Genomic DNA, 42,447 nt, shown 5'->3' on the forward strand with positions numbered 1-42,447 from the left:
GCTCGCCGAAGGCTCGCTGGAGACGGTGCAGCAGGACCACCGCGTGATCGAAGTCTATCTGGGGCGCTGAACGATGCTCACCGTCGAGAACGTGCATCTCTACTACGGCGCCAGCCACGCGCTGCGCGGCGTGTCGCTGGCCGCACCCAAGGGTGCCGTCACCTGCCTGCTGGGCCGCAACGGCGTGGGCAAGACCAGCACCTTGCGCGCCATCATGGGCCTCGAATCGGCGCGCCAGGGCCGCATTTTGTGGGAGGGGCAGGACATCGCCAAGCTGCCCACGCCGGAGCGCGCGCGGCGCGGCATCGGCTTCGTGCCGCAGGGCCGCGAGATCTTCCCGCGGCTGACCGTGCTGGAGAATTTGCAGACCGGCTTCGCGCCGCTGCCGCGCAAGGACCGTTCCATCCCCGAGGAGATCTTCGAGCTGTTCCCGGTCCTGAAGGACATGCTCAACCGGCGCGGCGGCGACCTGTCGGGCGGGCAGCAGCAGCAGCTGGCCATCGGCCGCGCGCTGGTGACGCGCCCGCGCCTGCTGATCCTGGACGAACCGACGGAGGGCATCCAGCCGTCCATCATCAAGCTGATCGAGCAGGTGATCCGCAAGCTGGCGGCGCGCGGCGACATGGCGATCCTGCTGGTGGAGCAGTACTTCGAGTTCGCCCGCGACCTCGCCGACCACTTCGCGGTGATGGATCGGGGCGAGATCGTGCTTGCCGGATCGGCCGGGGACATGGTCGAGTCCGAGGTGCGCCGACACCTGACGGTTTGACCGCACCGTGCCCGACACAAGTCACGTGCCCCCTCCCTATCCCTCCCCCGCTGCGCGGGAGAGGGAACTCCGCCGCTCTGCCCCCTCCACCGCGCAGCGGGGGAGGGATGGGGAGGGGGCATCCATACCCCACCGCCTGACCATCCACGGCCGCGCCGAGGTCGCGTTCGAACGCGCGCGGCTGGGCACGGTCTACCACACCGACCCGCTGCGCCTGCTGTTCCCCACCCCGGCGACCGGCGACCCGCCGACGGCCACGGTGGTGACCACGTCGGGCGGCCTCGTCGGCGGCGACCGGCTGGAGATCGCGGCGACGGTGGGGGAGGGAGCCAGCGCCCTGGTGACCGCGCAGGCGGCCGAGAAGGTCTACCGCTCCACCGGGGCCGACGTGCGCTTCGACGTGGCGCTGTCGGTGGCCGACGGTGGCTGGCTGGAGTGGCTGCCGCAGGAGACCATCCTGTTCGACGGCGCCCGCCTGCGCCGCACGACGTGCGCGAACGTCGCCGGCAGCGGGCGGCTGCTGGCGGGGGAACTGCTGGTCTTCGGCCGCGTCGCGCGCGGCGAGCGCTTCGCCACCGGCCTGGCGCGCGATGCCTGGGAGGTGCGCCGCGACGGGCGGCTGGTGTGGGCCGACGCGCTACATCTGGACGGCGACATTCCGGCGGTGCTCGACCACCCGGCCGGCTTCGACGGCGCCACCGCCTACGGCACCATCGTGTACGTGGGTCCCGACGCCGCCGCGCACCTGGACGCCGCCCGCGATATGCTGTCCGAGGTGGCGCTGCACGCCGGGGCGACGGTGTTGGGAGAAGTGCTGGTGATGCGCCTGTTGGGCAAGGACGCGCACCGCCTGCGCACCGACTTCGGCCGCGTCTGGGCGGCGTTCCGCGCCTTGGCCGGCGGCTTGCCGGAGCGGCTGCCGCGGCTGTGGCATGTGTAAGGCGGCTGCCGTTGGGTTTTCGGCTTTGGCCTCAACCCAACCTACGACGGCACCGTAGGTTGGGCCGTAGGTTGGGTTGAGCGCCAGCGAAAACCCAACGTCGAAGGGTACGAACAAGAAAGGGGAGAACGGGGATGAACCTGACACCGCGCGAGAAGGACAAGCTGCTGGTCGCCATGGCGGCCATGGTGGCGCGCCGCCGGCTGGAGCGCGGCGTGAAGCTGAACCACCCGGAGGCCGTGGCGCTGATCACCGACTTCGTGGTCGAGGGGGCGCGCGACGGCAAGACGGTGGCCGAGCTGATGCGCGACGGCGCCACCGTCCTGACCCGCGAGCAGGTGATGGAGGGCATCCCCGAGATGATCCACGAGATCCAGGTGGAGGCCACCTTCCCCGACGGCACCAAGCTCGTCACCGTCCACAACCCGATCCGGTGAGGTGAGCCCCATGATCCCCGGCGAAATCATCACCGCGCCCGGCCAGATCGAGCTGAACGCCGACCGGCCCACCGTCACGCTGGACGTCGCCAACACCGGCGACCGGCCGATCCAGGTCGGCTCCCACTACCATTTCTTCGAGGCCAACGAGGCGTTGAGCTTCGACCGCGCGCAGGCGCGCGGCATGCGCCTGGACATCCCGGCCGGCACCGCCGTGCGGTTCGAGCCGGGGCAGACGCGCACCGTCACGCTCGTCGCCTACACCGGCAAACGCGTGGTGCACGGCTTCAACGGCAAGATCGAAGGCGCTCTGTAAGGGGGGACCAGACCATGGCTCATCGCATCGAGCGCGCCGAGTATGCCGCGCACTACGGCCCCACCGTGGGCGACCGGGTCCGCCTCGCCGACACCGACCTGATCGTCGAGGTCGAGGCCGACCACACCGTGTACGGCGAGGAGGTGAAGTTCGGCGGCGGCAAGGTGATCCGCGACGGCATGGGCCAGTCCCAGGCCACGCGCGCCGAGGGCGCCGTCGACACCGTCATCACCAACGCGCTGATCCTCGACCACTGGGGCATCGTCAAGGCCGACATCGGCCTGAAGGACGGGCGGATTGCCGGCATCGGCAAGGCCGGCAACCCGGACGTGCAGCCCGGCGTCACCATCGTCATCGGGCCGGGCACGGAGGTGATCGCGGGCGAGGGCAAGATCGTCACCGCCGGCGGCATCGACAGCCACATCCACTTCATCTGCCCGCAGCAGGTGGACGAGGCGCTGTACAGCGGCGTCACCACCATGCTGGGCGGCGGCACGGGGCCGGCGGCCGGCACCAACGCCACCACCTGCACGCCCGGCCCCTGGCACATGGCGCGCATGCTCCAGGCGGCCGAAGGGCTGCCCATCAACCTGGGCTTCTTCGGCAAGGGCAACGCCAGCCGCCCCGACGCGCTGATCGAGCAGGTGCACGCCGGCGCCTGCGGCATGAAGCTGCACGAGGACTGGGGCACCACGCCCAAGGCCATCGACACCTGCCTGACCGTGGCCGACGCCATGGATGTGCAGGTCGCCATCCACACCGACACGCTGAACGAATCCGGCTTCGTCGAGAACACCATCGCGGCGTTCAAGGGCCGCACCATCCACGCCTTCCACACGGAAGGGGCGGGCGGCGGCCACGCGCCGGACATCATCAAGGTGGCGGGCCTGCCCAACGTGCTGCCCAGCTCCACCAACCCCACGCGCCCCTTCACCGTGAACACGGTGGACGAGCACCTGGACATGCTGATGGTCTGCCACCACCTCAGCCCGCGCATCCCGGAGGACGTCGCCTTCGCCGAAAGCCGCATCCGGCGCGAAACCATCGCGGCGGAGGACATCCTGCACGACCTGGGCGTCTTCTCCATGCTGTCCAGCGACAGCCAGGCCATGGGCCGGGTGGGGGAGGTGGTGATCCGCACCTGGCAGACGGCGCACAAGATGAAGGTGCAGCGCGGCCGCCTGCCAGGCGAGACCGGCGACAACGACAATCTGCGCGCCAAGCGGTACGTCGCCAAATACACCATCAACCCGGCGCTGGCGCACGGCATCGCGCGGCACGTCGGCTCGGTGGAGGTGGGCAAGCTGGCCGACCTCGTGGTGTGGTCGCCGGCCTTCTTCGGCGTGAAGCCGGACATGGTGCTGAAGTGCGGCACCATCGCCGCCGCCCCCATGGGCGACCCCAACGCCTCCATCCCCACGCCGCAGCCCGTGCACTACCGCCCGATGTTCGGCGCCTTCGGCCGCGCCATGCCGGCCAGCTCCGTCACCTTCGTCAGCGCCGCGGCGCTGGAGGCCGGGGTGGGCGATTCGCTGGGGCTGCAGCGGCAACTCCTGGCCGTGTCCGGCTGCCGCACCGTCAACAAGGCCAGCATGATCCACAACGACGCCACCCCGCATATCGAGGTCGATCCCGAGACCTACGAGGTGCGCGCCGACGGCGAGCTGCTGATCTGCGAACCCGCCAAGGTGCTGCCCATGGCGCAGCGCTACTTCCTGTTCTGAGGGTGGTGATGAGACGAGCGACCCACGCGCACCCCGCCGGCTCCTGGCCCGAGGCGCAGGCGGCCGGCACGGTGACGCTGGCCTTCGACGACCGCTTCCGCCGCCGGGTGCGGCTGGCCGACGACGCGGGCGAGCCCTTCCTGCTCGACCTCGCCCGCGCGCAGGTGCTGAACGACGGCGATGGGCTGGAGCTGGAGGGCGGCGGCTGGCTGCGGGTGAAGGCGGCGCCCGAGCGGCTGGCCGAGGTGCACTGCCACGGCGAGGGCGAACTGGCCCGCATCGCGTGGCACCTGGGCAACCGCCACCTGCCGGTGGAGTTCGGCCCCGGCGTGGTGCGCCTGCGCTGGGACCACGTGATCGTCGACATGCTGCACGGCCTGGGCGCCCACGTGCACGAGGTGATGGCGCCCTTCACGCCGGAGAGCGGGGCGTACAGCGGCGGGGGTGGGGGGCATCACCACCACGGGGGTGGGCATGAGCATTGAGCGGCCTCCCAACCCTCTCCCGCCCCGGGAGAGGGTGGCGCCGCAGGCGCCGGGTGAGGGCAAAGCCACGGATCCTTGCGCTGACCCTCACCCGGCCGCTTCGCGGCCACCCTCTCCCGGGGCGGGAGAGAGCAGTCTGCTCCGCCTCCTCGCGTGGCTCAGCCCGTCGTTCCCGATCGGCGGCTACACCTATTCGCACGGTGTGGAAATGGCCGTGGAGGCGGGCCTCGTCCGCGACCGCGCGACGTTGACCGGCTGGGTCGCGCACATCCTCGACCACGGCGCCGGGCGCGGCGACGCGCTGCTGTTCGCGATGGCCTACCGCGCGGTGGAGGCCGGCGACGAACCCGCCTTCCTGTGGGCGCTGGAGCGCGCCGACGCCATGCGCGCCAGCCGCGAGACGGCGCTGGAATCCTCCGCCCAGGGCACCGCCTTCCTGTCCACCGTTGCCGCTGCGTGGCCGTTGCCGGGGCTGGAGCGCTGGACCGCCCTCATCGACAGCGAACAGCGCCCCCCTGCGCACGCCGTCGCCGTGGCGCTGTGCGCGGCGCTGGCCGGCATCCCGCTCCCCCAGGCGCTGGCCGGGTTCCTGCACGCGGTGGCGGCCAATCTGGTGTCGGCCGGCGTGCGCCTCGTGCCGCTCGGCCAGACGGACGGGCAGCGCGCGCTGGCGGCGCTGGAGCCCGTCGCGGCGCGCTGCGCCGACCGCGCGCTCACGGCTTCCCTCGACGACCTCGGCTCGGCCGCGCCGATGGTCGACTGGACCTCCATGACCCACGAAACGCAGTACACGAGGTTGTTCCGCTCATGAGCATCACGCCCATCACCAAGAGCCACTCCGGCCCCCTGCGCGTCGGCATCGGCGGCCCCGTCGGCTCCGGCAAGACGGCGCTGACCGACGCGCTGTGCAAGCGCATGCGCGAAGGTTGGGAAGTCGCCGCCATCACCAACGACATCTACACCAAGGAGGACGCGCAGTTCCTCACCCGCTCCGGCGCGCTGGAGCCGGAGCGCATCATGGGCGTGGAGACCGGCGGCTGCCCGCACACGGCGATTCGCGAGGACGCGTCCATCAACCTCGCCGCCGTCGACGCGATGGTGAAGAAGTTCCCCTACCTGGATCTGATCTTCATCGAATCGGGCGGCGACAACCTGGCCGCCACCTTCTCGCCGGAGCTGGCGGACATCACGATCTACGTCATCGACGTGTCGGCCGGCGACAAGATCCCGCGCAAGGGCGGGCCGGGCATCACCCGCTCCGACCTCCTGGTGATCAACAAGATCGACCTTGCCCCGCTGGTCGGCGCCAGTCTGGAGGTGATGGACCGCGACGCCAAGAAGATGCGGGGCGAGCGGCCGTTCCTGTTCTCGAACCTGAAGAGCGGGCAAGGTTTGGACGAGATCATCCGCTTCATCGTCGAGGCCGGCGGCCTGCCCATGCCGGGGTAAGGTGCGGCGTTGGGTTTTCGCCTGCGGCTCAACCCAACCTACGGAGCCACCCCTACGGAGCCTTCGTAGGTTGGGTTGAGGCCAAAGCCGAAAACCCAACGCTGAAAGCCCATCACCAGGACGCAAAAAGCCGTCCCGATTACTCGGGACGGCTTTCCGACGTCTCTGACCGCAGCGAAGTGTCTTAGACGACTTCGACGCGCTCGGCCTCGGGACCCTTGGCGCCCTGGCGCACGGTGACGCGCACCTGCTCGCCGTCGGCCAGACCATCGAGACCCGACTTCTCCAGGGCGCGGATGTGGACGAAGATGTCCTTACCGCCGGAGACCGGGGCGATGAAGCCGAAGCCCTTGGTGACGTTGAACCACTTCACGGTGCCTTCGACCGTCTCGGTCGCACCGCCGCCGTGGTCGCCCCAGCCGCCGCTGTCGCGCGGGGCGCGCTGCGGGCGGCCCGGGGCGGCGGTGGAGGTGTCCACGGAGTGGATGTTGGCGACCTGCGGGCCCTTCGGGCCGCGCGACAGGTCGCACACGATGGTGGTGCCGTCCGCCAGCGCATCATGCCCGGAGAACTGAAGCACGGTCGAGTGGAGGAACGCGTCCGGCGAACCGTCTTCCGGCGTCACAAAGCCGAAACCCTTGGTCGGGTTGAACCACTTGACGGTGGCGCGGATGTTGCGATGGGTGATCTCGGGAGCGCGGAAGGCGTTGCGCTGCGGGCGGTCGAACATAAACGGTCTCGTCTGAAGTGAAGCGCCGCACTCCAACACCCTGGGCGCGGCTACACAAAGATGACCCGGATCGGCGGGCAATTCAATCCTGTTTGTCGCCTTGTCCGCGCGCCGGACCAAAATTTCCGGCCGCGCGGGCGGGCCACCCCGATCAGTCGGCGAAGCTGTGCCTTGGCTGGGCAAACAGGTGGCCGATCAGGCGGTAAGCCGCCATGCCCGCCAGCATCGCCGCGACGAACACCAGCACCGGTTTGGTACCCAGCGCCAAGCCCACGATGGCCGGTCCGGGGCACAGGCCGACCAGCCCCCAGCCCACGCCGAACAGCGCCGACCCGCCGATCAGCCGGCCGTCCAGGTCGCGCCGTTCCGGCAGCTTCAGGGGGCCGTCCAGCACGGCGGCGCCGCGTCCCACCGCCAAGCGGTAGCCCAACGCCGACACGGCGACCGCGCCGCCCATGACGAAGGCGAGGCTGGGGTCCCAGTTGCCGGACAGGTCGAGGAAGGCCAGCACCTTGGCCGGGTCCGCCATGCCCGACACCAGCAGGCCCAGGCCGAACAGCAGGCCGGCGGCGAAGGCGGAGATCACGATGCCCATGGCTCGTCCCCCTTGCCGTCAGCCGGCCAGATGGCGCGCGGCGAACACGGTCGCCACCGCCGTCGCCATGAACACGCCCGTCGCGGCCAGCGAACGCGGCGACAGCCGCGCCAGCCCGCACACTCCGTGCCCGCTGGTGCAGCCGGAGCCCAGGCGCGTGCCGAAGCCGACCAGCAGTCCGCCGGCCACCAGCAATCCGGTGGAGGCGTCCGTCCGCACCTCCGGCAGCGTTCCGCCCAGCGCGGCGTAGGCCAGGGGTGCCGCCAGCAGGCCGGCCAGGAAGGCCAGCCGCCACGCGGTCTCGCCGCGCTCCGGCGCCAGCAGTCCGCCCAGGATGCCGCTGATGCCGGCCACGCGCCCGTTCAGCACCAGCAGCAGCGCCGCCGACAGGCCGATCAGCGCGCCGCCGGCCAGCGCCGCGATGGGTGTGAAGTTCTCCATGTCGCCCCGCCCCTTAGCACGTGCATTATTCGCTTCAGCTAATTTAGCGATCCATTGATTTTTATCAATGGCTATGAGGGGCGGCTATGAGGGGCGGGTATGCGGTGGGGGCAGGTCACCCCGCCTTGGCGAAGCGGCGGCGCAGCAGGGAGAGCGGGCCGCCTTCGTCGCCCACGGCGGCCTGATAGGCCACGGTGTACTGCGTGTGCGCGGCGGCCCAGACGGCGAGGTCGGCACCCTCCGGCACCACCACCGAATCGAAGCCGCAGCGGCGCAGCATCTGGTACTGGTCGGGCAGCACGTGGCCGATGGCGCGGATCTCGCCGGTGTGGCCGTAATGCTCGCGCAGGGTCCGCGCCGTGGTGAAGCCGCGGCCGTCGCGGAACTTCGGGAAGTCGACGGTCACCAGCGCGAAGCGGCCGAGGTCGGCCGCCACCGACTCGGGCCTGTCGGCGCTGCCCAGCCGCACGCCCAGCGGCGCGCTGCGGCCGGCCAGCTCCTGGCGCTCCTTCGCCCAGCGGGCGGCGCTGACGGTGATGGCGCCGTTGGCGGGCACCGGGGCGTCGTCGGTGACGTGCGTCCAGGTGTCTTCCGCCGGTTGGCCTTCCTTAAGCAGCGCCATAGAGCTTCTCCTTGAACGGCCCCATGCCGATGCGGGCCAGCGTGTCGAGGAAGCGTTCGCCCGGCTGGCGGCGCTCCAGGTACAGGTCGACGATGCTCTCCACCGCGTCCACCGCCTCGTCCGGCGGCAGGGCGGCGCCGACGATGTCGCCGATGGCGCCGTCCAGCTCCGCGTTGCCGCCCAGCGTGATCTGGTAGAACTCCTCGCCCTTCTTATCCACGCCCAGGATGCCGATGGCGCCCAGGTGGTGGTGGCCGCAGGCGTTGATGCAGCCGCTCATCTTGATCTTCAGGTCGCCGATATCCTGCTGGCGCTGCTGGTCGGCGAAGCGCTTCTGGATCTCCTGCCCGATGGGGATGGAGCGCGCGTTGGCGAGCGAGCAGTAGTCCAGGCCGGGGCAGGTGATCAGGTCGGTGATCAGCCCGGCGTTGGGCGTGCCGAGGCCGGCGGCGTCCAGCGCCTTCCACAGGTCGAACAAATCGTCCTGGCGCACGTGGGCAAGGACGAGGTTCTGCTCGTGCGTCACCCGCACCTCGCCGAAGCTGTAGCGGTCGGCGAGGTCGGCGACGGTGTCCATCTGGTCGGACGTGATGTCGCCGGTGACGCCGCCGATCGGCTTCAGCGAGATGGTGACGCTGGCGTAGCCCGGCGCCCGATGGTCGCGCACGCTGTTGCGCGCCCACACGGCGAAGGCGGCGTCCTCGCGCTTCGCGCGGTCGAACGCCTCCGAATACGGCGGCAGCTCCTCGAACGGGGGCGGGGCGAAGTTGCGCTCGATCGCCTCGACGATGGCCGGGTCCAGGCGGTACTTCGGGCCGCGGATGCGGGCGAACTCCGCCTCCACGTTGTCGATGAACTTCTGCTTGCCGCCCTGGTGCACCAGGATCTTGATGCGCGCCTTGTACAGGTTGTCGCGCCGGCCGAACTGGTTGTAGACGCGCAGGATGGCTTCCAGGTAGGCGATCAGGTCCTGTTCGCCCACCCAGTCGCTGACCTTGACGCCCAGGTACGGCGTGCGGCCCAGGCCGCCGCCGACGTAGACGGCGAAACCGATCTCGCCCGCCTCGTTCCTCTTGGCCAGCAGGCCCACGTCGTGCACGCGGATGGCGGCGCGGTCGTTGGCGCTGCCGGTGATGGCGATCTTGAACTTGCGCGGCAGGTAGGTGAATTCCGGGTGGATCGTCGACCACTGCCGCAGGATCTCGGCATACACGCGCGGGTCCACCACCTCGTCCGGGGCGGCGCCGGCGAACTGGTCGGTGGTGACGTTGCGGATGCAGTTGCCGCTGGTCTGGATGGCGTGCATGTCGATGGCCGCCAGTTCGGCCATGATCTCCGGCGTGTCTTCCAGGCGGATCCAGTGGAACTGCAGGTTCTGGCGCGTGGTGAAGTGGCCGTAGCCCTTGTCCCAGCGCCGGCCGATGCGCGCCAGCCCGCGCAGCTGGTGGGTGGCCAGCGCGCCGTAGGGGATGGCGATGCGCAGCATGTAGGCGTGCAGCTGCAGATAGAGTCCGTTCATCAGCCGCAGCGGCTTGAACTCGTCCTCCGTCAGGGCGCCGGACAGGCGGCGGGCGACCTGCCCGCGGTATTCGGCGACGCGCTCGTTCAGGAACTGGCGGTCGATCTCGTCATAGCGGTAGACGCCGGCGTGACGCTTGGGGGCGAGGTAGGTCATGGAATGCCTTTGTTCTCTGGCCCGTGATCTCAGGCGGCGCGGTCGAGCGCGTCGGCCTGCTTGCCGACGTCGGTGCGGATGCTGGGGCCCTGGGCGCGGATGCGCTCGCGCTGGCGCAGCGGCTTCGGCACGCCGTCCACCACCTCCACCTCGAAGGCGTAGACGCCGACCACCACGTTGGCCGCCGCCGATTTCTCGGCCTCGGCGAGCGCAACCTTGGCCGCGGCGTCGTCAAAGGCGGCCGCCAGCTCCACGCGCTCGACCCAGTCGCCCTGCGGCCCCAGCCAGACGACGGCACCGTCGCGCAGCCGGTTCGCGGTGATCGCCTTCAACTCCATGCCTGCTCTCCCGATGCTCGGACGCGCCACTTTCCACGCTGCGCAAATGTATAACTGCGCATTTGTTGTCATTTAACAGCTTGGTGGCGGGCATTTCAACACCAAAAAACGAAGTTCTATTCCCTATTATACAAGTAGAGAATGTAAATGCATTGCAACAAGCTTGGCTGGCTGCTAGTGTCCAATCAACGCAAAACACATAATGTGTGATGTAAAAAGGCTGGCCATGTACGACGGAACCCTCCAAACCGCTGACGCCCCGCTGACCGTCCCCACGGTCGCCGACCTCACGGAACGCTACGGCCATCTCGACGGGGTGGGGCTGCTCAGCGCCGTGATCGGCGAGGCGTTTCCGGGGCGCATCGCGCTGGTGTCGTCCTTCGGGACGGAATCGGCGGTGCTGCTGGCGCTGGCGGCGGAGGCCGACCCGTCGGTGCCCGTGGTCTTCATCAACACCGGCAAGCTGTTCGGCGAGACGCTGCGCTACCGCGACCAGCTCGTGACCCGGCTGGGCCTGACCGACGTGCGGACCATCGGGCCCGCGGCGGTGGACGTGGCGGAGGCCGACGGCGACGGCATGCTGTGGCAGCGCGCCCCCGACGCCTGCTGCCACCTGCGCAAGACGGTGCCGCTGCGCACGGCGATGGAGGGCTTCGGCGCCTGGATCACCGGCCGCAAGCGTTTCCAGGCCTCCACCCGCGCCGCACTGCCGCTGTTCGAGACGCAGGACGGCAAGGTGAAGGTCAACCCGCTGGCCACCTGGGACCGCGCCCGCCTGGACGCCGAGTTCGAGCGCCGCGACCTGCCGCGCCACCCGCTGGAGGAGGACGGCTTCCTGTCCATCGGCTGCTACACCTGCACCGAGCGCGTCGCCCCCGGCGCCGACCCGCGCTCCGGCCGCTGGGCCGGCCTCGCCAAGACCGAGTGCGGCATCCACTCCTACGACATCTGAACAGCAGGACGGCGGCGTGGCGAGGGTGGGGCAGGCGCGGCGCCGCCGCGCTCTCAGCCCGGCCGGCCGTCGGCGCGCGGGCTCAGCAGGATCGGGGCGTAGACCGCCAGATAGATCGCGAACGTCGCCAGCCACGCCAGCCCGGCGAGGTCGAGCAGCGGCCAGTACAGCGCGTCCACCTCCGCCGCCAGCACGCGCGCCGCGGCGGCGACGATCAGCAGGCGGTAGGCCCAGGCGATGGGCTTGCCCACCACCAGCGGACGGCCGGTGTGGCCCAGCGAGGCGCGCGTCATCACCGCCAGGATCATGGTGGCGAAGGCGCCGGTGGTGATGGCGTGCAGCCACGCCGTCTCCGCCACGAAGCCGCCCAGCAGCGCCGCCGCTTTCAGCGCCAGCCCGACCGGCACCCAGGCATAGCCGGCGTGCAGCACCCAGACGATCGGCTGGTCCAGCGTCTTCAGCCCCTGCCAGCGCGCCAGCCGCAGCCCGTGCGCCACAGCCGCCACCAGCGCCAGCAGGCCCGCGACCACGCTGCCCGGCAGGATCAGGTCGGCCGGGATCATCAGCAGCGTGGAGCCCAGCACCACGTACTCCAGCGTCTGCACCGACGACACCTCGGCCTTGATCCCCTGCATGGCGAGCGCGTTGCGGGTGAAGGCGGGGATGATGCGGCCGCCGACCACGGCGATCATCATCAGCACCACGCCGATGCCCAGCGCCTCGCCCTGCTTCACGCCGTTGCCCAGCACGCCCAGCCATTCCAGGTGGAACAGCAGGTTGGCCGTGCCCAGGAGCGCCAGCAGGCCGAGGAAGGCGGTGTTGCGCGCCTTGCCCGCCTTGATCAGCGGCGCTGCCAGCGCCACGCCCAGCATCGGGAAGAAGGCAAGATCGATCAAGGCAGCGGCGACCGGCGGCACGCCGAGGCCGGGGAATACCACGGCGCGCCCGGCCAGCCACAGCCCGACCAGCACGCCGAGCCACCAGCCGCTGCGCGCCGTCGTCCCGGTCCAGCTGGGCACGGCGGTCAGCAGGAAGCCGGCGATGGCGGATGCCGTGAAGCCGAACAGCATCTCGTGCGCGTGCCAGTGCGCCGGTGCGATCGGGCCGGCCGGCCACGTGCCGTGCGCCAGCACGGCCAGCCACGCCGCGACGAGGCCGAAGGCCGACACCCCGGCGAACAGGAAGAACGGCCGGAAGCCGTAGGATACCAGCAGGGGCAGGTGGATGCGGGGGCTGCTGCCGGTGGCGCTCATGCTCATCGTTCCGAGATCCCTGTGAGATGCAACGGGGATCCCATCACGGATGCGGCCGGCGCTCTTTGACCGCGATCAAACTCCGAGGCGATGGAGGACTAGAGACACGGATGAACACGGATGCAAGCACGGATGAACACGGATCAAAATTCATCTGTGTTCATCCGTGCTTGCATCCGTGTTCATCCGTGTCTCAAAAAACTCTTACTATCACCCCACCCGCCGGAAGAAGGACACCAGTTCGCGCAGGTCGTGGGCCTGGCCGGCCAGCGACTGCGCGGCGGCCGTCGTCTCCTCCACCAGGGCGGCGTTCTTCTGGGTCATCTCGTCCATCTGCGCCACGGTGGCGTTGATCTCGTCCAGCGCCGAGGCCTGTTCGCTGGACGCCGAGGCCATTTCGGAGATGAGGCTCGCCACCTCGCGCACCCCGGACACGATGCCCCCCAGCGCGTCGCCGGCTCGGCGCACGAGGTCGACGCCGTCCTTCACCTGGCCGTCGCTGGCCAGGATCAGCGTCTTGATCTCCTTCGACGCCTGGGCGGAACGTTGCGCCAGCTGCCGCACCTCCTGCGCCACCACCGCGAAGCCGCGGCCGGCGTCGCCCGCACGGGCGGCCTCGACGGCGGCGTTGAGGGCCAGCAGGTTGGTCTGGAAGGCGATCTCGTCGATGACGCCGATGATGTCGGTGATCTTGCGGCTGGCGTCCTCGATGCGCTTCATCGCCTCGATGGCGGAGCCGGCCACCCCGCCGCCGCTTTCGGCGGCGCGCTGGGCGTCGTTGGCCATGCCGTTGGCGCGCTGGGCGTTGTCGGCGTTGGAGCGGACGGTGGCCGCCAGCTCCTCCATGCTGGCCGCCGTCTGCTCCAGGCTGCTGGCCTGCTGCTCCGTGCGGTCGGCAAGGTCGGAGGAGCCGAGCGAGATCTCCTGCGACGCGGTGCCGATGGTATCGGCCGCCGCGACGATGCGCGAGACGATGTCGCCCAGCCGTTCGGCGGTGCGGTTGGCGTCGGTCTGGATGCGGCCGAACATGCCGCGATGGTCGCCGGTGATGCGGCGCGTCAGGTCGCCCTCGGCCAGCGCCTCCAGGAACTCCACGACGCCGCGCAGCGAGTGGGCGGAGGTCTCCGACAGGGCGTTCATGTTGCGCGCCAGATCCAGCATGAAGCCGTCCTTGCCGGCGAGGTCGACGCGCTTGGTGAAGTCGCCCTCGGATGCTGCGCGCACCATGGTCGCCACCTCCTCCTGGATCTGCAGCTCCTGCGTCATGTCGCGCCATTCCACGACGGTGCCGTGCCGCTCGCCGCTCTCGTCGCGCACCGGGGTGGCGACCAGGGCGAAGGTGCGCACGCCCACCTGGATGCGCGCCGTGTGGGCGCCGGTCAGGTGGGCCAACAGGTCGCGCTGCATACCCGGGTTCTTGTGCCAGAGATCGATGCTGGACCCCAGGAGCGCGTCCGCCTTGAAGTGCGGGATCTGCTTGCGGATGTCGTCCCCGGCGCGGCGGAACATCTCGGCCGCCGCGCGATTCATGTAGATCACCTTGCCCTCGGTGTCGGCCATCATGGTGTTGGCCGAGACATTGTCGAGCGCGGTCTTGATCCGCATGGCGGCCACGCCGGCGTTGCGGATGTGGTGGATGGCGCGGGCCAGCGCGCCCACCTCGTCGCCGCGGTCGTCGCCGGGGATGGCGACCTGCACGTCGCCGGACGCGATGCGCTCCGTCGCCTCGGTCAGGCCGCCGATGGCGCGGGTGATGGAACGCACGATCGCCAGCCCGACCAGCAGCGCCAGCGCCGATCCGCCGATCGCCAGGGCGAGCGCCAGCGCGAACTCGGTGGTGGCGCCGTCGGCCTTGCGCTTGGCCGCCGCCTGCAGGTCGGCGGCGAGGCGGTCCTCCACCGTCTTCATCTCGTCGATGCGGGCGGTGGTCAGCTTGAACCACGTCGGGGCGGGCGTGCCCTTCAGGTCGCCGCCGATGCCGGCGTCCAGCGCCAGCCTGCGCAGGTCGGCCACGTCGGCCAGCGCGCGGCCCTCGGCGCGGTCGCGGAACAGGCCGATGGCGGCGGGCGAGGCGATGCCGCGGAAGACGGAGAAATAGGTGTCCTGCGCGGCGATCAGGCCGGTCAGGCGCTGGTACAGCGCGGCGTCGAACTTGCCCGCCGCGAAGCCGCCCGATCCGGTGGCGCGCTCCTGCCCCGCGCGCTCCTTGCCCTGCATGAAGGTGGCATAGGCGAAGACGTGGTTCTTCAGGTCGGCGTCGTCGGTGATGCGGCTGACCACGTAGGTCGAATCGAGCAGGCCGAGGATCAGGCGGGTGTAGAAGGCGAAGGAGTCCGGCCCCTTCAGCGCCAGCCGGTCGATGTCGCCGCGCCGGTCGCGCAGCACGCCCAGCTGCGCCTCGGCGTCGGCGATGGCGCCCAGGAAGTCCTTGAACGCCGGCTGCCCGCGCAAGGGGGGCAGGGCCTTGGCCAGCGCCTCGGCCGCGCTGTCGGAGGTGCGGCGCTGCTCGTCCAGCTCGGCGCGGAACTGCTTGCCGCCGCTGCCCAGGTAAAGGGCGCTGGCGCCGCGTTCCTTCTGCAGCTCGTGGGACAGGGTGCCGATGGCGGTGGTGGCGTCGACCAGCGTGCGCAGGTGGGAGATCGCCGTCATCTCGCGCCAGCGCTCCGCCACCACCCAGGCCGACAGCGTGACCAGAGCCACGATCGCCACGCCCAGCGCGGCGAAGACCTGACGGCGCAGCGGCCAGTTGGAAAGGCGAAAGCTCATCGACGGTCCCATCGTTTCATGTCCCTGCGGGTGCAAGGGAATAGCACGAACGGATGGTTACCTCAGCGATCGCGTACGTCAACGAACAACCGCGCGGAATGGATAAAATTTAAGCAGAAATCACGATTTCGGCCGAAAGGCCGTGCACACGTCCGGATCCGTGTCGATCCACGCCCCGCCGATCAGGTCGAGGCAGTAGGGAATCGCCGGGAACACCGCCATCAGGCAGTCGTGGATGGCCGACGGCTTGCCGGGCAGGTTGACGATCAGGCTGGTGCCGCGGATGCCGGCGGTCTGGCGCGACAGGATGGCGGTGGGCACCACCTCCAGGCTGACCTTGCGCATCAGCTCGCCGAAGCCCGGCATCATCTTGATGCAGACCTGCTCGGTCGCCTCCGGCGTCACGTCGCGCGGGGCGGGGCCGGTGCCGCCGGTGGTCACCACCAGATCGCAGCCTTCCGCGTCGCACAGCTCGGCCAGGGTGGCGGCGATCACCTCCAGCTCGTCGGGGATGACGCGCACCACCGGTTCCCAGGCGTTGGCGACGATGCGCGTCAGCTCCTCCCGGATCGCCGGGCCGCCCTTGTCCTCGTACACGCCGCGGCTGGCGCGGTCCGACACGGTGACGATGCCGATGCGCAGAGGACGGTGGCGGCCGGGCGTGGTCATGACGACTCCTGGTTCAGTTCGGGCCGAGGAAGACCGAGGTGTAGCTGTCCTTTTCCCGCCCGCCGGTCTCGCTGAGCGTGAAGGTCAGCGGGGTGGAGGCGGCGGTGACCGACGCGCGCGGCGCCTTCACGTAGACGCGGTAGGTGGCGACGCTGTCGGGGGCGGCCTTGATGTGCATGCCGCCGGCCTGCTCGTGCTCGCCCTCGCCCTCGCCGATCACGTTGACCTCGGCGCCGGGCAGGCCCTTGACCGCCAAGTCGTAGACGCGGTCCTCGCGCGACTTGTTGGCGACCTTGAAGGTGTAGCCGTTGCGGATCGACCCGTCGGACAGGGTGACGAACAGCGGCGCGCGGTCGCGCAGCACGGCCACGTCGGTGTGCGAACGGTTGGTGAAGACCACGGTCATCAGCGTCAGCACCACGCCCATGACGCCCAGATAGATCATGGTGCGCGCCCGCATCACCGGCACCTTGTAGGCGGCCTTGGCGGGCGCGGGGGCGGCGAGGTTGGCCAGCGTGTCGAACTTGATCAGGCCCAGGGGGCGGCCGACCTGCATCATGATGCTGTCGCAGGCATCCACGCACAGGCCGCAGTTGATGCAGTCCGCCTGCTCGCCGCTGCGCACGTCGATGCCCATGGGGCAGACCTGGACGCACTGCCCGCAGTCGATGCAGTCGCCGAGGCCGCGCGCCGCGCGCTCCTCCCACGTTTCCGACTTGCGCTTCGGCCCGCGGCTGTCGCCGCGCTCGGCCTGATAGGTGACGACGAGGCTGTGCTCGTCCAGCATCGCGGTCTGGATGCGCGGCCACGGGCACATGTAATAGCACATCTGCTCGCGCGCCCAGCCGGCCATGCCGTAGGTGCTGAACATGAACAGGCCGAGGAACGTCAGCGCGTCGCTGGAGACGTTCAGCGTGGCGATGTCGGTCGCCAGTTGCGGCGCGTCGGTGAAGTAGGCGCAGAAGCCGAAGGCCGACACCGCGCTGACCAGCAGCCAGAAGGCGTGCTTGCCCGCCTTGCGGCCGATCTTCTTCGCGGTCCACGGCGCGCGTTCCATGCGGATGCGTTCCGCCCGGTCGCCTTCGAAGAAGTGCTCGATGCGGATGAACAGGTCGGTCCACACCGTGTGCGGGCAGCCGAAGCCGCACCACACGCGCCCGGCCAGCGCGGTGGCCAGGAACAGGCCCACGGCGGCGACGATCAGGATGCCGGTCAGGTAGTAGATCTCCTGCGGCCAGATCTCGATGCCGAAGATGAAGAAGCGGCCCTGCGTCAGGTCGAACAGCACCGCCTGCCCCGGCGCGTCGGCGCCGCGGTCCCAGCGCAGCCACGGCGTGACGAAGAAGATGCCCAGCAGCACCGCCAGCACCGCCCACTTCAGGCGCCGGAAATAGCCCGACACCGCCTTCGGGTGAATCGTCTTGTGGACTTCCCACAGGGGCGGGGGGGCGGTCGTGGGCTTGGGCGTGCTTCCGTCGGGCATGGTGCGCCTGTGCAGTGCAGCAAGTGGAGGAAAGGCGGCGAACCTAATCGAAGCGGGTTTCCGGATCGTTGATCCGGATCAAGCAACCAGACAAAAACGCCGGGCCCGTCTCATCCTTTCGGATGCCTCCGGGCGTCCGGCGGCGGAAATAGCCGTGGGTTGCAAGGCCGCCGCCGCCTTGGTCCACTCACCCTGGAACGGTTCAAGCGAAAATGCCGCATGGCAATTTGCCCGACGGGGGCCGATTGTTGGTCGCGATTATTACGGATGCTTTCAGCCCTTACCTTGACCGAGATCAACCCGGGCGGGCGAGGAGGTCGTTAGTGTGCCGGCCAAGCCCGCCGGTATTTTGGAGACATTCGAATGACATCGATCACCGCGCGCGTCGACGCGATCACGGCGCTGGACACCGCTTGGCGGGGCGCCCGGCCGCCGGTGCCGCGCAGCGTGAAGATCGAGCTGACGGCGCGCTGCGACCTGCAGTGCTTCTTCTGCGCCACCGGCTACAAGCTGCGCGACAAGGCCGACATCGACTGGGGCCTGCTGACCCGCCTGCTGAAGGAGATGCGCGAGGCCGGCGTCGAGGAGATCGGCCTGTTCTACCTGGGCGAATCGATGCTGTACCCGAAGCTGGCGGAGGCGATCCGCTTCGCCAAGCATGAGTGCGGCTACCCCTACGTCTTCCTCACCACCAACGGGCGCCTCGCCAAGCCGGAGAAGGTGCGCGCCTGCATGGAGGCCGGGCTGGACAGCCTGAAGTTCTCCATCAACGCCGCCGATCCCGAGCAGTACAAGCAGGTCACGCGCGTCGACGCCTTCGACAAGGTTCTGGCCAACCTGAAGGCGGCGCGCGGCGTGCGCGACGAGGTGCTGGCGGCGACGGGCCACCGCTGCGGCCTGTACGCCTCCTCCATCCTCTACGACGGCGAGCAGCAGGAGCGCATGGCCGCCACGGTGGCGGAGATCGTGCCTTATGTGGACGAGCACTATTACCTGCCGCTGTACAACCAGGCCGGCTTCACGGCCGGCGCGCACGGCACCAAGCCGGTGGCCGGCAACATCGGCCGCGTCGGCGCGCTACGCGAGCCGCTGCCGTGCTGGGCGGTGTTCACCGAGGGGCACGTGACCTACGACGGCAAGCTGTCGGCCTGCTGCTTCGACCACGACGGCCGCTTCGACATGGGCGACCTGATGACGACCTCGTTCACGGACGCGTGGCACAGCGAGGCCTTCACGGCCCTGCGCGCCGCCCACCTGAAGAAGGACGTCACCGGCACCGTGTGCGAGCGCTGCATCGCCTACCAGCAGGGGGAGGCGTGACATGACCGCCGACGCCCGCGTCCTGGAGGCCTTGCGCACGGTCGTCGACCCGGAGATGGGCATCGACGTGGTCGAACTGGGCCTCGTCTACGGCATCGACGTGCACCCGGCCGGGACCATCGACGTGCGGCTGGGCGTCACCTCGCCGGCCTGCCCGCTGGGCGACTATCTGTGCGAGACGGCCGAGGACGCGGTGCGCGCCGCCGTGCCGGAGGCGCCGGGCGTCACCGTCGACCTCGTCCTCGACCCGCCCTGGACGCCCGCGCGCATGACCGCCGAGGCGCGCCGCCGCCTGGGCTGGCCGGAGGAGGGCTGAGGCCATGACGGCCGCCGCGGCCCCCACACCCGCACCGGCCCCCGCCCGCGCCTCCGCCGCCGCGCTGCGGGCGCGGCGGCTGCCGTTGCTGGCGCTGGGCTTCGTGGCGCTGGCGGGCGGCGTGCTGGCCGGGCTGGCACGCCTGGGCTGGGTGGTGCCGCTGCCGCACGCCGACATGGCGCTGCTGCACGGGCCCCTGATGGTGTCCGGCTTCTTCGGCACGGTGATCGGGCTGGAGCGCGCCTCGGCGCTCGGGCACCGCTGGGTGTTCCTCGGGCCGCTGGCTTCGGGGCTGGGCGGGCTGGCGCTGGTGGCCGGGTTGCCGGTGCCGGCGGGGGCGGCGCTGCTGGTGGTGGCGTCGGCGGTGCTGACGGTGGCGTCCTGGCGCGTCTGGCGGTTCCAGCCGGCGGGCTTCACGGCGACCATGGCCGGGGCGGCGGCCTGCTCGCTGGTGGGCAACCTGCTGTGGCTGCTCGGCGCGCCGGTCCAGGCGGCGGTCGTCTGGTGGATGCTGTTTCTCGTCCTGACCATCGCCGGCGAGCGGCTGGAACTGAGCCGCTTCCGCCCGCCCAACCGCTGGGCCGCTCCCGGCTTTGCCCTGATCGTCGCGGCGCTGGCCGGCGGCGGGGTGCTGGCCGTGGCGGAGCCCGAGGCCGGGCTGCGGCTGGCCGGCGTGGGGCTGGTGGGGCTGGCGGCGTGGCTGGCCCGCTTCGACGTGGCGCGCCACACCGTGCGCGGTACGGGCCTGCCGCGCTACGTGGCGGCGTGCCTGCTGTCGGGCTACGCGTGGCTGGCGGTGGCCGGCGCGCTGGCCGCCGGGGCGGGGGAGGGGTTCTACGACGCGGCGCTGCACGCGCTGTTCCTGGGCTTCGTCTTCGCGATGGTGTTCGGCCACGCGCCGATCATCCTGCCGGCCGTGCTGCGCCTCGCCGTGCCGTTCGGCAACGTCCTCTACCTGCCGCTGGCGGCACTGCACCTGGGCGTGGCCCTGCGCGTGGCCGGCGTACTGTCCGACGATCTTCCGCTGCGCCAGTGGGGCGGGGCGGCGAACGTCGCCGCCATCGCGCTCTTCATCGTGCTGACCGCGTCGCGCGTGTTGAAGCGGCGGTGACCGGGTGGGATTTGTCCCTACCCGATCGGGTGGTGCCCCGATGCCGGCGATTTGATAGAGATCATCGCGGGCCGCCCCCGCGTGCGGCCAACTCCGCGCACGGAGGGGGAGGGCCATGAAGTACGTCGACGAGTTCCGGGATGCCGCGCTGGCGCGCGCCGTGGCCGAGACGATCCGGCGCGAGGTCGATCCCGCCCGCAGCTACCACGTCATGGAGTTCTGCGGCGGCCACACGCACGCCATCGCGCGCTATGGCATCCCCGACCTGCTGCCGCCCAACGTGCGCCTGATCCACGGGCCGGGCTGCCCGGTGTGCGTGCTGCCCGTCGGGCGCATCGACGACGCCATTGCCATCGCGCGGCGCCCCGGCGTGATCCTGTGCACCTACGGCGACGTCATGCGCGTGCCCGCGTCGGAGCGCATGAGCCTCATCAAGGCGAAGGCCGAGGGGGCGGACATCCGCATGGTGCTGTCCACCACCGACGCGCTGAAGGCGGCCGAGGCCAACCCGGATCGCGAGGTGGTGTTCTTCGCCATCGGCTTCGAGACGACCACGCCGCCCACCGCCGTCGCCCTTCAGGTCGCGAAGGCTAAGGGGCTGAAGAACTTCTCGGTCTTCTGCAACCACGTGCTGACCCCGTCGGCCATCGCCAACATCCTGGAGAGCCCGGAGGTGCGCGAGCTGGGCACCGTGCCGCTGGACGCCTTCATCGGCCCGGCGCACGTGTCCACCGTCATCGGCAGCCGCCCGTACGAGTACTTCGCCGAGGAGTACCAGAAGCCCGTCGTCGTCGCGGGGTTCGAGCCGCTGGACGTGATGCAGGCCATCCTGATGCTGGTCCGCCAGATCAACGAGGGCCGGGCGGAGGTGGAGAACCAGTTCATCCGCGCCGTGACGCGCGAGGGCAACCGCAAGGCGCTGGCCCTGGTGGCCGAGGTGTTCGAGCTGCGCCGCAGCTTCGAATGGCGCGGCCTGGGGCTGGTGCCCTACAGCGCGCTCCGGATCAAGGAGCCGTACGCGGCCTGGGACGCCGAGCGGCGATTCGCCATCCCCGGCGCCATGGTGCCCGACCACAAGGCCTGCGCCTGCGGCGCCATCCTGCGCGGCGTCAAGAAGCCGACCGACTGCAAGCTGTTCGGCACCGGCTGCACGCCGGAGAACCCCATGGGGTCCTGCATGGTGTCGGCGGAGGGGGCGTGCGCGGCGCACTACACCTACGGCCGCTTCCGCGACCATGTGGCGGGGGCCGCCTGAGATGCGCCTGCTCCTCCTCGTCCACGCCTTCAACAGCCTGGCGCAGCGCCTGTACGTCGAACTGGCCGAGCGCGGGCACGAGCTGACCATCGAGTTCGACGTCAACGATTCGGTGACGCGCGAGGCGGTGGACCGCTTCCGCCCCGACGTGGTGCTCGCCTCCTTCCTCAAGCGCGCGATCCCGGAGGACGTGTGGCGGCGCGTGCCCTGCCTCGTCGTGCATCCCGGCCCGCTGGGCGACCGCGGCCCGTCGGCGCTGGACTGGGCGGTGCTCGAAGGACCCAGCAAAGAAAATGGGGGCCGCTGGGGCGTCACCGTCCTGCAGGCGAACGCGGAGTTCGACGCGGGCGACGTCTGGCGCTCGATATCCTTTCCCATGCGCGAGGCGCCCAAGGCCAGCCTGTACCGGCACGAGGTGACGGAGAACGCCGTCGCGGCGGTGCTGGGCGCGCTGGACCGGCTGGGGCAGGGCGGCGGCCCGACGCCGTTCGACCCGGCCGACCCGCAGGCCTTCGGCAAGCCGCGCCCGGCCATGCGACAGGCCGACCGCGCCATCGATTGGACCCGCGACGACACCGCCACCGTGCTGCGCAAGATCCGCAGCGGCGACGGCGTGCCGGGCGTGCGTGACGAGGGCATCAGCCTGTTCGACGCCCACCCGGAAAGCCGCCTGACGGGCGCGCCGGGCGCCTGGATCGCCCGTTGGGAGGGCGCGGTGTGCCGTGCCACCGTCAATGGCGCCGTGTGGATCGGGCACATGAAGGCGCCGTCTACGGATCCGCAGAACCCGTCCCTGAAGCTGCCCGCCACCATGGTTCTGCCCGGCGCAGCGGACCTGCCGGAGGTGCAGGGCGATTACCGCGACCTGTGGTACGAGGAGGCGGACGGTGTCGGATACCTGCACTTCCCCTTCTACAACGGCGCCATGGGTGCGCGGCAGTGCGAGCGGCTGCGGACCGCGCTGGAATCGGCGCTGGCGCGCGACACGCGCGTGCTGGTGCTGATGGGCGGCGAGGATTTCTGGAGCAACGGCATCCACCTCAACCTGATCGAGGCGGCGGCCAGCCCGGCCGACGAATCCTGGCGCACCATCAACGCCATCGACGACGTGGCCCGCGCGCTGATCTCCGCGACGGGCAAGGTGACGGTGGCGGCGCTGTCCGGTAACGCCGGGGCCGGCGGCGTCTTCCTGGCGCTGGGTGCCGACTTCGTGTGGGCGCGCACCGGGGTGGTGCTGAACCCGCACTACAAGGGGATGGGCAACCTCTACGGCTCCGAATACTGGACCTACACGCTGCCCCGCCGGGCCGGCGCGGAGAACGCCCGGCGCGTCACCGAGGCGCGCCTGCCCATGGGCACGCCGGAGGCGCGCCGCCTGGGCCTCGTCGATGCCGCGTTCGGCACGACGGTGGCGGAGTTCCGCGCCGAGTTGGCCGAGCGCGCCCGGGCGCTGGCGGCCGATCCGGCGCTGCCCGCCCTGCTGGCCGACAAGCGCCGCCGCCGCGCCGACGACGAAGCCGCCAAGCCGCTGGAGCAGTACCGGGCGGAAGAGCTGGAGCGCATGCGCTTCAACTTCTACGGCTTCGACCCCAGCTACCACGTCGCCCGCTACAACTTCGTCTTCAAGGTGCCGAAGTCGCGCACGCCGCTGTATCTGGCACGGCACAGGAGGATGGGGTAGGGCGCGGGTGCCCCCTCCCGGCTTCGCTGGCGCTCAGCCACCCTCCCCCTCTTCGAGGTGGAGGGTTATGGGGTGGCGGCGGCAGTCCCCTCCACCGCAACGCGGGGGAGGGTTAGGGAGGGGGCAGAACGTCGCCAGCAGCGCGGCTGACCGGGCTCAATCCAGCACCACCCGCAGATCCCGCTCCACGTCGTCGATCAGCGTGTCGGGGTGGCAGTAGTTGCGCAGCCGTTCGATGGAGCCGATGGTCACCGTGCGGCCCTTGATGGAAATGTCCTGCTCGATCAGGGCGGCGAAGGCGCGCGACAGGTTTTCCGGGGTCATGCCCAGGCGGCTGGCCAGCACCTGCTTGTTGGTCGGCAGGTCGAACGTGGCGCCGTCCACCGGCGGCTCGGCCATGTGCAGAAGGAAGGCGGCAAGGCGCTGGGTGGAGGTGCGCAGCTTCAGATCCTTCACCTGCCGCACCATGCGCCGGAACTGCACGGCCAGCGACGCCAGCATCGACAGCGCCAGCTTCGGCTGCAGCGCCAGCTGCTCGCGCAACGCGCGGGCCGGCAGCATCAGGATCTGCGAGGGCTCCAGCGCCTTGGCCGACATCAGGTAGGGCGTGTCGGTCAGCGCCGCGGCCAGCAGGAAGCTGTCCACCGGCGTCAGGATCTCGATCACAGTTTCGCGGCCGTCGTTGGTGCTGCCGTACATCATCACCGACCCTTCGACCAGCACGTGCAGGAAGTCCGGCCGCTCCCCCTGCTCGAACAGCACGGTCTCGCGCGGGAAGCGTTGCAGGAGGGCGCCGGCCGTCACCGTGCCCAATTGGTCCTCGTCCAGCCCGTCGAAGCAGGGCAGCGCCCGGATGATCTCCAAATCCCTGGTCCGCATGGGTCCCGTCTTCCCCCCGCTTGATGTTGCCGGCATCATAGACTGCCGGTTCCGCCCCGCAGAAACCTAGCCGTTCGTCTGATTGGAATAGATCCTAAGTTATAACGGAGCGCCATGGATACAGCATGGCATGGCCGCCGCGCAGCAGACTTGACATTCGTCAAGCGAGGATACGAAAACAAGCTAGTCTTAAGTAGCCAAGGGTCAATATTTGGTATTATTTGCCAAGTAAGTGCGACATAATGGCCAGTACTTTGCGCGCTTGACCGCGGTCAAGCGTCCGGGAAGGCCCGGCGACAGAATGCCCCCACAGAGACTAGGGACTGACAGGGGGTGTTCATGACGAACCTCGACACCGTCACGCCCGCACAGCAGACGCGGGCGCTCACGCTCAGCACGGTGGCGTTCACCGTGTGCTTCGCCGTGTGGACGATCTTCGCGATCATCGGCGTGCAGATCAAAAAGGACCTCGGCCTCACCGACACGCAGTTCGGCCTGCTGGTCGGCACGCCGATCCTGACCGGTTCGCTGTCCCGCCTGTTCCTGGGCATCTGGACCGACCAGTACGGCGGCCGTATCGTCTACGTCGCCGTCATGGTCGCGGCCGCCATCGCCACCTACCTGCTGACCTGGGCCTACGACTACCCGACCTTCCTGCTGGCGGCCCTGGGCGTGGGCATCGCCGGCGGCGCCTTCGCGGTGGGCATCGCCTACACCTCGCGCTGGTACCCGAAGACGAAACAGGGCACCGCGCTGGGCATCTTCGGCATGGGCAACGTCGGTGCCGCGGTCACCAAGTTCGCCGCCCCCTTCGTCATGGTCTCCTTCGGGTGGAAGACGGTGGCGCTGGTGTGGGCCACGGCGATCCTGGTGATGGCGGTGGTCTTCTGGTTCACCACCGAGGACGACCCGGTCCTGCAGGAGCGGCGCGCCAAGGGCCTGCCCGTGGAATCGACGGCGATGCACCTGTCGCCGCTGAAGAACCTGCAGGTCTGGCGCTTCTCGCTCTATTACTTCTTCGTCTTCGGCGGCTTCGTCGCGTTGGCGCTGTGGCTGCCGCGCTACTACATCGGCGCCTACGGGCTGGACATCACGACGGCCGGCATGCTGGGGGCCGCCTATTCGATCCCCGCGTCGGTCTTCCGCGCCTTCGGTGGCGTGCTGTCGGACAAGATCGGCGCGCGGCGGGTCATGTACTGGACCTTCGGCGTCTCGGTGATCTGCACCTTCCTGCTGTCCTATCCCAGCACGCACTACGTGGTGCAGGGCATCAAGGGCCCGATCGAATTCGCCTTCGCGCTCGACTTCATCTCCTTCACGGTCATCGCCTTCGTCCTGGGCTTCTTCATGTCGCTGGGCAAGGCGGCCGTGTACAAGCACATCCCCGTCTACTACCCGAACAACGTCGGCTCGGTGGGCGGCATCGTCGGCCTGATCGGCGGCCTGGGCGGCTTCATCCTGCCCATCGCCTTCGGCGCCATGAACGACATCACCGGCGTGTGGACGAGCTGCTTCATGCTGCTCTTCCTGATCGTCGCCGTCTCCTTCGTGTGGATGCACCTGGCCATCCAGCGCATGGAGCGCCGCCACGCCCCCGAGCTGGCCAAGCTGCCCGAACTGCCGGAGCTGGAAGGCATCAACGCGGCCCCGCGGCCCAAGGCGGCCGGTGCATCCCTGCCGGACGGTGCGGCCGCCGGCAACGCCTGATCCCCCGCGCCGCCACACAATAACGAGGAAACCCCACCATGACCTATGCACCCGCGACGGTGCGTGCGTCCGACACCGTGGCCGACTGGCGGCCGGAGGACGCGACGTTCTGGGAGGCCACGGGCAAGCGCCTGGCGTGGCGCACCCTGTGGATCACCACCGCCAACCTGACCATGGCCTTCATCGCGTGGTTCCTGGTGTCAGCGCTGGTGGTGCGGCTGCCCAACATCGGCTTCACCTTCACGCCCACGCAGCTGTTCTGGCTGACGGCCATGCCCGGCCTCGCCGGCGGCTCCCTGCGCATCGTCCACACCTTCCTCATCCCCATCTACGGCACGCGCCGGGTGGTGGGCTGGTCGACGCTCAGCCTGCTGATCCCGCTGGTGGGCCTGTTCTATGCGGTGCAGGACACGGGCACGCCGTTCTGGGTGCTGATGGTGCTGGCCTTCGCGGCCGGCCTGGGCGGCGGCAACTTCTCCTCCTTCATGCCGTCGACCAGTCTGTATTTCCCCAAGCGCCTGCAGGGCACCGCGCTGGCGATCCAGGCGGGTGTCGGCAACTTCGGCGTCAGCGTGGTGCAGTTCCTCACGCCCTGGATCGTCGGCGCGGCCCTGGTCGGCGGCACCGTGCTGGGCGAGCCGCAGGTGTTCACCAAGGGCACCGCGCAGTCGCCGATCTGGCTGCAGAACGCCGCCATCATCTACGTGCCCTTCGTCGTGGTCTTCGGCCTGATGGCCCTGACCATGCTGAAGAGCGTGCCTGTGCGCGCCAACGTGCGCGAGCAGATGGACATCTTCGGCAACAAGCACACGTGGCTCATGACGTCGCTCTACGTCATGACCTTCGGCTCCTTCTCCGGCTTCTCGGCGACCTTCCCGCTGCTGATCAAGCAGGTCTACGGCGGCCTGCCGGGCGCGCCGGACCCGCTGGCCTACGCCTTCTACGGCCCGCTGATCGGCTCCGCGCTGCGCGTCGCCGCCGGCCCGATCTCCGACAAGCTGGGCGGGGCCATCGTGACCCACGTCGCCGGCATCGGCCTGCTGGCGTGCACGATCGCCGTCACCTTCTTCACCGCACCCACGTCGATGGAGACGTTCCCGTACTTCGTCGGCTGCATGCTGGGGCTGTTCTTCTTCGCCGGCATCGGCAACGCGTCGACCTTCAAGCAGATCCCGATGATCCTGCCGCCGCGCCAGGCGGGCGGCGTCATCGGCTGGACCGGCGCGGTCGCCGCCTACGGCCCCTTCATCTTCGGCATGCTGTTCGGCGCGTCCTTCGCCGCCACCGGCTCGCCCAACGCCTTCTTCTTCGGGGCGGCCGTCTTCTACGTGATCAACATCGCCATCAACTGGTGGTTCTACACCCGCAAGGGTGCCGAGGCCCCGTGCTGACCTCGCCATCCCAAGAGTTCAGGGAGTAAAACGATGAGTCATTTCCTCGATCGCCTGATGTTCTTCAAGAAGAACGTCGGCACCTTCGCCAACGGCCACGGCGTCGTCACGCAGGAGGACCGCTCCTGGGAGGAGGCGTACCGGAACCGCTGGCGGCACGACAAGATCGTGCGCTCCACGCACGGGGCGAACTGCACGGGGTCCTGCTCCTGGAAGATCTACGTCAAGGGCGGCATCGTCACCTGGGAGACGCAGCAGACCGACTATCCCCGCACCCGCGCCGGCCTGCCGAACCATGAGCCGCGCGGCTGCCAGCGCGGCGCCAGCTACTCCTGGTACCTCTACTCGGCCAACCGGGTGAAGTACCCGCTGATGCGCTCGCGCCTGCTGCGCCAGTGGCGCATGGCCCGGCGCACGCACAAGGACCCCGTGGAGGCGTGGAAGTCCATCACCGAGAACCCCGCCGCCAGCGCCGACTACAAGTCCTTCCGCGGTCGCGGCGGCTTCGTGCGCACCACGTGGGAGGAGGCGCTGGAGCTGATCGCGGCGGCCAACCTCTACACCTCCAAGACCTGGGGCCCGGACCGCGTCGCCGGCTTCTCGCCGATCCCGGCCATGTCGATGGTCAGCTACGCCGCCGGCTCGCGCTACCTGTCGCTGTTGGGCGGCACGTGCATGAGCTTCTACGACTGGTACTGCGACCTGCCGCCCTCGAGCCCGCAGACCTGGGGCGAGCAGACCGACGTGCCGGAATCGGCCGACTGGTACAATGCCAAGTTCCTGATGATGTGGGGCTCCAACGTGCCGCAGACGCGCACGCCGGACGCCCACTTCATGTCGGAGGCGCGCTACAACGGCACCAAGACCGTGGTGGTCACGCCGGACTATTCCGAAGCCTCCAAGTTCGCCGACCTCTGGCTGCACCCGCAGCAGGGCACCGACGCGGCGCTGGCCATGGCCATCGGCCACGTGATCCTGAAGGAATGGCATCTGGCGCAGAAGAGCCCGTATTTCGAGGACTACTGCCGCCGCTACACCGACATGCCGTTCCTGGTCCGCCTCGTCAAGCAGGGCGACCACTACGTGGCGGAACGGCTGCTGCGCGCGTCCGACTTCAAGGGCGACCTGGGGCAGGCCAACAACCCGGACTGGAAGACGGTGGCCATCGACGAGGCGACCGGCCGGATCGTCGTGCCGCACGGCTCCATCGGCTTCCGCTGGGGCGAGAAGGGCAAGTGGAACCTGAAGGACGAGGACGACACCGGGTCCAAGCAGCCCCTCAAGCTCACCCTCATCGACGCGCGCGACGACGTGGCGGGCGTGGCCTTCCCCTACTTCGGCGGCCGGGTGAGCGAGCACTTCCGCGGCACCGAGCACAATGAAGTCCAGGTCCGCAACGTGCCGGTGAAGAAGGTGGCGTTGAAGGACGGGGAGGCGCTGGTCGCCAACGTATTCGACCTGTTCATCGCCAACTACGGCATCGACCGGGGCCTGGGCGGCGGCAACGTCGCGAAGGACTTCGACGACGACGCGCCCTACACGCCGGCCTGGGCCGAGCGGGTGACCGGCGTGCCGCGCGCGCAGACCATCACCACGGCTCGTGAGTTCGCGGAGAACGCGCACCTCACGCATGGCAAGTCGATGGTGATCATCGGCGCCGCCATGAACCACTGGTACCACATGGACATGAACTACCGCGGCATCATCAACATGCTGGTGATGTGCGGCTGCATCGGCCAGGAGGGTGGCGGCTGGTCGCACTACGTGGGGCAGGAGAAGCTGCGCCCGCAGCCAGGCTGGACGGCGCTGGCCTTCGCGCTCGACTGGGGCCGCCCGCCGCGGCAGATGAACTCCACCTCCTACTGGTACGCGCACACCGACCAGTGGCGGTACGAGAAGCTGCGGCTGGACGAGATCCTGTCGCCGACCACCGACGTCAAGGTCTCCGGCAGCCTGATCGACTTCAACGTCCGGGCGGAGCGCATGGGCTGGCTGCCCTCCTCCCCGCAGCTTGAGTTGAACCCGCTGGAGCTGACCAAGGCCGCGGCGGCCGCGGGCAAGGACGCCAAGGACTACGCGATCGAGCTGCTGAAGTCCGGCGCCATGCGCATGAGCTGCGAGGACCCGGACGATCCCAAGAACTTCCCGCGCAACCTGTTCGTCTGGCGCTCCAACCTGCTGGGCTCGTCCGGCAAGGGGCACGAGTATTTCCTGAAGCACCTGCTGGGCACGCAGAACGCCGTCATGGGCGGCGACATCGGCGCGCTCAACGAACCGAAGCCCGAGGAAGTCGTCTGGCACGCCAACGGGCCGGAAGGGAAGCTGGACCTGCTGGTCACCATCGACTTCCGCATGTCGACGACCTGCGTCTACTCCGACATCGTGCTGCCCACCGCCACCTGGTACGAGAAGAACGACCTCAACACCTCCGACATGCACCCGTTCATCCACCCGCTGACCGCGGCCGTGGACCCGGCGTGGGAGGCGCGTTCGGACTGGGAGATCTTCAAGGGCATCGCGAAGAAGGTCTCCGAACTCGCGCCCGGCCACCTGGGCGTTGAGAAGGACCTCGTGCTGGTGCCGCTCCAGCACGACACGGCGAACGAGCTGGGCCAAGCACTGGACGTCAAGGACTGGCGCAAGGGCGAATGCGACCTGATCCCCGGCAAGACGGCGCCGGGCATGGTCGTGGTCGAGCGCGACTACCCCAACCTGTACAGGCGCTTCACCTCGCTCGGGCCGCTGATGGAGAAGCTCGGCAACGGCGGCAAGGGCATGGCCTGGAAGACCGGCGATGAGGTCGAGTTCCTGAAGGAACTCAACGGCACCGTCACCGAGGAAGGCCCCACCCAGGGCCTCGCGAAAATCGAGACGGACATCCAGGCCTGCGAGGTCATCCTGACGCTCGCACCCGAGACCAACGGGCACGTGGCGGTGAAGGCGTGGGACAGCCTGTCCCAGACCACCGGCATCGACCACACCCACCTCGCCATCCCGCGTGAGGACGACAAGATCCGCTTCCGCGACATCGTCGCCCAGCCGCGCAAGATCATCTCGTCCCCCACGTGGTCGGGCCTGGAGAGCGAGAAGGTCTGCTACAACGCCGGCTACACCAACGTGCACGAGCTGATCCCCTGGCGCACCCTGACCGGCCGCCAGCAGCTCTACCAGGACCACCCCTGGATGCGCGCCTTCGGCGAGCAGCTGTGCGTCTACAAGCCGCCCGTGGATTTGAAGACGATCAAGGCGGTGATCGACCAGAAGTCGAACGGCAACCCGCAGCTGGTGCTGAACTGGATCACCCCGCACCAGAAGTGGGGCATCCATTCCACCTACACCGATAACCTGCTGATGCTCACGCTGTCGCGCGGCGGACCCATCATCTGGATCGGCGAGGAGGACGCGAAGAAGGCCGGCATCGAGGACAACGACTGGATCGAGGCCTACAACCTGAACGGCGCCATCGCGGCCCGCGCCGTGGTCAGCCAGCGCGTGCCCGTCGGCATGTGCCTGATGTACCACGCGCAGGAGAAGATCGTGAACGTTCCGGGGGCCGAGACCTCCGGCCAGCGCGGCGGCATCCACAACTCGGTGACGCGCACCGTCACCAAGCCGACGCACATGATCGGCGGCTACGCCCAGCAGTCCTACGGCTTCAACTACTACGGCACCGTCGGCGCCAACCGCGACGAGTTCGTCATCATCCGCAAGATGAACAAGGTCGACTGGATGGAAGACCCGGCACCGATCACCCAGGCCGCCGAGTAAGGAGTACTGAGATATGAAGATCCGCGCTCAGATCGCGATGGTCCTGAACCTGGACAAGTGCATCGGCTGCCACACCTGTTCGGTGACCTGCAAGAACGTCTGGACCAGCCGTGAAGGCGTCGAATACGCCTGGTTCAACAACGTCGAGACCAAGCCCGGCATCGGCTATCCCAAGGAATGGGAGAACCAGGACCGCTGGAACGGCGGCTGGGTCCGCACCGCCGGCGGCAAGCTGCAGCCGCGCATCGGCTCCAAATGGCGGGTGCTGGCGAAGATCTTCGCCAACCCCGACCTGCCGGAGATCGACGATTACTACGAGCCCTTCACCTTCGACTACCAGAACCTGCAGACCGCGCCCGAGAGCAAGACCATGCCGACGGCGCGCCCCGTCTCGCTGATCACCGGCGAGAAGATGGAGAAGATCCACTGGGGCCCGAACTGGGAGGAAATCCTCGGCGGCGAGTTCTCCAAACGCTCGAAGGACAAGAACTTCGACGGGATCCAGAAGGAGATCTACGGCCACTTCGAAAACACCTTCATGATGTACCTGCCGCGCCTGTGCGAGCACTGCCTCAATCCGGCGTGCGTGGCCTCCTGCCCGTCGGGCTCCATCTACAAGCGTGAAGAGGACGGCATCGTCCTGATCGACCAGGACAAGTGCCGGGGCTGGCGCATGTGCGTCTCGGCCTGTCCCTACAAGAAGATCTACTACAACTGGCAGTCGGGCAAGGCGGAGAAGTGCACCTTCTGCTTCCCGCGCATCGAGGTGGGCCAGCCCACCGTGTGCTCGGAAACCTGCGTCGGCCGCATCCGCTACCTCGGCGTCCTGCTCTACGACGCCGACCGGATCGAGGAGGCGGCATCGGCCATCGGCGACAACGAGCTGTACCAGAAGCAGCTCGACCTCTTCCTCGATCCCAAGGACCCGGCGGTGATCGAGCAGGCCCGGCGCGACGGCGTGCCCGAGGCGTGGCTGGAGACGGCGCGCAACTCGCCCGTCTACAAGATGGCGATGGAATGGAAGATCGCCTTCCCGCTGCACCCCGAATACCGCACGCTGCCGATGGTCTGGTACATCCCGGCGCTGTCGCCCATCCAGGGTGCGGCGGAGAAGGGCCACATCGGCTTTGTCGACGGCCTGCCGGACATCCGCTCGCTCCGCATCCCCGTCAAGTACCTCGCCAACCTGCTGACGGCGGGCGACGAGGAGCCAGTGATCCAGGCGCTGAACCGCATGTACGCGCTACGCATCTACCAGCGCGGCCGGTCGGTCGAGGGCCGGCTGAACACGGACGTGCTGCGCAAGGTCGGCCTGACGGCGAACCAGGTCGAGGAGATGTACAACATCCTCGCCATCGCCAACTACGAGGACCGCTTCGTCATCCCGACCACCCACCGCGAGTACGCCGAGAACACCTTCGACCTGCGCGGCTCGTGCGGCTTCAGCTTCGGCAACGGCTGCTCCGACGGCTATTCGGAGGGCAACCTGTTCGGCACGCGCAAGCCGCGCACCCGCTCGCTGGAGGAGGCCAAGTGATGCTGACCTACAAGGCCCTGGGTGCCCTCCTCACCTACCCGGAGGAGGACCTGATCGCCGGCCTGGACGAGGTGATGGCGGCGCTGCGCGCCGACGGGCTGCTCGACGCAACCCACCTCACCGGCCTCGCCGTCCTTGTCGAGGATTTGAAGGCGACCGACCTGATCGACGCGCAGGAGCGCTACGTCTCCCTGTTCGACCGCTCCCGCACGCTGTCGCTGCACCTCTACGAGCACGTGCACGGGGAGGGCAGGGAGCGCGGCACCGCCATGGCGACGCTGGTGGAGCTGTACCGCTTCCACGGCTTCGACATGGCCGCGCGCGAGCTGCCGGACTATCTGCCGCTGCTGTGCGAATTCCTGTCGCTGGTGGACGACGCGGTGGCCCGCCGGGTGATCGCCGACGCCGTCTCGGTCCTGGCGGCGCTGAGCCGCCGCCTGACGGAGCGGGAGACGCCCTACGCCGCCGTGCTCCAGGCCCTCGTCCACCTGTCCGCCAAAGCCGCCGACGCCGCGGAGGTGGAGGCGATCCTCGCATCCACGCCCAAGGATGCCGACAGCCTGGAGGAGCTGGACAAGGTCTGGGAGGACGCCCCCGTCACCTTCGGCCCCGGCGACGCGCTGGCCTCCTGCCCGATGGTTTCCAAACCCGCGCACCGCGCCGCCTGAGCGCGCCGAGTGCTTGGATCCGGAGAATTCACCATGTCCCACGCATTCCAGTTCCTGTTCGGCTACCTGCCCTACGTGGCGCTGACGGTCTTCTTCGTCGGCAGCCTGATGCGCTTCGACCGCGAGCAGTACACCTGGCGCAGCGGTTCCAGCCAGATGCTGCGCAAGGAGAGCCTGTCGCGCGCCTCCAACCTGTTCCACATCGGTATCCTGCTGCTGTTCGCCGGCCACTTCGTCGGCCTGCTGACGCCGCCGGAGGTCTACCACGCCTTCGGCCTGTCGGCCGGCGGCAAGCAGCTTCTGGCCTGCGTGGCCGGCGGCGTCTTCGGCACGCTCTGCCTCGTCGGCCTCACGCTGCTGCTGCGCCGCCGCCTGACCGACCCGCGCATCCGCAAGACGTCCTCGTCCATGGACATCGCCATCCTGGGCATCCTGTGGGTGCAGCTTGTGCTGGGCCTGATCACGGTGCCGCTGTCGCTGGGCCACCTGGACGGCGGCATGATGCTGAAGCTGGCCGACTGGGCGCAGCGCATCGTCACCTTCCGCGCCGGTGCGGCCGAGCAGATCGTCGGCGTGCCCTTCGTCTACCGCCTGCACCTGGTGCTGGGGATGGTGATCTTCATCCTCTTCCCCTTCTCCCGCCTCGTGCACATCTGGAGCGCCCCGGTCGGCTACCTCGGCCGCAGCTACCAGATCGTCCGGACCCGCTTCCGTCACGTCTGACGCCCAATCTCCCTCCCCCGCCCAGCGGGGGAGGGCCGGGGTGGGGGCACGTCTTCCCACCACAACCACTTCCCACCTTGAAAAGGCCCCCGCCATGTCGATCACCGTGAACGGCATCGCCATTCCCGACGCCGCCGTGGACCAGGAGGTCCAGTACCACCCCGCCCCGACGCTGGACGCGGCGCGGGTCCAGGCGGCGCAGGCCCTGGTCGTCCGCCAGTTGCTGCTGCAGGAAGCCGCGCGCCTGGGCATCGCCGGCACGCCGGAATCGGATGGCGAAACGGCCGAGGAGGCCACTGTCCGCGCCCTGCTGGAGCACGCCGTCACCGTGCCCGAGGCCGACGAGGCCGCCTGCCGCCGCTACTTCGACAACAACGCCGCAAAGTTCCGCAGCCCCGACATCTACGAGGCCGCGCACATCCTCTTCCCGGCGGCCCCCGACGACGAGGACGCCCGGCGCGACGCCAAGCAGAAGGCGCTCGACACCATCCAGATCCTGGTCGAGCAGCCGGAGCGCTTCGCCGAACTGGCGCGTGCCCTGTCCGCCTGCCCGTCGAAAGAGCAGGGCGGCAGCCTGGGCCAGATCACCCGCGGCCAGACGGTGCCGGAGTTCGAGACGTTCCTCGTCCACCTGCTGCCCGGCACGCTGTGCCCGGTGCCGGTGCCCACGCCCTTCGGCTACCACGTGCTGCGCCTGGACCGCCGCATCGACGGCCGCGACCTGCCGTTCGAGATCGTGCGCGAGCGCATCGCCGAATACCTGCATGAATCCAGTTGGCGCCGCGCCGTGCACCAGTACATCCAGGTCCTCGCCGGCCGCGCCGAAGTGAGCGGCATCGCCATCGACGCCGCCGCTTCGCCGCTGGTGCAGTAGCGCCGTAGGTTGGGTCGAGACCCAACGTCCCCGCCGTGGCGGGCGCGTTGGGCTTTCGTCTGCGGCTCGACCCAACCTACGCCTGTTCTGCCTCCGGGCACGCCCGGCGCACCCAGGCGCCAGCGTCCTCGGCCGGCATGGGGCGGGCGAAGAAGTAGCCCTGCGCATAGTCGCAGGACAGCGTGCGCAGGTGGTCGGCCACCGGCGCCGTCTCCACCCCCTCGGCCACCACGTCGAAGCCGCAGGTGTGCGCCACGGTGATGATGGCGCGCAGGATGGCCTCGCCCTGCGCCGAATGGTGCAGGTCCTGAAGGAAGGAGCGGTCGACCTTCAGGCTGTCCGCCGGCAGGCGCGTCAGGTAGCTCAAGGACGAATAGCCGGTGCCGAAGTCGTCGATGGCGATGTGCACGCCCAGGTCGCGCAACGCCTTCAGCGTGGCGATGCCCTGCTCGGCGTGCGCCATCACCGCACCCTCGGTCACCTCCAGCTTCAGCAGGCGGGCCGGCACGCCGGCCTCGTCCAGCATGCGCCGCACGTCGTCCACAAGGCCGGGTTCGGCCAGCTGCACCGGCGACAGGTTGACGCTCATGAACGGCGCCGGATGGCCGGGGCCGCACAGCGTGCGCCACTCCGCCAGCTGCCGGCAGGCGCGCTCCAGAACCCAGCGGCCGAGCGTGACGACGAGGCCGGTGCTTTCCGCCACCGGGATGAACTCGACGGGGGAGACCGGGCCGCGCTCCGGATGGGTCCAGCGCAGCAGCGCCTCGAACCCCTGCAAGGCGCCGCGTTCCAGATCGACGATCGGCTGGTAGACCAGCGACAGCCCGTCGCCGCGCATCAGCGCGGCGCGCAGGTCGTGCTCGATCCGCGTGGTCCAGACCAGCTGCTCGCGCATGCCCGCCTCGAACCGCACGGCCCGCCCGCCGCCCAGGGAACGGGCGTGGGCGACGGCGATCTCGGCGTCGCGCAGCAGGTCCTCGGTGGCCCAGTCGCCGGGCTCGGTGCTCGCAATGCCGATGCTGGCCGACAGCGGCACGTTGCCGCCGTCGCCGGCGCGCGTGCGGCGCAGCAGGGCGCCGATGCGGGCGAGGTGGACGTTCAGCACCGCCTCGTCCGGCGCCGGGTCGAACAGCAGGCCCAGCGTGTGGTCGGCGATGCGCGCCAGCCGGGCCGCCCCGGCGAAGGCGCCCATCAACCGCGCCGCCAGCCCGGCCAGCGCGTCGCTGGCGAAGTCGTGCCCGAAGCTGTTGCGCAGATTGTCGAAGCGGTCGATGTCGATGGACAGCAGCGTCACCGCCCGCCCCCCGGCCCGCGACTCGGCGAGGATGCCCAGCAGGCTCTGGCGGTTGGCGAGGCCGGTTTCCTGGTCGCGGTAGGCGAGGTCGATCAGCTCCCGCTCCAGCCGCTTGCGGTCGGAGATGTCGCGCACCGACGCGGTGAACAGCCGCCGGCCGGACACCGTCGTCTCGGTCACCGTCAGCTCGACCGGGATGCGCCAGCCGTCGGCGCGTTGCGCCTCCACCTCCACGCGGTGGCCCAGCAGGTCGGCCCCGCCGCCCTCCAGGCAGCGCGCGATCGCCTCGACCTCCGCGGTGCCGGTGTCGGCCGGGAAAATGACCTCGCACGCCTTGCGGCCCAGAACGTCGGCGCGGGCGTGGCCGAAGATGCGCTCGGCCGCCGGGTTGAACTCCAGGATGCGGCCGTCGGTGTCGATGGCGATGACGCCGTCCAGCGCGCCGTTGACCACGGCGGCCTTCAGCGCCTCGCTGGCGTGCCGTTCGGCCTCGGCCAGATGGTGTTCGGTGATGTCGTGGATGAAGACGGCGTAGCCGTCCTGCCGGCCGTCGGCGTGCAGGTTCGGCGTGTAGACCCGGCGCACGTAGCGCCGGCCCTTGCCGGGATAGTCGACCCACTGTTCGAGTTGCGCGGTGGAGCCGGCCAGCGCCGTGTCGGCCAGCGGCCTCAGGTCGCGATAGAGCGCGTCGCCCAGCACCTCGCGCGCGGTGCGGCCGATCAGCTCCCCCTGCGGCAGGCCGACGAACTCGCAGTAGGAGCGGTTGGCGTAGCGGTAGCGGCGGTCGGCGCCGTACAGCGCCACGCGCACCTCGGCGGAATCGAGCAGGCGGCGCAGCTGCTCCAGCTCGCCCGACTGGGGGCTCCAGGCACCGGCTTCCCGGCGCAGCGGGCGCTGCGCGTCCAGGAACGGTTCCTTGTCGACGAGCGCGCCCATGCCTATCCCCAGGCCATTCCCCAATGGTTATAAGGGGAAAGTATCACATTGCCGCCGCCCCGTCGCCGCCGACGAACGCAGCACCCGCGCGGTCGTGGAAGAATCCGTTGGCCAGCGGCGCCCGGTCGATCATGCCCGCCAGCTCCGCCGCCACCTCGGCCCCGCCGCGCCGGCCGTCCAGCGCATCGCGGAACAGCGAGGATACCCGGACCATGTCCACCGTGTGTGGTGACAAACGGAAGCGACTCACGCCCATCGCGCGCAGCTCGTCCAGCTCCGACGCCAGGCAGAGGTAGGTGTGCGACAGCGTCTGCAGCCCGTTCACCGCCAGGAAGGGCTGAGCGTCCAGCGTCTCCACGTCCATGCCGTCGGCGTCCTGGCCGCAGACGAACTGGCAGCCGTCCTTGTGCAGACCGTGCGCGCGGGCGTGGTAGCAGCGGGCCGATATGGCCAGCGGCACCCGGCCGAACACCTGCGCCTCCACCGCCACGCCGTGCCGCGCGGCTTCCGCCGCCAGCGCCTTCAGCGACGGCGCCGGCAGTTCCGGGGCCAAGCTGACGGCGGTGGCGCCGCGCGCCGCCAGCCACGCCAGCGTCGCCTCGTTGTAGACGTTGACGAACGGCCCCACGAGGTGCGGCCGGCCGGCCAGCTGCGCCACGGCGCCCAGGTCGTTGGCCTCCACCAGCAGGTCTTCCGTGCCGACGAGGCCGCGCACGGCGGCGCGCTCGCGCTCGGTGGTCACCAGAATGGGGCTGGCGAGGATCACCTGCTTGCCGGCGGCGGTCAGCCGCTCGATCACCTCGGGCAGGGCGTCTTCGAAGAAGGGGGCGCGTTTGGAGCACACCACCTCGCCCAGCGTGACGACGTCCACCGGCGCCTCGTCGGCGATGCGCGCGTAGAAGTCGCGCCACTGGTCGACCGGCCAGTTGAACAGCACCGGGCCGAGGGTGAGCAGGGGGGGTGTGGTCATTCCGGTTATCCTGTGCTTGACCTCATTGCCCCTCTCCCTTGAGGGGAGAGGGGTTGGGGTGAGGGTGGTTGCGGCTCGGAGAGCCGGAAAAGAGTCTTTGTCCGCCCTGCCGGGCGTAAATTCCCCTCATCCCAACCCTTCTCCCTCAAGGGGAGAAGGGCTTGCAGAGCGCTTCGCGACTTACCGCCAGGAGCGCTGGTAGGCGCCGGCGGTGTCGCGCGAGCCTTCGATGACGGCGTCCAGGTCGACGTGGGGCACGGTCCCGCTGCGCTCGAACGCGTCGATGGCCTGCCGGTAGGTGGACACGACCGAGGCGATGTAGGCCTTGCCGCGCTGCCGCCCCTCGATCTTCAGCGCGTGCACGCCGGCTGCCTTCAGTTCGGGCAGCAGGGCCAGCGCGTTCAGGCTGGTCGGCTCCTCGAACAGGTAGGACGCGCGCCCCTGCGCGGCGAAGCGGCCCTTGCACAGGGTGGGGTAGCCGGCCGGCTCGTCGGCGCCGAAGACGTTGACGGTGAAGCCGCCCAGCCGCGACACCAACTCGTCCCCGCGCGGCTCGTAGCGCACGTGGCTGGCGGGGGAGCATACCCCCTGCTTGTTGGGCGACAGGCCGGTGGCGTAGGAGGACAGCGAGCAGCGCCCCTCCGCCATCGGGCAGAGGCCGCCGAAGACGAACACCTCCACCTCCACCGGGGCCTGCGCCGTCAGGCCCTTGATGTCGGCCACGGTCAGCACGCGCGGCAGCACCACGCGCTGCACGCCGAACGCCTCGTGGAACAGGCCGATGGCCTCCGGGTTGGCGGCCGACGCCTGGACGGACAGGTGCAGGCGCAGGCTGGGGTGCTTGCGCGCGGCGTAGTCCAGCAGGCCCAGGTCGGCCATGATCACGGCGTCCGCACCCAGGCGCGCGGCGTCGTCCACCGCGCGGTGCCAGGGGCCGGCGTTCCCGGCGGCGGGGTAGGTGTTGATCGCCACGAACACCTTGCGACCGCGCGCGCGGGCGTAGCGGATACCCTCCGCCAGTTCGTCGCGGGAAAAGTTCAGTCCGGGGAAGTTGCGGGCGTTGGTCTCGTCGCGGAAGCCGCAGTAGACGGCGTCCGCCCCGGCGTCCACCGCCGCGCGGAGTGCGGCCGGCGTGCCGGCCGGGCAGATCAGCTCGAAGCCGGCCATGCTCACGCCCCCCGGCCGGGCCGCTGGCCCTGCTCCACACGCCGCTCCAGCGTATCGAGCCGGGTCAGCACGGGGCCGAGCAGCAGCCGGCGCGCGTTCTCCAGCACGCCGGCCGCCCGCGCCGCGTGGCGCCGCAGGCGCGGCACCGCGTGGCGCAGCGGGCCGCCCAGCGCCGCGAGGTCCGAGACGAGGTCGATCTCCTCGCCGTCCAGCGCGTTGCGCAGCGCCACCACGATCGCGGTGTCACCCTCGATCCGCAGGGTGCGGCGGAAGAACAGCGCGTCGCCGTCGATGCGCCCCTCCAGCAGGTCCATCAGCGCCGGCAGCGGCCCGCGGATGGCCGCCTCATGTTCGGCCGTCGCACGGTCGGCGATTCGCAGGCGCACGGTGGGGCCGACGGTCAGCAGGAAGGCCACGGGCTGGTCCACGGGGTCGAGCAGCACGCGCGCCTCCGGCATCTCGGCCAGCGTGGCGAAGGCGCGCGGGTGGCTGCGCGCCAGCACCAGCAGCAGCCGGTCCAGCACCGGCGCGGTCACGCCCGTGCCCAGCCGCGCCGCGGCGCGCAACGCCACCCCGGCGGCCAGCACTTCCATGCGGCGCACGGCGTCCTCGTCCCTCACGTGATCAGGCATGTCGGCGCGTTCCTTTCGGCAGCATCATCGTCCATCGATCCGACGATTACTTCGGCGGCTTCAATTGTCGGCGATAGTCGGTCGCGCAGCAAAAGCGCCTCCTTGATCCCGGTCAAGCGGCGGATCGCCGCAGGCCCGTATCGTCCGTCCTGCGGTTGCCGGGTCGGGCCATCAGTACTCGCGGATTGTCCGTGGAGCTAATGTATGCCGGGCCGGCAATTGACTTTTGTCAGTTCTTGATTTCGATCAAGCAGGAGAGGGGCGATGTTCTCCCCCGACGCCGCCTTCGGATCGCGCGACCGGCTGCTGCCGGCCGGCGTGCCCTTCGGGTTCTTCGCCGCGGCGCTGGCCTTCCATGCCGCCGGCTGGCTGCTGTTGCTGCTGGGCGGCGAGGCGCTGGTGGGATTCCGCGGCGGGCCGGGTGCGGTGCTGGCGGCGCTGCACCTGTTCACGCTGGGCGTGCTGGCGATGACCGCCATGGGGGCGTCCTACCAGCTGCTGCCCATGGCCACCGTGCGCCCAGTCGGGTCGGTGCGCTGGGCGTGGGCCAGCTTCGCGCTGTCGGCGCCGGGCGTTGCCCTGTTCGCCGCCGGGCTGGCGCTGTGGCAGGATGCGCTGGCGGCGCTGGGCGGCGTGCTGGCGGCGGCCGGGCTGGCCGTGTTCGCGGTGCTGATGGCCGCCAACCTGCGGCCGGGCGGCATGACCATGCCGGAGATGCGCGTGGTGCGCCACTACGCCTGGGGTGCCCTGGCGTCGCTCGGCGCGGCGGCCGGGCTGGGGGTGGCGCTGCTGTGCGACCTGCGCCTGGGCTTCCTGCCGGACCACGGCTCGCTGGCCGGCGTGCACCTGGGGCTGGCGCTGTTCGGCTTCATGGGGATGCTGGCCGCCGGATTCTCGACCATCCTGGTGCCGATGCTGGCCCTGGGCCCGGCGCCGTCGGTGCGACTCGGCCACGCCTCGGCGATGGCGGCGGAGGTGGGGCTGGCGCTGCTGGTGGCGGGCGCCGTCCTGCCGGGGCCGTGGCCGACGGTGGCGGCGGTGCTGTGCGGCCTCATGGCCGTGGCGCTGCACCTGACGGCCATGCGCGCGGTGCTGAAGGCCCGCATGCGCAAGCGCCTGGGCACCGCCTTCCTGCTGATCCGCACCGCCTGGGCGGTGCTGCCGGTGGCGCTGGCGCTGGCGCTGCTGCCGGCGCTGGGCATCGACGCCTTCAACGCGCCCACCGTGTTCGTCGTGCTGGCGGTGTTCGGCTGGCTGCTGACCTTCCTGTTCGGCGTGCTCCAGCGCATCGCGCCCTTCCTGGCTTCCGTGCACGCCACGGTGCCCGGCGGCCGGCCGCCGCTGGTGTCGAAGCTGACGCCGGAGCGGCCGCTGAAGGTCCACGCCGCGCTGCACCTCGCCGCCGTCGCCCTGCTGGTGGCCGGCAACCTGCTGGACGTCGAGGCGCTGGCCCGCCTGGGTGCGCTCAGCGGTGCGGGCGGGGCGGCGGCCCTGCTGATCTTCGCCTTCGCCGTTCGCTGCCGGGCCGTCGACGCCTGGCGGGCGGCGCTGTCCAAAACCCGTTCCAACCCCGGAGACCTTGCATGCTCCACATGACCTCGCGCATCGGCGGGATGCTGCACGACGACCATCTGGCGACGCTGCGCGCGCTGGAAGACCTGGACGAACTGCTGGAGCGCCAGGGCGACGCGCCGCCCGACCTCTCCAAGGGTGCGGCGCGCGACGTGCTCACGGCGATGACCGGCATCGTGCGCGACGAGGTCGGCCGCCACTTCGGCTTCGAGGAGGAGCACCTGTTCCCGGTGCTGCGCGCCGCCGGGCAGGCGGGCATGACGCAGCTCCTGATCTCCGAACACCGCGCCATCCTCCCGGCCGCCGAGGCGGCGGGCACGCTGGCGGTGCAGGCGCTGGCCGCCGGCGCGTTCGAACCGGCGGCGTGGCGCGACTTCGCCGAGCACGCCCGCGAGTTCGTGGAGCGCGAGATGTTCCACATCCAGAAGGAGGAGATGGGCCTGCTGGCCGCCATCGCCGCCCTGGTCGGCCCCGACGACGACGCGCGTCTGGCCGAGACGTTCAAGGCGCTGGCGTAGCGACGCTCACACCGCCCAGGCGAGTGCGGCGTAGCGCGCCGCCTTGCCCAGCGTGACCAGCGGCAGGAACAGCCGCAGGTCGACGCGCAGGATGCCGGCCACCAGCGTCAGCGGGTCGCCGACGACCGGCATCCAGGCCAGCAGCAGCGACCACACGCCCCACCGCCCGTACCAGCCGGTCGCGCGGTCGAGCATGGCCGGCGTCACCGGGAACCAGCGCCGGTCGCGGAAATGCAGCAGGTAGCGCCCCAGCACCCAGTTGATGGTGGAGCCCAGGACGTTGCCCGCCGTCGCCACCGCCACCAGGACGACCGCGTCGTAGCCGGACGCGCGCAGGCCGACCAGCACCAGCTCCGACTGGGCGGGCAGCAGCGTGGCGGCGACCAGCGCCGCCAGGAACAGGCCGCCGTAGGCGGTGAGGTCGCTCATCATCCGGTCACCCTAACCCTCCCGCGCCGCCGTGGGGGAGGGGACTTTTGCGGCG

41 protein-coding genes are annotated in these 42,447 nt (G+C 70.0%); 24 read left to right on the forward strand and 17 right to left on the reverse strand.

Annotated elements, in window-relative coordinates:
* From VED21_RS38990 to ureG, 9 genes are all read left to right on the forward strand, one after another.
* A partial coding sequence (locus VED21_RS38990; RefSeq protein WP_414638230.1) for a hypothetical protein occupies positions 1-70 on the forward strand: 70 nt, incomplete at its 5' end.
* 3 nt (positions 71-73) lie between these two features.
* Entirely contained in the window at positions 74-769 is a 696-nt protein-coding gene (urtE, locus tag VED21_RS17075; RefSeq protein WP_324884129.1) for an urea ABC transporter ATP-binding subunit UrtE, read from the forward strand.
* 7 nt (positions 770-776) lie between these two features.
* A complete protein-coding gene (locus VED21_RS17080) occupies positions 777-1,709 on the forward strand; it encodes an urease accessory protein UreD (RefSeq protein WP_324884131.1) in 933 nt (310 codons plus the stop codon).
* Positions 1,710-1,843: 134 nt separating this feature from the next.
* A complete protein-coding gene (locus tag VED21_RS17085) occupies positions 1,844-2,146 on the forward strand; it encodes an urease subunit gamma (protein ID WP_324884133.1) in 303 nt (100 codons plus the stop codon).
* 10 nt (positions 2,147-2,156) lie between these two features.
* Complete coding sequence (locus tag VED21_RS17090) at positions 2,157-2,462, forward strand: urease subunit beta (protein WP_324884135.1); 306 nt, start codon at positions 2,157-2,159, stop codon at positions 2,460-2,462.
* 14 nt (positions 2,463-2,476) lie between these two features.
* Positions 2,477-4,186 (forward strand): urease subunit alpha, encoded by a 1,710-nt coding sequence (gene ureC / locus VED21_RS17095; RefSeq protein ID WP_324884137.1) that lies wholly within the window; start codon positions 2,477-2,479, stop codon positions 4,184-4,186.
* An 8-nt stretch (positions 4,187-4,194) separates the two neighbouring features.
* Entirely contained in the window at positions 4,195-4,671 is a 477-nt protein-coding gene (gene ureE / locus VED21_RS17100; protein ID WP_324884139.1) for an urease accessory protein UreE, read from the forward strand.
* Between the two features lie 208 nt (positions 4,672-4,879).
* Entirely contained in the window at positions 4,880-5,482 is a 603-nt protein-coding gene (locus tag VED21_RS17105) for an urease accessory protein UreF (protein ID WP_324884142.1), read from the forward strand.
* The gene (gene ureG / locus VED21_RS17110) at positions 5,479-6,120 is read left to right on the forward strand and encodes an urease accessory protein UreG (protein WP_324884144.1); all 642 of its coding nucleotides are present in this window, start codon (positions 5,479-5,481) and stop codon (positions 6,118-6,120) included. Before VED21_RS17105 ends, ureG begins: the two co-directional genes overlap by 4 nt.
* A 184-nt stretch (positions 6,121-6,304) precedes the next feature.
* Here ureG and VED21_RS17115 read toward each other — a convergent pair whose 3' ends face one another.
* From VED21_RS17115 to VED21_RS17140, 6 genes are all read right to left on the reverse strand, one after another.
* Positions 6,305-6,850 (reverse strand): cold-shock protein, encoded by a 546-nt coding sequence (locus VED21_RS17115; RefSeq protein ID WP_324884146.1) that lies wholly within the window; start codon positions 6,848-6,850, stop codon positions 6,305-6,307.
* A 151-nt stretch (positions 6,851-7,001) separates the two neighbouring features.
* Positions 7,002-7,445, reverse strand: a complete 444-nt coding sequence (locus VED21_RS17120; protein ID WP_324884148.1) for a DUF6691 family protein — start codon at positions 7,443-7,445, stop codon at positions 7,002-7,004.
* Between the two features lie 18 nt (positions 7,446-7,463).
* A complete protein-coding gene (locus VED21_RS17125; RefSeq protein WP_324884150.1) occupies positions 7,464-7,886 on the reverse strand; it encodes a YeeE/YedE family protein in 423 nt (140 codons plus the stop codon).
* Positions 7,887-8,001: 115 nt separating this feature from the next.
* Positions 8,002-8,508 (reverse strand): DUF934 domain-containing protein, encoded by a 507-nt coding sequence (locus VED21_RS17130; RefSeq protein ID WP_324884152.1) that lies wholly within the window; start codon positions 8,506-8,508, stop codon positions 8,002-8,004.
* The gene (locus VED21_RS17135; RefSeq protein ID WP_324884154.1) at positions 8,495-10,183 is read right to left on the reverse strand and encodes a nitrite/sulfite reductase; all 1,689 of its coding nucleotides are present in this window, start codon (positions 10,181-10,183) and stop codon (positions 8,495-8,497) included. Before VED21_RS17135 ends, VED21_RS17130 begins: the two co-directional genes overlap by 14 nt.
* A 29-nt stretch (positions 10,184-10,212) precedes the next feature.
* The gene (locus VED21_RS17140) at positions 10,213-10,521 is read right to left on the reverse strand and encodes a DUF2849 domain-containing protein (RefSeq protein ID WP_324884156.1); all 309 of its coding nucleotides are present in this window, start codon (positions 10,519-10,521) and stop codon (positions 10,213-10,215) included.
* A 226-nt stretch (positions 10,522-10,747) separates the two neighbouring features.
* Between VED21_RS17140 and VED21_RS17145 the strand changes: the two genes are divergently transcribed.
* Entirely contained in the window at positions 10,748-11,473 is a 726-nt protein-coding gene (locus VED21_RS17145) for a phosphoadenylyl-sulfate reductase (RefSeq protein WP_324884158.1), read from the forward strand.
* Positions 11,474-11,526: 53 nt separating this feature from the next.
* Here the strand turns inward: VED21_RS17145 and VED21_RS17150 are convergent, their stop codons facing one another.
* The 4 genes from VED21_RS17150 to ccoG form a co-directional block, all read right to left on the reverse strand.
* The gene (locus tag VED21_RS17150; protein WP_324884160.1) at positions 11,527-12,732 is read right to left on the reverse strand and encodes an NnrS family protein; all 1,206 of its coding nucleotides are present in this window, start codon (positions 12,730-12,732) and stop codon (positions 11,527-11,529) included.
* 204 nt (positions 12,733-12,936) lie between these two features.
* On the reverse strand, positions 12,937-15,492 hold the full coding sequence (locus VED21_RS17155; protein ID WP_324884162.1) for a nitrate- and nitrite sensing domain-containing protein: 2,556 nt from the start codon (positions 15,490-15,492) through the stop codon (positions 12,937-12,939).
* A gap of 120 nt (positions 15,493-15,612) precedes the next feature.
* A complete protein-coding gene (gene mog / locus VED21_RS17160; RefSeq protein WP_324884164.1) occupies positions 15,613-16,161 on the reverse strand; it encodes a molybdopterin adenylyltransferase in 549 nt (182 codons plus the stop codon).
* 13 nt (positions 16,162-16,174) lie between these two features.
* Positions 16,175-17,644 (reverse strand): cytochrome c oxidase accessory protein CcoG, encoded by a 1,470-nt coding sequence (gene ccoG, locus VED21_RS17165; protein ID WP_324884166.1) that lies wholly within the window; start codon positions 17,642-17,644, stop codon positions 16,175-16,177.
* A gap of 363 nt (positions 17,645-18,007) precedes the next feature.
* On the opposite strand from ccoG, the gene VED21_RS17170 reads away from it, so the two are divergent.
* The 5 genes from VED21_RS17170 to VED21_RS17190 all read left to right on the forward strand — a co-directional run bounded on the left by VED21_RS17170 (position 18,008) and on the right by VED21_RS17190 (position 23,327).
* On the forward strand, positions 18,008-18,964 hold the full coding sequence (locus tag VED21_RS17170; RefSeq protein ID WP_324884168.1) for a radical SAM protein: 957 nt from the start codon (positions 18,008-18,010) through the stop codon (positions 18,962-18,964).
* Position 18,965: 1 nt separating this feature from the next.
* Positions 18,966-19,280, forward strand: a complete 315-nt coding sequence (locus VED21_RS17175; protein WP_324884170.1) for a metal-sulfur cluster assembly factor — start codon at positions 18,966-18,968, stop codon at positions 19,278-19,280.
* A 4-nt stretch (positions 19,281-19,284) separates the two neighbouring features.
* Positions 19,285-20,391, forward strand: coding sequence for a hypothetical protein (locus tag VED21_RS17180; protein ID WP_324884172.1), 1,107 nt, complete (start codon positions 19,285-19,287; stop codon positions 20,389-20,391).
* Positions 20,392-20,506: 115 nt separating this feature from the next.
* The gene (gene hypD, locus VED21_RS17185) at positions 20,507-21,646 is read left to right on the forward strand and encodes a hydrogenase formation protein HypD (protein ID WP_324884174.1); all 1,140 of its coding nucleotides are present in this window, start codon (positions 20,507-20,509) and stop codon (positions 21,644-21,646) included.
* 1 nt (position 21,647) lies between these two features.
* The gene (locus tag VED21_RS17190; protein WP_324884176.1) at positions 21,648-23,327 is read left to right on the forward strand and encodes a hydrogenase maturation protein; all 1,680 of its coding nucleotides are present in this window, start codon (positions 21,648-21,650) and stop codon (positions 23,325-23,327) included.
* A 156-nt stretch (positions 23,328-23,483) separates the two neighbouring features.
* On the opposite strand, the gene VED21_RS17195 is transcribed toward VED21_RS17190, so the two are convergent.
* Positions 23,484-24,206: a cyclic nucleotide-binding domain-containing protein gene (locus VED21_RS17195; protein ID WP_324884178.1), complete on the reverse strand. Its 723-nt coding sequence runs from the start codon at positions 24,204-24,206 to the stop codon at positions 23,484-23,486.
* Between the two features lie 339 nt (positions 24,207-24,545).
* Between VED21_RS17195 and VED21_RS17200 the strand changes: the two genes are divergently transcribed.
* From VED21_RS17200 to VED21_RS17230, 7 genes are all read left to right on the forward strand, one after another.
* Positions 24,546-25,913 carry a nitrate/nitrite transporter gene (locus VED21_RS17200; protein ID WP_324884180.1) on the forward strand — a complete coding sequence of 456 codons (1,368 nt, stop codon included), beginning with the start codon at positions 24,546-24,548 and terminating at the stop codon, positions 25,911-25,913.
* A 38-nt stretch (positions 25,914-25,951) separates the two neighbouring features.
* Entirely contained in the window at positions 25,952-27,304 is a 1,353-nt protein-coding gene (locus VED21_RS17205; RefSeq protein WP_324884183.1) for a nitrate/nitrite transporter, read from the forward strand.
* A 33-nt stretch (positions 27,305-27,337) separates the two neighbouring features.
* Positions 27,338-31,072, forward strand: a complete 3,735-nt coding sequence (locus VED21_RS17210) for a nitrate reductase subunit alpha (RefSeq protein WP_324884185.1) — start codon at positions 27,338-27,340, stop codon at positions 31,070-31,072.
* A 13-nt stretch (positions 31,073-31,085) separates the two neighbouring features.
* Entirely contained in the window at positions 31,086-32,609 is a 1,524-nt protein-coding gene (narH, locus tag VED21_RS17215) for a nitrate reductase subunit beta (RefSeq protein ID WP_324884187.1), read from the forward strand.
* Positions 32,609-33,277 carry a nitrate reductase molybdenum cofactor assembly chaperone gene (narJ, locus tag VED21_RS17220; protein ID WP_324884189.1) on the forward strand — a complete coding sequence of 223 codons (669 nt, stop codon included), beginning with the start codon at positions 32,609-32,611 and terminating at the stop codon, positions 33,275-33,277. Before narH ends, narJ begins: the two co-directional genes overlap by 1 nt.
* A gap of 33 nt (positions 33,278-33,310) precedes the next feature.
* Positions 33,311-34,000: a respiratory nitrate reductase subunit gamma gene (gene narI, locus VED21_RS17225; RefSeq protein ID WP_324884191.1), complete on the forward strand. Its 690-nt coding sequence runs from the start codon at positions 33,311-33,313 to the stop codon at positions 33,998-34,000.
* Between the two features lie 94 nt (positions 34,001-34,094).
* On the forward strand, positions 34,095-34,874 hold the full coding sequence (locus VED21_RS17230) for a peptidylprolyl isomerase (protein WP_324884193.1): 780 nt from the start codon (positions 34,095-34,097) through the stop codon (positions 34,872-34,874).
* A 76-nt stretch (positions 34,875-34,950) separates the two neighbouring features.
* Here the strand turns inward: VED21_RS17230 and VED21_RS17235 are convergent, their stop codons facing one another.
* The 5 genes from VED21_RS17235 to VED21_RS17255 all read right to left on the reverse strand — a co-directional run bounded on the left by VED21_RS17235 (position 34,951) and on the right by VED21_RS17255 (position 39,989).
* Positions 34,951-37,104: a putative bifunctional diguanylate cyclase/phosphodiesterase gene (locus tag VED21_RS17235; RefSeq protein WP_324884195.1), complete on the reverse strand. Its 2,154-nt coding sequence runs from the start codon at positions 37,102-37,104 to the stop codon at positions 34,951-34,953.
* 43 nt (positions 37,105-37,147) lie between these two features.
* Positions 37,148-38,074, reverse strand: coding sequence for a ubiquinone anaerobic biosynthesis protein UbiV (ubiV, locus tag VED21_RS17240; RefSeq protein WP_324884197.1), 927 nt, complete (start codon positions 38,072-38,074; stop codon positions 37,148-37,150).
* Between the two features lie 180 nt (positions 38,075-38,254).
* Positions 38,255-39,241 (reverse strand): ubiquinone anaerobic biosynthesis protein UbiU, encoded by a 987-nt coding sequence (gene ubiU / locus VED21_RS17245; protein WP_324884199.1) that lies wholly within the window; start codon positions 39,239-39,241, stop codon positions 38,255-38,257.
* A gap of 2 nt (positions 39,242-39,243) precedes the next feature.
* Positions 39,244-39,873, reverse strand: a complete 630-nt coding sequence (gene ubiT, locus VED21_RS17250) for a ubiquinone anaerobic biosynthesis accessory factor UbiT (RefSeq protein WP_324884201.1) — start codon at positions 39,871-39,873, stop codon at positions 39,244-39,246.
* Positions 39,858-39,989, reverse strand: coding sequence for a hypothetical protein (locus VED21_RS17255; RefSeq protein WP_324884203.1), 132 nt, complete (start codon positions 39,987-39,989; stop codon positions 39,858-39,860). The genes ubiT and VED21_RS17255 overlap by 16 nt, the downstream gene beginning before the upstream one ends.
* Positions 39,990-40,137: 148 nt before the next feature.
* Between VED21_RS17255 and VED21_RS17260 the strand changes: the two genes are divergently transcribed.
* Positions 40,138-41,469 carry a hypothetical protein gene (locus tag VED21_RS17260; protein WP_324884205.1) on the forward strand — a complete coding sequence of 444 codons (1,332 nt, stop codon included), beginning with the start codon at positions 40,138-40,140 and terminating at the stop codon, positions 41,467-41,469.
* Entirely contained in the window at positions 41,457-41,963 is a 507-nt protein-coding gene (locus VED21_RS17265) for a hemerythrin domain-containing protein (RefSeq protein WP_324884207.1), read from the forward strand. The genes VED21_RS17260 and VED21_RS17265 overlap by 13 nt, the downstream gene beginning before the upstream one ends.
* Before the next feature lie 6 nt (positions 41,964-41,969).
* Here VED21_RS17265 and VED21_RS17270 read toward each other — a convergent pair whose 3' ends face one another.
* Positions 41,970-42,392 carry a YqaA family protein gene (locus VED21_RS17270; RefSeq protein ID WP_324884209.1) on the reverse strand — a complete coding sequence of 141 codons (423 nt, stop codon included), beginning with the start codon at positions 42,390-42,392 and terminating at the stop codon, positions 41,970-41,972.
* Between the last annotated feature and the right edge of the window lie 55 nt (positions 42,393-42,447).

The organism is Azospirillum sp., from assembly GCF_035627195.1.
In the GTDB taxonomy this organism is placed as follows: domain Bacteria; phylum Pseudomonadota; class Alphaproteobacteria; order Azospirillales; family Azospirillaceae; genus Azospirillum.

Excerpts from the sequence above, each read along its gene's own strand:
- urtE (WP_324884129.1), top strand. The coding sequence starts at position 74 with ATGCTCACCGTCGAGAACGTGCATCTCTACTACGGCGCCAGCCACGCG.
- VED21_RS17085 (WP_324884133.1), top strand. The coding sequence starts at position 1,844 with ATGAACCTGACACCGCGCGAGAAGGACAAGCTGCTGGTCGCCATGGCG.
- VED21_RS17090 (WP_324884135.1), top strand. The coding sequence starts at position 2,157 with ATGATCCCCGGCGAAATCATCACCGCGCCCGGCCAGATCGAGCTGAAC.
- ureC (WP_324884137.1), top strand. The coding sequence starts at position 2,477 with ATGGCTCATCGCATCGAGCGCGCCGAGTATGCCGCGCACTACGGCCCC.
- ureE (WP_324884139.1), top strand. The coding sequence starts at position 4,195 with ATGAGACGAGCGACCCACGCGCACCCCGCCGGCTCCTGGCCCGAGGCG.
- VED21_RS17105 (WP_324884142.1), top strand. The coding sequence starts at position 4,880 with ATGGCCGTGGAGGCGGGCCTCGTCCGCGACCGCGCGACGTTGACCGGC.
- ureG (WP_324884144.1), top strand. The coding sequence starts at position 5,479 with ATGAGCATCACGCCCATCACCAAGAGCCACTCCGGCCCCCTGCGCGTC.
- VED21_RS17115 (WP_324884146.1), bottom strand. The coding sequence starts at position 6,850 with ATGTTCGACCGCCCGCAGCGCAACGCCTTCCGCGCTCCCGAGATCACC.
- VED21_RS17120 (WP_324884148.1), bottom strand. The coding sequence starts at position 7,445 with ATGGGCATCGTGATCTCCGCCTTCGCCGCCGGCCTGCTGTTCGGCCTG.
- VED21_RS17125 (WP_324884150.1), bottom strand. The coding sequence starts at position 7,886 with ATGGAGAACTTCACACCCATCGCGGCGCTGGCCGGCGGCGCGCTGATC.
- VED21_RS17130 (WP_324884152.1), bottom strand. The coding sequence starts at position 8,508 with ATGGCGCTGCTTAAGGAAGGCCAACCGGCGGAAGACACCTGGACGCAC.
- VED21_RS17135 (WP_324884154.1), bottom strand. The coding sequence starts at position 10,183 with ATGACCTACCTCGCCCCCAAGCGTCACGCCGGCGTCTACCGCTATGAC.
- VED21_RS17140 (WP_324884156.1), bottom strand. The coding sequence starts at position 10,521 with ATGGAGTTGAAGGCGATCACCGCGAACCGGCTGCGCGACGGTGCCGTC.
- VED21_RS17145 (WP_324884158.1), top strand. The coding sequence starts at position 10,748 with ATGTACGACGGAACCCTCCAAACCGCTGACGCCCCGCTGACCGTCCCC.
- VED21_RS17150 (WP_324884160.1), bottom strand. The coding sequence starts at position 12,732 with ATGAGCATGAGCGCCACCGGCAGCAGCCCCCGCATCCACCTGCCCCTG.
- VED21_RS17155 (WP_324884162.1), bottom strand. The coding sequence starts at position 15,492 with ATGAGCTTTCGCCTTTCCAACTGGCCGCTGCGCCGTCAGGTCTTCGCC.
- mog (WP_324884164.1), bottom strand. The coding sequence starts at position 16,161 with ATGACCACGCCCGGCCGCCACCGTCCTCTGCGCATCGGCATCGTCACC.
- ccoG (WP_324884166.1), bottom strand. The coding sequence starts at position 17,644 with ATGCCCGACGGAAGCACGCCCAAGCCCACGACCGCCCCCCCGCCCCTG.
- VED21_RS17170 (WP_324884168.1), top strand. The coding sequence starts at position 18,008 with ATGACATCGATCACCGCGCGCGTCGACGCGATCACGGCGCTGGACACC.
- VED21_RS17175 (WP_324884170.1), top strand. The coding sequence starts at position 18,966 with ATGACCGCCGACGCCCGCGTCCTGGAGGCCTTGCGCACGGTCGTCGAC.
- VED21_RS17180 (WP_324884172.1), top strand. The coding sequence starts at position 19,285 with ATGACGGCCGCCGCGGCCCCCACACCCGCACCGGCCCCCGCCCGCGCC.
- hypD (WP_324884174.1), top strand. The coding sequence starts at position 20,507 with ATGAAGTACGTCGACGAGTTCCGGGATGCCGCGCTGGCGCGCGCCGTG.
- VED21_RS17190 (WP_324884176.1), top strand. The coding sequence starts at position 21,648 with ATGCGCCTGCTCCTCCTCGTCCACGCCTTCAACAGCCTGGCGCAGCGC.
- VED21_RS17195 (WP_324884178.1), bottom strand. The coding sequence starts at position 24,206 with ATGCGGACCAGGGATTTGGAGATCATCCGGGCGCTGCCCTGCTTCGAC.
- VED21_RS17200 (WP_324884180.1), top strand. The coding sequence starts at position 24,546 with ATGACGAACCTCGACACCGTCACGCCCGCACAGCAGACGCGGGCGCTC.
- VED21_RS17205 (WP_324884183.1), top strand. The coding sequence starts at position 25,952 with ATGACCTATGCACCCGCGACGGTGCGTGCGTCCGACACCGTGGCCGAC.
- VED21_RS17210 (WP_324884185.1), top strand. The coding sequence starts at position 27,338 with ATGAGTCATTTCCTCGATCGCCTGATGTTCTTCAAGAAGAACGTCGGC.
- narH (WP_324884187.1), top strand. The coding sequence starts at position 31,086 with ATGAAGATCCGCGCTCAGATCGCGATGGTCCTGAACCTGGACAAGTGC.
- narJ (WP_324884189.1), top strand. The coding sequence starts at position 32,609 with ATGCTGACCTACAAGGCCCTGGGTGCCCTCCTCACCTACCCGGAGGAG.
- narI (WP_324884191.1), top strand. The coding sequence starts at position 33,311 with ATGTCCCACGCATTCCAGTTCCTGTTCGGCTACCTGCCCTACGTGGCG.
- VED21_RS17230 (WP_324884193.1), top strand. The coding sequence starts at position 34,095 with ATGTCGATCACCGTGAACGGCATCGCCATTCCCGACGCCGCCGTGGAC.
- VED21_RS17235 (WP_324884195.1), bottom strand. The coding sequence starts at position 37,104 with ATGGGCGCGCTCGTCGACAAGGAACCGTTCCTGGACGCGCAGCGCCCG.
- ubiV (WP_324884197.1), bottom strand. The coding sequence starts at position 38,074 with ATGACCACACCCCCCCTGCTCACCCTCGGCCCGGTGCTGTTCAACTGG.
- ubiU (WP_324884199.1), bottom strand. The coding sequence starts at position 39,241 with ATGGCCGGCTTCGAGCTGATCTGCCCGGCCGGCACGCCGGCCGCACTC.
- ubiT (WP_324884201.1), bottom strand. The coding sequence starts at position 39,873 with ATGCCTGATCACGTGAGGGACGAGGACGCCGTGCGCCGCATGGAAGTG.
- VED21_RS17260 (WP_324884205.1), top strand. The coding sequence starts at position 40,138 with ATGTTCTCCCCCGACGCCGCCTTCGGATCGCGCGACCGGCTGCTGCCG.
- VED21_RS17265 (WP_324884207.1), top strand. The coding sequence starts at position 41,457 with ATGCTCCACATGACCTCGCGCATCGGCGGGATGCTGCACGACGACCAT.
- VED21_RS17270 (WP_324884209.1), bottom strand. The coding sequence starts at position 42,392 with ATGAGCGACCTCACCGCCTACGGCGGCCTGTTCCTGGCGGCGCTGGTC.